58 protein-coding genes and 1 riboswitch (1 of these 59 running past the window's edge) are annotated in these 57,671 nt (G+C 30.2%); of the genes, 31 read left to right on the plus strand and 27 right to left on the minus strand.

The genetic code is table 11. The annotated features are described in order from the left end of the window. Positions 1–183: 183 nt before the first annotated feature. The 5 genes from amrS to PUD86_06860 all read right to left on the minus strand — a co-directional run bounded on the left by amrS (position 184) and on the right by PUD86_06860 (position 3,875). On the minus strand, positions 184–1,056 hold the full coding sequence (amrS, locus tag PUD86_06840; GenBank protein MDD6776992.1) for an AmmeMemoRadiSam system radical SAM enzyme: 873 nt from the start codon (positions 1,054–1,056) through the stop codon (positions 184–186). Beyond that, positions 1,043–1,969, minus strand: a complete 927-nt coding sequence (gene thiL, locus PUD86_06845; protein MDD6776993.1) for a thiamine-phosphate kinase — start codon at positions 1,967–1,969, stop codon at positions 1,043–1,045. Before thiL ends, amrS begins: the two co-directional genes overlap by 14 nt. Before the next feature lie 61 nt (positions 1,970–2,030). After that, positions 2,031–2,510: a sirohydrochlorin nickelochelatase gene (gene cfbA / locus PUD86_06850; GenBank protein ID MDD6776994.1), complete on the minus strand. Its 480-nt coding sequence runs from the start codon at positions 2,508–2,510 to the stop codon at positions 2,031–2,033. A 74-nt stretch (positions 2,511–2,584) separates the two neighbouring features. Beyond that, positions 2,585–3,505, minus strand: a complete 921-nt coding sequence (gene cfbA / locus PUD86_06855) for a sirohydrochlorin nickelochelatase (protein MDD6776995.1) — start codon at positions 3,503–3,505, stop codon at positions 2,585–2,587. After that, on the minus strand, positions 3,477–3,875 hold the full coding sequence (locus tag PUD86_06860; protein ID MDD6776996.1) for a Zn-ribbon domain-containing OB-fold protein: 399 nt from the start codon (positions 3,873–3,875) through the stop codon (positions 3,477–3,479). Before PUD86_06860 ends, cfbA (PUD86_06855) begins: the two co-directional genes overlap by 29 nt. Positions 3,876–4,047: 172 nt before the next feature. Here PUD86_06860 and PUD86_06865 point away from each other — a divergent pair, with 172 nt between their 5' ends. Together PUD86_06865 and PUD86_06870 are read left to right on the plus strand one after the other, a co-directional pair. Further along, positions 4,048–4,989: a hypothetical protein gene (locus PUD86_06865; protein ID MDD6776997.1), complete on the plus strand. Its 942-nt coding sequence runs from the start codon at positions 4,048–4,050 to the stop codon at positions 4,987–4,989. After that, positions 4,979–5,842 (plus strand): hypothetical protein, encoded by an 864-nt coding sequence (locus PUD86_06870; protein ID MDD6776998.1) that lies wholly within the window; start codon positions 4,979–4,981, stop codon positions 5,840–5,842. Before PUD86_06865 ends, PUD86_06870 begins: the two co-directional genes overlap by 11 nt. Here PUD86_06870 and PUD86_06875 read toward each other — a convergent pair. From PUD86_06875 to PUD86_06890, 4 genes are read right to left on the minus strand one after another with little or no spacing between them, the layout of a single operon-like run. After that, the gene (locus PUD86_06875) at positions 5,839–7,098 is read right to left on the minus strand and encodes a magnesium transporter (GenBank protein ID MDD6776999.1); all 1,260 of its coding nucleotides are present in this window, start codon (positions 7,096–7,098) and stop codon (positions 5,839–5,841) included. The genes PUD86_06870 and PUD86_06875 overlap by 4 nt on opposite strands. A 27-nt stretch (positions 7,099–7,125) precedes the next feature. Beyond that, a complete protein-coding gene (locus PUD86_06880) occupies positions 7,126–7,698 on the minus strand; it encodes a potassium channel family protein (protein ID MDD6777000.1) in 573 nt (190 codons plus the stop codon). 38 nt (positions 7,699–7,736) lie between these two features. Beyond that, positions 7,737–8,810 (minus strand): precorrin-3B C(17)-methyltransferase, encoded by a 1,074-nt coding sequence (cobJ, locus tag PUD86_06885; GenBank protein ID MDD6777001.1) that lies wholly within the window; start codon positions 8,808–8,810, stop codon positions 7,737–7,739. Between the two features lie 9 nt (positions 8,811–8,819). After that, entirely contained in the window at positions 8,820–9,317 is a 498-nt protein-coding gene (locus PUD86_06890) for a hypothetical protein (protein ID MDD6777002.1), read from the minus strand. A 156-nt stretch (positions 9,318–9,473) separates the two neighbouring features. Between PUD86_06890 and PUD86_06895 the strand changes: the two genes are divergently transcribed. Beyond that, entirely contained in the window at positions 9,474–11,207 is a 1,734-nt protein-coding gene (locus PUD86_06895) for a DNA-directed DNA polymerase II small subunit (protein MDD6777003.1), read from the plus strand. Positions 11,208–11,219: 12 nt separating this feature from the next. Then, positions 11,220–11,801 (plus strand): class II aldolase/adducin family protein, encoded by a 582-nt coding sequence (locus tag PUD86_06900; GenBank protein MDD6777004.1) that lies wholly within the window; start codon positions 11,220–11,222, stop codon positions 11,799–11,801. Here PUD86_06900 and PUD86_06905 read toward each other — a convergent pair. After that, entirely contained in the window at positions 11,798–11,971 is a 174-nt protein-coding gene (locus tag PUD86_06905) for a Met repressor (protein MDD6777005.1), read from the minus strand. The two genes, PUD86_06900 and PUD86_06905, sit on opposite strands and share 4 nt — an antisense overlap. A gap of 149 nt (positions 11,972–12,120) precedes the next feature. Here PUD86_06905 and PUD86_06910 point away from each other — a divergent pair, with 149 nt between their 5' ends. Further along, positions 12,121–12,366 carry a UPF0147 family protein gene (locus PUD86_06910; protein MDD6777006.1) on the plus strand — a complete coding sequence of 82 codons (246 nt, stop codon included), beginning with the start codon at positions 12,121–12,123 and terminating at the stop codon, positions 12,364–12,366. A gap of 18 nt (positions 12,367–12,384) precedes the next feature. Here the strand turns inward: PUD86_06910 and PUD86_06915 are convergent, their stop codons facing one another. Beyond that, the gene (locus tag PUD86_06915) at positions 12,385–13,398 is read right to left on the minus strand and encodes a cobalt-precorrin 5A hydrolase (GenBank protein ID MDD6777007.1); all 1,014 of its coding nucleotides are present in this window, start codon (positions 13,396–13,398) and stop codon (positions 12,385–12,387) included. After that, a complete protein-coding gene (locus PUD86_06920) occupies positions 13,395–14,432 on the minus strand; it encodes a cobalamin biosynthesis protein (protein MDD6777008.1) in 1,038 nt (345 codons plus the stop codon). The genes PUD86_06915 and PUD86_06920 overlap by 4 nt, the downstream gene beginning before the upstream one ends. A gap of 64 nt (positions 14,433–14,496) precedes the next feature. On the opposite strand from PUD86_06920, the gene PUD86_06925 reads away from it, so the two are divergent. Together PUD86_06925 and PUD86_06930 are read left to right on the plus strand one after the other, a co-directional pair. Continuing rightward, positions 14,497–14,970, plus strand: a complete 474-nt coding sequence (locus PUD86_06925; GenBank protein MDD6777009.1) for a DUF2299 domain-containing protein — start codon at positions 14,497–14,499, stop codon at positions 14,968–14,970. An 847-nt stretch (positions 14,971–15,817) separates the two neighbouring features. After that, positions 15,818–16,981 (plus strand): orc1/cdc6 family replication initiation protein, encoded by a 1,164-nt coding sequence (locus PUD86_06930; GenBank protein ID MDD6777010.1) that lies wholly within the window; start codon positions 15,818–15,820, stop codon positions 16,979–16,981. Here PUD86_06930 and pyrB read toward each other — a convergent pair. From pyrB to hisG, 3 genes are read right to left on the minus strand one after another with little or no spacing between them, the layout of a single operon-like run. Further along, positions 16,974–17,909, minus strand: a complete 936-nt coding sequence (gene pyrB, locus PUD86_06935; protein ID MDD6777011.1) for an aspartate carbamoyltransferase — start codon at positions 17,907–17,909, stop codon at positions 16,974–16,976. The two genes, PUD86_06930 and pyrB, sit on opposite strands and share 8 nt — an antisense overlap. Then, positions 17,902–18,390 (minus strand): flavodoxin domain-containing protein, encoded by a 489-nt coding sequence (locus PUD86_06940; protein ID MDD6777012.1) that lies wholly within the window; start codon positions 18,388–18,390, stop codon positions 17,902–17,904. The genes pyrB and PUD86_06940 overlap by 8 nt, the downstream gene beginning before the upstream one ends. Next, complete coding sequence (gene hisG, locus PUD86_06945; GenBank protein ID MDD6777013.1) at positions 18,387–19,247, minus strand: ATP phosphoribosyltransferase; 861 nt, start codon at positions 19,245–19,247, stop codon at positions 18,387–18,389. The genes PUD86_06940 and hisG overlap by 4 nt, the downstream gene beginning before the upstream one ends. Before the next feature lie 225 nt (positions 19,248–19,472). Here hisG and PUD86_06950 point away from each other — a divergent pair, with 225 nt between their 5' ends. Beyond that, positions 19,473–19,679, plus strand: coding sequence for a histone family protein (locus tag PUD86_06950; GenBank protein ID MDD6777014.1), 207 nt, complete (start codon positions 19,473–19,475; stop codon positions 19,677–19,679). A 43-nt stretch (positions 19,680–19,722) separates the two neighbouring features. Next, the gene (locus PUD86_06955; protein MDD6777015.1) at positions 19,723–21,027 is read left to right on the plus strand and encodes an amidohydrolase family protein; all 1,305 of its coding nucleotides are present in this window, start codon (positions 19,723–19,725) and stop codon (positions 21,025–21,027) included. On the opposite strand, the gene PUD86_06960 is transcribed toward PUD86_06955, so the two are convergent. Beyond that, on the minus strand, positions 21,020–22,663 hold the full coding sequence (locus PUD86_06960) for a fumarate reductase subunit A (protein ID MDD6777016.1): 1,644 nt from the start codon (positions 22,661–22,663) through the stop codon (positions 21,020–21,022). The two genes, PUD86_06955 and PUD86_06960, sit on opposite strands and share 8 nt — an antisense overlap. Positions 22,664–22,877: 214 nt before the next feature. On the opposite strand from PUD86_06960, the gene PUD86_06965 reads away from it, so the two are divergent. Together PUD86_06965 and ribB are read left to right on the plus strand one after the other, a co-directional pair. Beyond that, entirely contained in the window at positions 22,878–23,252 is a 375-nt protein-coding gene (locus tag PUD86_06965; GenBank protein ID MDD6777017.1) for a DUF120 domain-containing protein, read from the plus strand. A 44-nt stretch (positions 23,253–23,296) separates the two neighbouring features. Next, positions 23,297–23,429, plus strand: a riboswitch (FMN riboswitch). Between the two features lie 50 nt (positions 23,430–23,479). Continuing rightward, on the plus strand, positions 23,480–24,163 hold the full coding sequence (ribB, locus tag PUD86_06970) for a 3,4-dihydroxy-2-butanone-4-phosphate synthase (protein ID MDD6777018.1): 684 nt from the start codon (positions 23,480–23,482) through the stop codon (positions 24,161–24,163). A gap of 1 nt (position 24,164) precedes the next feature. On the opposite strand, the gene PUD86_06975 is transcribed toward ribB, so the two are convergent. From PUD86_06975 to gatA, 3 genes are all read right to left on the minus strand, one after another. Continuing rightward, positions 24,165–24,575, minus strand: coding sequence for a hypothetical protein (locus PUD86_06975; protein MDD6777019.1), 411 nt, complete (start codon positions 24,573–24,575; stop codon positions 24,165–24,167). Next, positions 24,575–26,071 carry an AAA family ATPase gene (locus tag PUD86_06980; GenBank protein MDD6777020.1) on the minus strand — a complete coding sequence of 499 codons (1,497 nt, stop codon included), beginning with the start codon at positions 26,069–26,071 and terminating at the stop codon, positions 24,575–24,577. The genes PUD86_06975 and PUD86_06980 overlap by 1 nt, the downstream gene beginning before the upstream one ends. 89 nt (positions 26,072–26,160) lie before the next feature. After that, positions 26,161–27,531, minus strand: coding sequence for an Asp-tRNA(Asn)/Glu-tRNA(Gln) amidotransferase subunit GatA (gene gatA / locus PUD86_06985; GenBank protein MDD6777021.1), 1,371 nt, complete (start codon positions 27,529–27,531; stop codon positions 26,161–26,163). A gap of 178 nt (positions 27,532–27,709) precedes the next feature. On the opposite strand from gatA, the gene PUD86_06990 reads away from it, so the two are divergent. The 8 genes from PUD86_06990 to albA all read left to right on the plus strand — a co-directional run bounded on the left by PUD86_06990 (position 27,710) and on the right by albA (position 35,454). Beyond that, positions 27,710–28,015: a hypothetical protein gene (locus tag PUD86_06990; protein MDD6777022.1), complete on the plus strand. Its 306-nt coding sequence runs from the start codon at positions 27,710–27,712 to the stop codon at positions 28,013–28,015. Between the two features lie 15 nt (positions 28,016–28,030). Next, complete coding sequence (locus PUD86_06995; protein MDD6777023.1) at positions 28,031–28,543, plus strand: energy-coupling factor transporter transmembrane component T; 513 nt, start codon at positions 28,031–28,033, stop codon at positions 28,541–28,543. Positions 28,544–28,555: 12 nt separating this feature from the next. Further along, a complete protein-coding gene (locus tag PUD86_07000; protein MDD6777024.1) occupies positions 28,556–30,172 on the plus strand; it encodes an ATP-binding cassette domain-containing protein in 1,617 nt (538 codons plus the stop codon). A 4-nt stretch (positions 30,173–30,176) separates the two neighbouring features. After that, positions 30,177–30,782 (plus strand): ECF transporter S component, encoded by a 606-nt coding sequence (locus PUD86_07005; protein MDD6777025.1) that lies wholly within the window; start codon positions 30,177–30,179, stop codon positions 30,780–30,782. A 346-nt stretch (positions 30,783–31,128) separates the two neighbouring features. After that, positions 31,129–32,364, plus strand: a complete 1,236-nt coding sequence (locus PUD86_07010; GenBank protein ID MDD6777026.1) for an ATP-binding protein — start codon at positions 31,129–31,131, stop codon at positions 32,362–32,364. A 175-nt stretch (positions 32,365–32,539) separates the two neighbouring features. Continuing rightward, the gene (locus tag PUD86_07015; protein ID MDD6777027.1) at positions 32,540–33,334 is read left to right on the plus strand and encodes an HAD family hydrolase; all 795 of its coding nucleotides are present in this window, start codon (positions 32,540–32,542) and stop codon (positions 33,332–33,334) included. A gap of 124 nt (positions 33,335–33,458) precedes the next feature. Then, positions 33,459–34,997, plus strand: a complete 1,539-nt coding sequence (locus PUD86_07020; protein ID MDD6777028.1) for a 2-isopropylmalate synthase — start codon at positions 33,459–33,461, stop codon at positions 34,995–34,997. Positions 34,998–35,178: 181 nt separating this feature from the next. Further along, positions 35,179–35,454: a DNA-binding protein Alba gene (albA, locus tag PUD86_07025; protein ID MDD6777029.1), complete on the plus strand. Its 276-nt coding sequence runs from the start codon at positions 35,179–35,181 to the stop codon at positions 35,452–35,454. Positions 35,455–35,466: 12 nt separating this feature from the next. On the opposite strand, the gene PUD86_07030 is transcribed toward albA, so the two are convergent. Next, a complete protein-coding gene (locus PUD86_07030; GenBank protein MDD6777030.1) occupies positions 35,467–36,123 on the minus strand; it encodes a PHP-associated domain-containing protein in 657 nt (218 codons plus the stop codon). A 5-nt stretch (positions 36,124–36,128) separates the two neighbouring features. Beyond that, entirely contained in the window at positions 36,129–37,157 is a 1,029-nt protein-coding gene (locus PUD86_07035) for a DUF1786 domain-containing protein (GenBank protein MDD6777031.1), read from the minus strand. 89 nt (positions 37,158–37,246) lie between these two features. Here PUD86_07035 and PUD86_07040 point away from each other — a divergent pair, with 89 nt between their 5' ends. The 3 genes from PUD86_07040 to PUD86_07050 all read left to right on the plus strand — a co-directional run bounded on the left by PUD86_07040 (position 37,247) and on the right by PUD86_07050 (position 40,593). Then, positions 37,247–38,548 carry a TrpB-like pyridoxal phosphate-dependent enzyme gene (locus tag PUD86_07040; GenBank protein ID MDD6777032.1) on the plus strand — a complete coding sequence of 434 codons (1,302 nt, stop codon included), beginning with the start codon at positions 37,247–37,249 and terminating at the stop codon, positions 38,546–38,548. 444 nt (positions 38,549–38,992) lie between these two features. Continuing rightward, a complete protein-coding gene (locus PUD86_07045; protein ID MDD6777033.1) occupies positions 38,993–39,793 on the plus strand; it encodes a ParA family protein in 801 nt (266 codons plus the stop codon). After that, on the plus strand, positions 39,793–40,593 hold the full coding sequence (locus tag PUD86_07050) for an AAA family ATPase (protein MDD6777034.1): 801 nt from the start codon (positions 39,793–39,795) through the stop codon (positions 40,591–40,593). Before PUD86_07045 ends, PUD86_07050 begins: the two co-directional genes overlap by 1 nt. Before the next feature lie 92 nt (positions 40,594–40,685). Here PUD86_07050 and PUD86_07055 read toward each other — a convergent pair whose 3' ends face one another. Continuing rightward, a complete protein-coding gene (locus PUD86_07055; protein MDD6777035.1) occupies positions 40,686–41,798 on the minus strand; it encodes a radical SAM protein in 1,113 nt (370 codons plus the stop codon). Between the two features lie 123 nt (positions 41,799–41,921). Between PUD86_07055 and ilvD the strand changes: the two genes are divergently transcribed. Both ilvD and hisD read left to right on the plus strand, forming a co-directional pair. After that, positions 41,922–43,571: a dihydroxy-acid dehydratase gene (gene ilvD, locus PUD86_07060; protein ID MDD6777036.1), complete on the plus strand. Its 1,650-nt coding sequence runs from the start codon at positions 41,922–41,924 to the stop codon at positions 43,569–43,571. A gap of 7 nt (positions 43,572–43,578) precedes the next feature. Beyond that, on the plus strand, positions 43,579–44,856 hold the full coding sequence (hisD, locus tag PUD86_07065; protein MDD6777037.1) for a histidinol dehydrogenase: 1,278 nt from the start codon (positions 43,579–43,581) through the stop codon (positions 44,854–44,856). Positions 44,857–45,023: 167 nt separating this feature from the next. On the opposite strand, the gene PUD86_07070 is transcribed toward hisD, so the two are convergent. Next, a complete protein-coding gene (locus PUD86_07070) occupies positions 45,024–45,191 on the minus strand; it encodes a hypothetical protein (GenBank protein MDD6777038.1) in 168 nt (55 codons plus the stop codon). A gap of 583 nt (positions 45,192–45,774) precedes the next feature. Between PUD86_07070 and aspS the strand changes: the two genes are divergently transcribed. Both aspS and PUD86_07080 read left to right on the plus strand, forming a co-directional pair. Continuing rightward, positions 45,775–47,094: an aspartate--tRNA(Asn) ligase gene (aspS, locus tag PUD86_07075; protein ID MDD6777039.1), complete on the plus strand. Its 1,320-nt coding sequence runs from the start codon at positions 45,775–45,777 to the stop codon at positions 47,092–47,094. A gap of 21 nt (positions 47,095–47,115) precedes the next feature. Further along, positions 47,116–48,336, plus strand: a complete 1,221-nt coding sequence (locus tag PUD86_07080) for an aminoacetone oxidase family FAD-binding enzyme (GenBank protein ID MDD6777040.1) — start codon at positions 47,116–47,118, stop codon at positions 48,334–48,336. A 5-nt stretch (positions 48,337–48,341) separates the two neighbouring features. On the opposite strand, the gene PUD86_07085 is transcribed toward PUD86_07080, so the two are convergent. Then, the gene (locus PUD86_07085; GenBank protein ID MDD6777041.1) at positions 48,342–49,049 is read right to left on the minus strand and encodes a class I SAM-dependent methyltransferase; all 708 of its coding nucleotides are present in this window, start codon (positions 49,047–49,049) and stop codon (positions 48,342–48,344) included. 180 nt (positions 49,050–49,229) lie between these two features. On the opposite strand from PUD86_07085, the gene PUD86_07090 reads away from it, so the two are divergent. Genes PUD86_07090 through argS form a run of 4 tightly spaced genes read left to right on the plus strand, consistent with a single transcriptional unit; the run spans position 49,230 to position 53,292 of the window. Then, on the plus strand, positions 49,230–49,859 hold the full coding sequence (locus tag PUD86_07090; protein ID MDD6777042.1) for a cobalt-precorrin-8 methylmutase: 630 nt from the start codon (positions 49,230–49,232) through the stop codon (positions 49,857–49,859). Between the two features lie 9 nt (positions 49,860–49,868). Further along, a complete protein-coding gene (gene hemL, locus PUD86_07095; protein MDD6777043.1) occupies positions 49,869–51,140 on the plus strand; it encodes a glutamate-1-semialdehyde 2,1-aminomutase in 1,272 nt (423 codons plus the stop codon). Positions 51,141–51,146: 6 nt separating this feature from the next. Then, positions 51,147–51,572: a signal peptidase I gene (locus tag PUD86_07100; protein ID MDD6777044.1), complete on the plus strand. Its 426-nt coding sequence runs from the start codon at positions 51,147–51,149 to the stop codon at positions 51,570–51,572. 19 nt (positions 51,573–51,591) lie between these two features. After that, positions 51,592–53,292 (plus strand): arginine--tRNA ligase, encoded by a 1,701-nt coding sequence (argS, locus tag PUD86_07105; GenBank protein MDD6777045.1) that lies wholly within the window; start codon positions 51,592–51,594, stop codon positions 53,290–53,292. 103 nt (positions 53,293–53,395) lie between these two features. Here argS and PUD86_07110 read toward each other — a convergent pair whose 3' ends face one another. From PUD86_07110 to PUD86_07120, 3 genes are all read right to left on the minus strand, one after another. After that, positions 53,396–54,946 (minus strand): IS1182 family transposase, encoded by a 1,551-nt coding sequence (locus PUD86_07110; protein ID MDD6777046.1) that lies wholly within the window; start codon positions 54,944–54,946, stop codon positions 53,396–53,398. 136 nt (positions 54,947–55,082) lie between these two features. Continuing rightward, positions 55,083–55,544 carry a hypothetical protein gene (locus tag PUD86_07115; protein ID MDD6777047.1) on the minus strand — a complete coding sequence of 154 codons (462 nt, stop codon included), beginning with the start codon at positions 55,542–55,544 and terminating at the stop codon, positions 55,083–55,085. An 8-nt stretch (positions 55,545–55,552) separates the two neighbouring features. Further along, on the minus strand, positions 55,553–57,223 hold the full coding sequence (locus PUD86_07120; protein MDD6777048.1) for a glutamate--tRNA ligase: 1,671 nt from the start codon (positions 57,221–57,223) through the stop codon (positions 55,553–55,555). Positions 57,224–57,327: 104 nt separating this feature from the next. On the opposite strand from PUD86_07120, the gene PUD86_07125 reads away from it, so the two are divergent. Next, positions 57,328–57,671, plus strand: partial view of a tetratricopeptide repeat protein gene (locus PUD86_07125; protein ID MDD6777049.1) — the 5' end (the start) only. The gene runs 649 nt beyond the window's last position; only the first 344 of its 993 coding nucleotides appear in the window; the start codon lies at positions 57,328–57,330; its stop codon lies off the right edge, out of view.

Consider the following 57,671-nt stretch of genomic DNA (forward strand, 5'->3'; position numbering starts at 1 on the left):
TTCAAAAAACAATGCCAAAATCAAGAAAACGAACATTCAAGACTAAACGAGGCGTTTTAAAACGAATCTATCGCAGGGATCTCATTTGGAATGACAATCGCAAAAAGGATTTTGAAAATCAACAAAGTTTTTGAAAGAGTCATAAAAAATAATTAAAAAAAAAAGAATAAAAATACCAAAAAATTAGATATTTCCCAAATAAACATTTTTAATTCCCTTATCCATAGCAATTTCTTTTGCCTTGAACAATATTTCAGGATTTGTAGGTGAAATATCATTCATTTTATAATAAGGAAATGCTCTTGAAAAATGAACAGGGACATTTTCATCCAATTCATTTACAACAAAATCACATAATGCATTAATTTCATCAACAGAATCATTGTAGTCATTGATTATGAGATTTGTAATTTCAAGGTGTTTACCTGCAAGATAAATACTTCTTAAATTATCTAAAATAACATCCAAATCCGCTCCACAGACTTTTTTATAAAAATCATCGGACATGGATTTCAAGTCTATATTAAATGCATCAACAAAACCTAAAACTTCCTGAAGAGACTTGTTTGAAAAGTATCCATTACTTACATAGATGACTTTAAGATTTTTCTGCTTTGCAAGTAGAGAAGTTTTCTTGTTGAATGGTAAGTGTATAGTAGGTTCGTTATACGTCCAAGCAATAGACTTACAATCATACTTAAGTGCATTTTCCACAATTGCTTCTGGCGTTATTTTAACACCTCTTGAATAGTCACCATATTCATGAGAAATCATATAGTTCTGACAGTGTAAACATATCATATTACACCCAAAACCACCAATTGAATATGTTAAAGTCCCTGATAAAAATTTATTTAACGGCTTTTTTTCAATAGGATCAGGGCTTAGTGATGAAACAATACCATAGGATTCATCAAATAGTTCTCCATTGACATTTTTATGTTGACGACAAACTCCAAAACTTCCATCAGCTATTTTACAGTAGTTAGCACAGATTTCACATCTGATTTTTTGTGTCTTGGAACTTTTTTTATATAAATCATTATTCACTAACATAGTGTTCATAACCCTTATTTTTAATTTTATCAACAAAACCATTTTCCAAGGTAATTTCAACAACATCACTGTCAGTTACCTCGCCAATAACCTTATAATCAATAGGTAATTTCTCTAAATCGTCTTTAGATATTGTAAAAAGCAATTCAAAATCTTCACCAACATGAAGAATTAAATCAAGATAATCCAAGTCAAGCCCATTAGCCATGTTTTTATACTCATCACTAATGTCTAATAACTCTTCATAAATCATAAAACCAAAATTATCCTTTTTAATCTCATATAATTCACTTGCAAGCCCGTCAGTAATATCAGTAGCAGATGTTGCTCCATAATCCTTTAGAATTTGTCCTTCTTTAATTCTGGCCTTTGGTTTAAGAGCTTTTTCAACATAAATATTATCTAAAGTTTCAAGCTCAAAACCTAGTGCAGCAAGACCTATATCACCTGTAATAGCTACTAAATCCCCTTGTTTATAGGTATTTTTCATCAAAGGCTTATCACAGGTTCCAAGAGCAGTACCTGAGATTATAATTTCTGATGCTTCATTGGTATCTCCTCCAATAAGAGGAATTGAATAGTAATCACATGCCTTAAAAACACCATCAATTATTTGTTTAAAGCTGTCAACTTCCAAATCTTTTGGAATAGCTATTGAGAGTAAAAATCCCAAAGGTTCAGCACCCATAGCTGCCAAATCACTTACATTTACTGTAACTGCCTTAAATCCCATATCAAAATAAGACATATTTTTTGGAAAATGTCTTGACTGAATAAGCATGTCACATGTTGAAATTAAGTTTAAATCTAAAAAAGGAGTAACTGCAGTATCATCTGGCGTGATTTTCTTTGAATTAGCTATAATATACTTAACCAATTCTTTTTCACCAATATCTGAGACTTTAAGAGTCATAAATATTAGTATAATTTTTAAAATAAATAAGTTTTAGCAAAAAAAGTAAATGTTTCAGAAATTATAAGTTTTCTGAAACTCTGTCTTTAATAATCTCATACATACGTTTGTCGACACCAAGAGGATCGGTTAAAACAATCTCACCGTCAAATTCAAACTCCTCTTCATCTTCATCATGATGGTGATGATGATGTCCGTGATGGTGTCCATGATCGTGATGATGGTGGTGATGACCATGACAGTCTTCTTCATCAAAATCACTTTCAATACCAAGTAATCCTGGAATATCTCTTTTAGTATGTAATCCGTGAGCAACAAATACAGGAACAACGATTATTTTTTCTAAATCGTTTTCTGAAGTTAATTTTTTAATTGTTTCAGGTATTCCTGGTTTTCTGATTTCCATAAATCCATATTCAACTGGCATGTCTGGAAATTCTTCAACATACATTTCTTTATAAGCTTTAATTACTTCTTCACCGTCATCTAATCTGGAACCGTGGCTTAAAAGTAAAATTCCTGTTTTTTTATCAGCCATAATATCATCTTTTTAATTTAAAATTAAATTTTGTTAAGTTATCTTGAAAAAATTTTTTTTCAAAAAAAATATTGAAGCTAACAAGCTTCATTAATCATTGAAATTAAAATGTCAATTAATATATCATCCGCTTTAATAGGTTCTGGATAGAGAATTTCACCATCAAACTCAACAGGAGTTAAATCATGAGTGTGGTCATGTCCGTGGTCATGACTATGTTCATGATGATGTTCGTGAGTATGTTCATGGTCATCCAAGAATCCTAAAATATGAGGAATATCGTGAGTTGTGTGCATTCCCGGAGCAATAAATACAGGAACAACAACTAATCTTTCTAATTGATTCTCATCGACTAATTTATTAATTGATTCTGGTATGCTAGGACCGCATAATTCCATAAATCCAAAACTGGAAGGTAATTCACAGGTTTTTTCAAATTTATTATATAATGCAGTAGCAAACTCTTTATTATAATGTAATCTAGAACCATGAGTTACAAGTAAAATACCTGTTTTTGCATCATCATCCAATTTAGATTCAGATAATGCCTCATTGATTCTTTTATCAATAATATCTAAAAGTTCATCACGAGGTCCGATTGAAGATAATAATTTAATTTCACCATCAAAATCAACATCATCAGCAATTGACAAATAATGTTCTTCAGGGTAATTTCCATCAGGACATCTCGGATCAACTTCCAAAGAATCAAGACCTAATAATTGAGGAATATCAATATTAGTATGAATTCCCGGAGCTAAGAATACTGGAAGTGCAATAATTTTATCCAAATCATCAACTTGATTTTTCAATACTTCAACTGCACCAGCAATAGTAGGCTCAGATACTTTCATATATCCGATTTCAGCAGCTAAACCAGTTGCTTTAATGAATTTTTCTTTAATTTCAACGAAAACTTCTTCAGCGAAAGGTAAAGTACTGCCGTGACTTACTAAGATGACACCAGTATTATTTAACAACTTTGAATTTATATCCATAGGAAATAACTCCGTCTTCTCCATCCTCTCTTATTTTTCTAAATACCATTTCTACGTCATCGCCGATTTCAATATTATCGACATCACAATCAACAAGTTGTGAAGTTAATTTTGCACCTTCTTCAAGTTCAATAACAGCTACTACATAAGGAGCTAAGTTTTTGAAATCATCTGGTGCGGATCTAATTACTGAGTAAGTGTAAATTTTACCTTTTCCTGAGAATTGGAAAGGTTCAAGGTCACCTTTTCTCCTACAGTTAGGACAAACTACACGAGATGGGAAAAATAATTCTCCACAGGTGTTACATTTAGTTCCAATAAGGTTGTATCTTTGTTGAATATGACGCCATGTTCTTACAGTATCTGACATGAGAAAATCCTCCATAAATATTAATTAAATATAATTTATATTAATTAATATAAATAAGTATTTTTTTTATTACTAAATTAAACTATTTTTAGAAAAAGTAATAATTTTTGTGCAAAATCACCTAATCACACTTTGAAAATTAATTTATTAATTTTTTAATAAATTTTTAAAAATGAAAATTGACTCTAAAGGAAATTTAATTATAGGAACAACGGCTATTTTAATTGTAGCCTTATTATTGATTTGTATTTTTGTTATAAGCTGCATAAATTACATTCAAAATGAAAATATTGATTCCGTGCAAAATGATAATTTCAAATATCTCATTGATGATTACACTCAAAACCTTGAAATTAGCCAAAGAGATGCAATAGCTAAAGCAACTCAAAAAATTTTCAATGGTCTTCATATCTTTAACAGTGAAAATCAGATTAAAAAAAATTTAAACGAAATTTTAGATGAAAAAAACAAAGAATATGAAGAAAAATATGGTGTAAAAATTACATCAGAAGTATTGTCTGTTGAAAACACTGATTCTGCCTGGAAAATATTATTTAAAACCAGATTGAACGTTCAAAAAGACAATGAGAAATTTTCTAAAATTATTGAAAAAAATGCCACAATTGAAGGTTTAAGAGACCCTCTTCCACTTGCAAAATTAACAATAGCTTCTGGAATACTCACATACGATGATAAAATTCACTATCAGGAAGGTTTGTCAGCTTACATGTTATTACATCAGTTTGATTCACCAGAATCCTATATTGAAGCAACTGCACCATTATACATTAAAAAATGTCCATATGACCCATATATTCATCATGGAGACCCAGGTGTTCTTGATGATTGTCTAAAACAAGGATATTTTCATGAAAGTGCTGATGGGAGCTGTTATTTATGTAGATTAGAAGGAAAAGGAAAATGTCCTCATTATGGTTTTGAAGTTTTTATTCAAACTCACACTCCTCTAAAAAATGAGTCACTGTCATGTTCTGACCATGTTGTGTTTGCTGATCACTACAACGGACAAAAAATTGATCCTGATGACTGGAATAGCTTAATTTTAGATTCATCTCACCAGAAAAAATACGGGTTGGATAAAAATGATAGATGATAAAGGAAGCATTACAATAGAACTTTGTGTAGTTTTAGTAGTAATTTTACTGATTCTTGGCGTTGTTTTAAGCTCTTTTGAAAATACAAATGACAAGATAATTAAACTGCAGGAAAAAGAAAATATTGAAATTTTAACATCTGAATTTGTTGACAATTTAATCAATAACCAAGGAGTACCTGAAAACTGGTTTGAGTATGAAAAGGCAACTCCAGGACTTGCAATTGTAAATGAAAATGGTGAAATTATACCAAACAGTGTTTCATACCAAAAATTAATTTCACTTGGTAAAAACTACAAACAGTTCATAGATAAACAGCAATTCAACTCAAAACTTCACTCATCAATGGAATTAATTCCAAACAAGAGGACCATTTCAAGTGTAAAAATTGGTTCTCAAAGTGATTCAAATAACATTTACTCCGTTAACAGACTCGTTAAATGTGATTATTATAAAAAATATGTCATAAAAGATTTTCAAAACGAAGGAAAATGCAACCAGCAACATAAAGGAGAATATAGCTGCAATTATTTTAAGATATTTAAATCAAATCTTAAAAGCTCAGATTATTATCTATTAATTGATTCAGATGAAAAATATGATTTAAAATACATTATTGATACAACACAATCTAAAAATAAAAATTGGAAACTTGCACTCTCAGATACAATTTATCTAAATGACAAGATTAATTTTTATGATGATAGTGATGCAATTGTATTTGTTCACTTTGATAAAGCAAATGCAAAGGCTGTTCTTGTAAATGTATCTAAAAATTTTGATAAAAATTATTTAAAATATGATTATTTTAGAACAAACGAATGTCAGTTTATTCTAAAAGTATGGTTTTAGATAAAAATGGATAATATAAACAAGGATACAGAAATTAAAATCAAACTGGAGATTAAATCTGTTACACTAGCTGAAACTGGAATTACAATATTATCCGGATCTAAATTACGATTATATGAGATTGCTGAGATATAATAAACAACAAATACCATTATTGAAACGAGAATAATTCCTGAAATTAAACTAATAGGAATAATTTTATCAAAACCAACACCAATTGTTCCAAATGAAATTGATGATGCCTCAGCAAGAATTCCAATCAACGGAAATACAATAATAGCTAAAACAAAGCAGATTTTGAAATCATTAACTGCTTCTCCTTTCGGTCTTGATAGTGGTTCTACCAAACCAGAGTGAAGACCGGAAGATAGTTTAGCACCTAAAATACTAATTAAACTTCCACTTTCTCCTGAAAAGAGAGGTATTAATGTAAGTAAACTAGGATTTGTAAGTAATGTTTCAACTGAACTATTCAAAATTCCTCCAGCTGAACCTCCTAAAAAGGAACATAAGAGCAATATTGGAGTAGATTGTTTTAAAATGGTTTTACTTTCATCAGACAATCTGTAACAATGAATAAATCCTATTGAAATAGCAATTAACATTACAATAAAAATTATATCCTTAAATATTAAATTAAAATTAATTGCATGAAGAATAAAAATTGAAGCAATAATAGCTGGAAGGGTAAATAAATCTCCAAATCCTGCAATAATTGGACTTGTGACATTATCTGGGTCCCAACCGTTTTCAAAGCTTTTAAATGATATAAACATTGTAATTGGAAGCATTATTAAATTTGAAATAATACCTGCAATTACACAGATTAAAATAAAGTCAATTAAATCCATTGATGGGCAGTGTAATATTAAACAGAATAGTTTACCTACAATACCCAAAAATACTGATAAAATCAAGGTCAATACAAATGAAGAGAATATATTATAATTTAAATATTCTGAAAATTCAAACTCAGGAGATATTAACCCGATATGTAAACTGGTAGATAATCTTGAAGCAAAAGAGCCAAAAATATTTCCTCTCATTCCAATAGCACCAGGAATAACAACTAATAAACCTGGAAATGTTTCAAGGAAAAAGGTCATTCTACCTAATATAATACCTGCTATTAAATCTCCAGCAGCACAAATTAAAAGAGCGATTAATCCTTCTTTTATTACATGATTATTTACATCGTAAAAATTAGATGCGCGGGTAGATAGTGAAGTGCGAATCTTCTTCTGTTGATCCTTCATAAATATCACTACCCATAATCATTTTAATCACTCTTCGTCTTCTAATTCTTCTGGAATGTCTTCAAATGAGCAAGCACCTGAAGCAAGTTTTTCTAATAATTCAGCACCTTCATCAGTACCTTTTAAAATTAATACATCGTTAGCTAAAAGCATGGTGTTTTTATCAGGACCATAAATCCAGGATACACCTCTTCTAATAGCAATTACTCTCATACCTGTACGGTTTACTAAAAGTAAATCACCTAAAGTATTATTTGCTAATTCTGATGAATCATCAATTGTGACTCTAACAATACTTTTATCAGATTCTTCCATTACCATTTTAAATACTGGATGTGGTTTAAAACCAGTTATTACTAAATCAGCTAAATCTTTTGCAGCATTTGCCATTGATTCTGCAGCTTCTGCAATTTCAATTAAAGCAGTTAATTTTTCAGCATCCTCATATGAACGTGCTGCTACCAATGATTCTTTTTTAATCTCATAGTTCATTGCATTGACTTCATTTTCAAGTGTAATAACTTCTTCTGCAGCTGCTTTACTGTTAAATAAAACTGCAGAATATGCTAAGTCGACCATAAGTTCCGACATATTTTTCATTTCTATTAAAAGATTTTTAATTGACAATTACAAGACCTCTAAATATCATTTGGATTATTTTTTAATAAACAAGCCCTTCTAAGTTTTAATAATGATTTTTTCTTTGATTTTAAATCTTCAACATCTTCCAAGATGTTTTCTAAAGGTTGACGTAGGCATTCAACACTTTCTTTATCATGTAACCAAAGACAATTCTTACAATTCCAAATACCTTTACCTTTAATCCATTCTCCACCGGTTGAAGAATCTCCACACGGATAAAATGGACAGTAACAGAAATCACAATACTGTCCGTCATAGTGACATGGATAATATTCACATTCTCTATTTGGACCGTGTGCAATTTCGCCATTTAAGAATTTTTCATAATGATTTTGTGACAATTCATGAATGTTAAATCTAATTACATATCCTCTAGGTGTTACAAGTTTTCCTTCTTGAACATAAGTCAAATCATTTCCAACGATTAATGTGCAGGACATATTGACAATATCTTCAGTTAAATCCTTAACTTTGACAATAGTTGTTTTTGGTGGTTCATAGGTACTATCAATAATACCAATTAATGTATCTTCACCTTTAATATCTAAAACACATTGTTTAAACCTTCTAAAAGGTTCTTTACGTGTTTTACTTATAGGATTATAAATTGCAATAATTAAATTAGCTTTAAGAGCATATTCCAACTTTTTTTCAATTTCTGAAAGTGGAGTTAAAATATTACTTAAACTAATAGCTGCAAAGTCATTTAAAGGAGCTCCCAAATGACTGGAAGCATAATTAAGAGCAGAAACACCAGGATAGACTTTTATTTCAACATCATCATATTTGCTGACAATTTGATATAAAACATTGGCCATTCCAAAGACTCCAGGGTCTCCAGAACTGATTAGAGAAACTGTTTTACCTTCTAAGCTTTTTTGAATAGCAAATTCAGCTCTAGCTATTTCATCGCCCATTCCTTTTTTAATGACTTCCTTATCTTGAATTAAGTCTTCAATTTGGTTAATATATTTTTTATAACCAATAACAACATCAGACTCTTCAATAGCCTTGAGGGCTCCTAAAGTCATATTTTCTCTATTTTGACCAATACCGATTACATTAATCATTTATATCCCTTAATATAGTTTCAACACTGAAGTTATTACCATAGCTCTTGTATCAGCTTTAATTCCGCTTTCCACATGGTGTGCAGGAGCAGTAGCTATAATCTTATAAGACGGATCTTGACTGATAATAATTTGTCCTGAAGTTGAGTTAGGAGAAGCATAACCTAAAGCTTCGATAGTTACAGTAATATTATCATTGCTTTTATCATCACGGGTAGTGATGTTCATTGAATCAACATTAACCCCATCGACATTCGACAGGTTTTGCATCTGTATTGCAACATCTTTTTTATTAGTAATATTAATTGGAGTTGGATCTTTGATTAAAGCCTCATTAACAGTTTCTGGATTGAATATTGAAGATATCTTTTGTATTTGCATATCTATTAATCCCGGAATATTAGGTGCTTCAGCAGTAACAATTGTATATGAACTGACAAGACCTACTTCAAAGAATATAACAAATAAAACAACTATTAAAATAATTCTAACAAATTTATTCGCCATTTTATCACAATCATTATTTTAACTTATAATGAAATAGTTTTTATTTTTAATATATAATAAAGATAACTAATTAAATAAAGATTATAAGGAAAAATAAAAATTTTAAAAAAAAATTCTCAAAGTTTATTAATATAGAAAATTAAAATTTTAACTAATATGTCAACTAATAAAATTCTATTAAAATTTGCAAAAAAAGGAATCAACCTATCACCTGAAGCATATGAAAATGTCATGAATGCTGAAGATCCTTTAAACTATGCATCATCATTAATTGTTAAATTAAAAAGTGACAAATTCTCATCAAAAGACTTGGTATCTGTTAGTGGTGAAATGATTGATGAGATTAATGGTGTTAAAAAACAAGAACCTGTTAATCAAAAAACATTAACACCAGAAGAAACTCCTGAACCTGAAATAAAAAAAGAAGTAAAAACAATACCTAAAACACCAGAAGTTAAAAAAGAAGTTGACACTCCAAAAGAAATAACAAAAACACCTGAAACACCAAAAGATGCTGAAACACAAACACCACCTAAAAAAGCAAGTATTGATGATTTAAAAAAGGAAAGTGATACTCCTGAAAAATACATCAACAAGGAAATTTTAGAAGCATCTGAAACTATTAAAGATGAAAAAATTAAATTCAAAAGAAATCAGCAAAAAACCAATGTTACTTATGATTTTAAAATCATACAGGATACTTCTAAAAAATCATATACAAGCGGAGAGCTTGAAAACCTCATTTCATACTTTAAAAGCAGATATGAAAAACTAGCTAATATCCTATCAAAAAGACCTGAACTTAGAAACTATACTAAAGTTGCAGATATTGATGATTCACAGGAAAATTTATCTTTAATTTTAATGGTTCGTGAAATAAGAACCAGTAAAAATGGACACAAAATCATTGAATTTGAAGATGATACTGGAACAATTTCAATTTTATTCTCACACAATAATGAAGAGTTGTTTGCAGAAGCTGAAAAACTTGTAAAAGATGAAGTTGTCGGTGTTATTGCAAATAAAAGTGATGATAAAGGATTTGCTTTTGGTCAGCAAATTATCGATCCAGGTGTTTTAAGAATTCCTGATAAAGAAATGGACTTTGGAATAGTATTTTTGTCTGATGTTCACATTGGAAGTTTAACATTCCTTGAAGAGGCTTTCCAAAGATTTATTGACTGGATCAACTGTGAATTTGGTTCTGAAGAACAAAGAAGAATTGCAGAAGACGTTAAGTATCTTGTAATTGGTGGAGATATTGTGGATGGTATTGGTGTATATCCAAACCAAGACAAAGAATTAGCAATTAAAGATATTACAGAACAATATAACGAAGCTGCTAGACTTTTAGGAAACATCAGAAGTGATATTAAAATTATTATTGCTCCTGGAAACCACGACGCATCTAGAGTGGCAGAACCACAGCCTGCTGTACCTGAAGAATATGCAAAAGCACTCTATGAGCTTGACAATGTAGAATTTATTTCAAATCCAGGTGTAGTGTCTCTTGATGGAATTAATGTTTTAATTTACCACGGACGTAGTTTTGACGATTTGGTAATGGCTGTAAAAGAGTTTACTCACGAAAGAAATGATTTGTTAATGGAAGAATTATTAAAGAAAAGACACTTAGCTCCAATTTACGGAGAAAGAACACCATTAGCATCAGAACTTGAAGATTATTTAGTAATTGATGAAGTGCCAGATATATTCCATACAGGTCACGTTCACATTAACACTTATAGAAAATTCAAAGGTATTCATTTAATTAATTCAGGAACATTCCAGACTCAAACTGAGTTCCAGAAAATTTATAACATTGAACCAACCCCTGCAGAAGTTCCTGTAATTCATAAAGGAAAATATAAGCACTTAAAATTTGTTTAAGAGGTATTTCAAATGAAAAAACATATTAACGAAATCATTAATGTTTCAAATGAAATTTATAACAAAGGATTAGTTTCTGGAAAAGCTGGAAACATCAGTAAAAGAATTAAAGCAAGTACTGGAGATATTGTTGCTATTACTCCAACTTTAAAATCATTATCTGATTTAAGAGAAGAAGATATTGTATTAGTCGATATGGATGGTAATTTATTAACAAAAGGAAAACCATCTTCTGAAGTTGGAATGCATTTAGAAATCTACAAAAAAAGAGACGATGTGAATGCAATCGTTCATACTCACTCAACTTATGCAACAGGATTTGCTTTTTCTAATAAAAATCTCAAAAGACTAGAAGGTTTTGGAGAAATAAAAAATCCATATGTAGCTTCAATTGAATATGCTAAACCTGGAACTGTAGAATTAGCTAAAAATGCTGGTGAAGACATAAAAAATGAAGATGTGTTAATTTTAAAAAATCATGGTGTAATTTGCGTTAGTGATGATTTGAATGAAGCAAAGTTATTAGCAGTTTTCGTTGAAGAAAGTGCTAAAACTCAGTTTGTAACTTATATGTTAAATTCAGTAGAAGATTAGAATGTATCTTCATCTGAAACATTATCATTATTTTTTCTTGATTCCATTCCTTCATTAATCATTTTGAGGATTAAACCGGATAATGTGACATCTTCGTCAATAGCTACTTTTTTTAATTCTTTTTTTAAATCAACGGGAAGATTTATAGTTGTTCTACTTACATCTGACATAATATATAATTCCTTTTAATAATAATATATATTTTTCTATTACGAAAAAGGGCATTTTACCACAAACTATTTAAAGAGAATATTAATAAATATATATTATAATAATAATTTTATTAACTATTTTTAATAATTTATTTTGGAGGGGTATTATGAGTGGTCAAATAGACGAAGTTTGTGAAATACTTGAATACATTGCTGATAATAACACTGTTCCTCGTAACATTAGAGAGGCAGCAGGAAATTCTAGTACCTTATTAAAAGATGAAGAACAAGACGAATCTGTAAAAATAAGTACTGTTTTAGGAAAATTAGACGAAATTAGTAATGATCCTAACATCCCAGTTCACGCAAGAACTTTAATTTGGGAAGTTTTATCTAAATTAGAATCAATCTAATTTTTTTTCTTTTTTTATTTATTTTGATATTGCAACTGAAATTGTAACACCATCATACGAAGTCTTTTTATATATTAATTTTGAATCAAAACCAGCTGTAATTAATGCTGAAGGTTCACAAACACCATAAATTCCGAATTTTGAATATACAAACTCTGATTTTTTAATATCATTTGATTCAAAAAGCTTTAATTTTTCCAATTCAACAAAGTTAACTGGAATATCTAATTTTTCAGAAAGTTCCAAAATACCTTGCTCGTCTTTTTTTATTTCAGCTGAAGACAACATGTTGATTCTTGATTTTGAAATATTTAATTTATTAATTGAATCCATAAGACCATCATAAATCTTACTGCACTCTTTTCCACGTCTACAACCTATTCCAGCAACAATACGTCTTTCTTTTAAAATAATTTTATGATCATCCAATAGAACATGAATTTCATCTGTATTTATATCTTCTAAGTAAGAAAATGAGACATCAATTTCAAGTGTAACGTTATCTAAATATTCTAATAAATAATCAACATTCTTATTAGGATTTATAGCGAATGTAATTTGTTTTCCATTCAATATAGATTTGTTAAAAAACAGTATTTCTTTTGGATTGTCAATTGATAAGTATAAATTATTTGCCAATACATCGATACCTAACTTTTTATTAACATCGGTCGAAGTGGTAATAACAGGTGTTGCATCAATTAATTTTGCAACTTTGTTTGTTAATTTATTAGCACCACCAAGATGACCTGATAAAGTTGAAATAACAAAGTTAGCATTATCATCAATATTTAAAACAGCAGGATCTGTGACTTTAGATTCAATTAAAGGTGCAATTGATCTAATTAAAATTCCAGAAGCCATAATTGCAATTACTGCATCATATTCATAAAATAAAACTGGAAAATGATGTTTAACATTTTTGTGATATAAATCAACTTTAATTATTGTTGAATCACCATCCAATTTTTCTTTTAGGTTTATTGCTACTTCTTGACCTTTATTTGAAACAGAAATAATTGCTATTTTCATAAAATCACATAAATCAATGTAAATAAAATAATTATAAATAATGTAAATAATATTATTGACAATTTAGATAAATTAACAGCTTTTGTAATATCATCAGCATCAATATCCTTATTGTTATCTCCTAAAATATAGGTATCTTTTTTTATCAGCTGAATATTCAATGCTCCTGCGGTTGTTGCCATTGTGTAACCTGAATTAGGAGATGGACAATTTCTAGCATCTCTCATCATTACGTTAAAACTTTGCTTCCAATCCAATCCTAATAAAAATGCAGAAACAACAACACATAAACCTGCAATTCTTGAAGGAATATAATTTAATATATCATCAATTTTTGCAGGACAATATCCAATTTTAATGAGTTCATCAGTTGTATATCCAAGCATAGCATCCTGTGTATTTGAAAGTCTGTATAAAACAGGTACAAGTAATAAAAGATACACATGAAATGATACTGGCCAAAACAACACAATTAAAGCAAATATAAAATAGTAAAAAACAGGTGCTACGTACGAATCTGTTATATTTTCAGTTAAACTTTCAATCACTGCTGAGACAATGAAACTTTCTGTTAACTCATCAGTATTTCTACTTACCAAATATGATACAGATTGTCTTGCTTTGTCAATATCAGTGTTAAGATCATCACGAACATCAATTGCAGTTTGTAAAAGCATTTTGATTGAAAATGTTGATGATAATATAATTGAAAATATTAAAAATAATAATATTAAATTATTTTTTATAATTAAATAAATAATTAATAATAATACACTTGTAGTGATACTGGTAGTAAAAACTAAACCAAACCCAGATAATCTTGTTCTAAATTGAATTAAATGTTTTTTAAAAAAACTAATTACATTACCCATCATTACGACAGGATGAATTTTTCCTGGAAGCTCACCAAGCACCACATCAATTGCAACTGAAAATAAAAAAGCTATAATAATGAATAAAAATAACTTAAATGAAACAAGATCGTTTACATTTGAAAATAATATATTATTTATTAATTCATTATTTTTTATCATATTTATTATATATATTATAAAAAAATAAATATTTTATTGTATAATTTTAATAGTTAGTGATACTATGATTAGTGAAGAAACAATTAAACAATGGTTACTTGACGAAGATATGCTTTTAGAAATGAAATATGATGAATCAGCTGATTTTCATTTTATTATTGAATTTCCAAAAGAAAATATTATGGATGTTGTAAAACCTAAAGATAAAGATTGTATTATCTTAGCATGTGCAACTCAAGTTTCACCTGAACATACTAATTTGATGATGTCTTCAAATCCAAGTGTTAAAAAAGATTTTATTTTAGACTTAAACTTTGGTTTAAACCAATTTTTAGTTGACTATGAACTTCAGGTTCAAAATGACGTGTTACAACAATTTATTATTACTGATCAAATCTTTGAAGATGGATTAACAAAAAATGAACTTGTAAAAACATTGAAAAGAATTTTCAAGTCAAAATTACACTGTATCTGGTTAATTGACAAAAAATTTGGCACTATTTCTCAGCCTTCAAATGAAAATGATATGTTCATTTAAAGAGAGAGAGGTACACTTCAAGTGTAACGTTTTCGAAGGTATATTAGAACTGAAGAGGTGCATTTCAACTGTAAACACTTGAAATTTCACCCTATTATTTTTTCTTTTATTTTTTAATTTTAAGCTCTTAAAAGTCTTTATTTTTAATTCTAAGAATTTTTTAAAAAATTTTAATTTTTTTACACTTGAAATATATGTCTTGATTTTTTCAATATCTGTGAAATTACTTACACTTGAAACACATGTCTGTCTCTATTTTGCAAATTTTAATTTTTTTTTCAAATTCAAAATTTCTAAAAATTTTACACTTGAAATATATGTCTTGATTTTTTGATTATATTGAAATTTCATTTCACTTGAAATACATGTCTCTCTCATTTCTCAAAATTTTTACACTTGAAAATTATGTCTTGATTTTTGATTTTCGCACAAAATTGCTTTCACTTGAAACACATGTCTCTCTCTTTTTTCACAATTATTTTTGTTTTTTTAAAAAATTTCTGATTTAAGCGCCAAATAGCTCTTATTTTTCTTATTTTTACTTAAGTTTTACACTTGAAATAGTTATCTTATATTTGAAGTAGTACAATTTCATATTAAATATTATATTTATTTTTATCATTTATTTTTTAATTTCCGTTTCACATAATGATATTTTTTAAATAATATCAATTTTTACGCTGTTATATTTAATTTTGATTGATTTTATTATGTTAAATTTTTAAATTTTTTCAAATTTTAATACTTTCATATGAAATTGTAATAAACATGTTTATTTATGATACAATTTATATTATTAACACTGGAAATTATACTCTAATTTTTTATTAATTTTTATGGTGGATTTATGTCAAATATTTTTGATGAATTACAAAATAATAATGAAGGGACATTAATATTTAAAGATAAAAAACCCTTGGATCACAGATGGTTACCTGATAATTTAGTACATAGGGAAGAACAGATTAGACAAATTGCAAAAAATTGGATTGATGTATTAAACGATGTTACACCTTCCAATGTTACTTTATATGGAAAAACTGGAACAGGTAAAACTGCAACTTCTAAATTTGCACGTGAACAGCTCATGGAAGTTGCTCGTAAAAAGAAAATCTTTGTTAAAATTGAATATATCAGATGTACTGATTATACTACTGAATATCAGGTTATTGCAAAATTATGTAACCAGCTTGGACGTGATGTTCCAAACCGTGGTTGGACAAAAGGTGAAGTTGTAAATACCTTTAGAGATATCTTCAAATCTAGTAATGCTTTTGGTAAAAAACTACAATTAATTGTTATTTTAGATGAGATTGATATTTTGCTTAATAAAGATGGGGATGGAATTTTATATACTCTTACTAGAACAGACAATGTTTCTGTACTATGTATCAGTAATTATTTAGATTTCAAAAATTTAATCAAACCTAGAGTAACTAGTAGTTTAAATGATAAAGAAATAGTATTTCCACCATATGGTGCAACTCAGTTAATTGATATATTAAATGAAAGGGCTGCATTATCTTTTAATGAAAATGTACTTGCAGATGATGTTATTCCATTATGTTCTGCAATGGCTGCTAAAGAAGAGGGTGATGCAAGATACGCTCTTGATTTACTTAGAAATGCAGGTGAATTAGCATTTGATGAAGATTCTGATAAAGTCACTACTGCTCATGTTAGAATGGCAAAAGACAGAATTGAACACAATAAGGTTATTGATATTATTAAAACTTTACCTCTTCAACAGCAAAGAGTTTTAGTTTCAATTTTAAATTTAACTAAACAAAAAGAAGAAATTACATCTGGTAAATTATATGAAACTTACACAGATTTATACAAAAAAGATGCTGTTACTTACAGAAGAATCTTTGATTTTATTAATGAACTTGAAATGTTAGGAATCATTTCCACAAACACTATTTCTCGTGGCCGTGGAAAAGGAAGAACTAACATTATAAAGTTACAATGTGATGAAACATTATTAGAATCATCCCTAACAGTTATTTAGGGTTGTTCTTAATTAATGTTTTTAAAATAGCCATTCTCACAGGAACTGCATTTGCTGCCTGTGTGAAATACTTGTTATACTTTGTATCATCAAGGTCTGGATCTATTTCATCAATTCTTGGTAAAGGATGCATAATAATTAAATCCTTACCTTCAACTAATTTTTTATTAAGCACATATGCTCCTTTAATTTTCAAATAATCGTTAATGTCTGCAAAACGCTCTTTTTGTATTCTTGTTACATACAATACATTAACGTCATCAAGGATTTCTTCAATACTATCTACTTCTTCATATTCAACATTAGTTCCTTCAATATCATGAAGAACTTCCTGTGGCATTTTAAGCTCAGGTGGTGAAATTAAATAAATTTTAACGTTTTTAAATAATCCTAATGCATATGATAATGAGTGAACTGTACGACCGAATTTTAAATCACCAATCAATGCGATTTTTAAGTTGTCAATTTGTCCGATTTCATTTTTGATAGTGTATAAATCAAGCAATGTTTGGGTTGGGTGTTGGCCAGCTCCATCTCCTGCGTTAATTACAGGAACATCTACTACATCAGAGATGAATTTTGTTACTCCTTCAAGTTCGTGTCTAATAACTAAAGCATCACTATATCCTTCAAACATTTTTGCAGTATCAGCAATACTTTCACCTTTAGATACAGAACTAGATCCACTGCTTTCAAAACCAATGCATTCTCCGCTTAAACGTTTCATGGAGGTTTCAAATGACATTTTGGTCCTTGTTGAAGGTTCAAAAAACATTAATCCGAGAATTTTTCCCTTTAATTCTTCAGATATGTCTCTGGATTTTGCAATGTCTTCCAATTTTGAAGCTTCATCAAGAATATATTCAATATCTTCTCTTTCAAAGTCTTTTATTGAAATTATATTTTTTAATTTAAAAATTTTAATCAACCCTTTGTTCAATTAAATTATTTATATAATCGCTAAATTTGTTAATTTCATTTATGTTTAACTTAGGAATAATATCTTCAGTTTTGTTTTTTGTTCTTATTTTTTCAAAAAAACCTTTATCTTCAATATTTAATTCATATCCAAAATTTGAGTTAATATGTGATGAATTTACTAATTCTTCTGTATATAATTTATTGAATATCTTTTCATTATTCAAATCATTTTCACAGTTAATTGCAAGCGCAATAGGTTTTTCTTTTATATTTTTAAAGTTTCTCATTAAATATATTTTTAAATTACTATCAATTTTACCTCTATATGCTGAAGCAACAAAGATTATGAAATTATATTTCAATATACATGCTGTTTTTGCCTTGTCAATTGGTATTAACTGCACATCAGCATTAATCTTGTCGTATAGTAATTTACAAGATTTTTTTGTAGATTTTTTTGAAGTTGAATATATTATTCCAATTTTCATATTATTCTTTCAATAGGCACTACAAGAATGTCTTTTGCACCAGCATTTCTTAAATCATTTACAAGTTCAAATACTTCTTTTTCATCAATTACTGCTTGTACTGCAACGGTTTTTTCATCAGATAATACTTCTGAAATGGTTAAACCACCCATTGAAGGCATTACTTTTTTAACGTTATTTAAATCATCATCTTTAACGTTCATCATGATTAATTTTTTACGATCAGCATCAAGAACACCTTTAATACTTGTACTTACAGCTTCAATCAATTCACTTCTTGTTTCTAAACTTTCTTTATTAGCAATAAGTTTGATTGTACTGTCTAAGATGTTGTCGATGATTTTTAGATGATTCATTTTTAATGTTGTACCAGTACTTGTTAAATCTGTTATTAAATCTGCAATTCCAATAAATGGAGCTGCTTCAGTTGATCCACTTAATTTAATGATTTTTAAGTCTAATCCTTTTTCATTTAGGTATTTTCTGGTTAACACTGGAAACTCAGTTGCAACTATCATATCTTCTGTGATATCATCAGCAGATTTAATGTCTGATTCTTCAGGAGCTGCTAAAACTAATTTGGTTTGTCCAAATCTTAAATCAAGTAATTCAGCAACTTCTGCTTCACTTTCATTAATTAAATCAACACCGGTTATTCCCATATCTGCAACTCCATTGTTTACAAATTTAGGAATATCAGATGCTCTTGCAAACATAACTTCTATATTTTCATTAAATGTTTTAGAAATTAATTTCCTGTTATTTTTGTCAATTAATCCTAAACCAGCTTTTTCTAATATGTTTATAGATGGTTCACTTATTCTTCCTTTTGAAGGTATTGCAATTTTTATTTTCATCATATCTTCTCAAATTTTTTTATATTATTATTTTTTAAATTTATTTTATAAATAAGTATTTTTTTATTACTATTTTCTTATTTATTTAAATAATTATTTGTTATTTTGAGATAAAGCCTTTAATTAAAGGAAATATTTAAATATGAAGTTATCTTATACTTATTTAACTTATGATTTGTTTATATAAATCATAAGTTTTTATAAAGTTTATGTGAGGTGAAAATCATGTCTGAAATACCAAAAGCTCCTGTTGCTAGAATTATTAAAGAATCTGGTGCTGAAAGAGTAAGTGAAGATGCAAAAGTTGCATTAGCTGACTACTTAGACGAAGTTGCACGTAACGTTGCTAAAGAAGCTAACGCTGTTGCTAAAATCGCTAAACGTAAAACTGTAAAAGCAGAAGATATTAAATTAGCTATCAAAAACTTATAGTTTTTTTAGATTTCTTTTTTTTATTTTTTTTAAGGGTGTTATTATGAGTGACAATTCTATTTTAATAAAGAATGCATTAATTTTAAGTCCAAATACAAATTTTGAAAATAAACAATCTATTTTAATTAAAGATAATTTAATCGCTGAAATTTCATCTCAAATTGATGAAAGTAATGCTAGTAAAATTATCGATGCTACTGGAAAAATCGTAATTCCAGGATTAATTAATACTCATACTCATTTATCTATGACATTATTTAGAGGATTAGCTGATGATTTAAGTTTAGATAGCTGGTTAAATGATCATATCTGGCCAATGGAAGCAAATCTTAATGGTGATTTCTGTTACATTGGTGCTCTTTTAGGTGCTGTTGAACTTATTAAATCCGGAACAACAACATTTTCTGACATGTATTTCTATATGGAAGATGTTGCACGTGCTATTGATGAGGCTGGAATTAGAGCTGTATTGTCATATGGTATGATTGATTTTGGTGATGAAGAAAAAAGAAAAAATGAAATTAAAGCAAACTTAGAATTATTCGAAGCATGCGATGGCATGGCTGACGGAAGAATTAAAGTTTTCTTTGGACCACATTCACCTTATACTGCCTCTGAAGAGTTATTAATTAAAGTTCGTGAATTAGCTGATGAATATAATATGGGAATTCATATTCATGTTTCTGAAACTCAAAAGGAAATTGAAGATGTTTCATCTCAAAAAGGCTTAAGACCTTTCGAATATTTAGATAAAATCGGATTCTTAGGTCCTGATGTTGTTGCAGCACATAGTGTATGGTTAAGTGACAATGAAATTGAAATCATTAAGAAAAACAATGTAAAAATTTCACACAACCCATGCAGTAACATGAAATTAGCTTCTGGTGTTGCTCCAGTTTCCAAATTAATCGAAAATGACATTTGTGTTTCTATTGGAACTGATGGTGCTTCTTCAAACAATAACTTAGATTTAATTGAAGAATTAAAAACCGCTTCCTTACTTCAAAAAGTTTCTACTTTAGATCCTAAAGTTTTAAATTCAGATGAAGCAATAGCTATGGGTACTATTAAAGGTGCTGAAGCTTTAGGTCTTGAATCTGAAATTGGTTCTATTGAAGTTGGTAAAAAAGCAGATATTGTTTTAATTGACACCAATTCAGCAAATATGGTTCCAGACAGTTCTTCTTTAAGTTCAAATATTATCTATTCTGCAAATGGTTCAAATGTTGATACAACTATTTGTGATGGTAAAATATTAATGGAAAATAAGAAATTAACAATTCTTGATGAAGAAGAAATTTATGCAAAAGCTAGAAAAGCAATAAAAGAATTAAAAGAAGCTATCTAGCTTCAAATTCTATTTTATTGTTATTAAATACTATACTCTTTTTCCATTCATCGTTTGTTTCAGGGAAATCAGATCTAAAGTGAGCTCCCCTACTTTCTCTACGTAATATCGCTGATTTTATAACTAAAGTACAAATTTCAACCATATTTATTACTTCAAGAGCATTAACTAATTGGTCATTGTATTGTTTTTTGTCGCTGACATCCAAATTAGGTAATTCTTCTTTCATTTGTTGAATTTCTTTAAGAGCTTCATTTAATGTTTCTTCATCTCTTATGATAGCTACTTTTTCCCACATTAATTTCTTGATATTTTCTTTGAATGCATATGGTTTAATACTACCTTTTTTAATTAAGCTTTCAATTCTTTCAGCTTCTTTTTGGACTTGTTCGTCGTTAGTTTTAATTTCAGTGCCTTCGCATGCTTTACTTGCACTTTCACCAGCTATTTTTCCAAATACCTGAGTATCAGCAAGTGCATTTCCACCTAAACGGTTTGCTCCGTGAACTCCTCCACAAACTTCACCTGCACCAAACAAGTTAGCAAGAGATGTTGAAGCATCAGCATTTATTTTTAAACCGCCCATGAAATGGTGTGCGGTAGGTGCTACTTCAATTGGTTCACTTTTAATGTCAATTCCAACATTGTCAAACTGTAAAACCATGGTTTCTAATTTTTCATCAATGTAATCGTCATCTAAGTGTGAAATGTCAAGGTAAACACCGTTGTGTTCACTACCTCTTCCTTCGATGATTTCTTGATAAATAGAACGTGCAACTACATCACGGGTAGCTAATTCCATTTTTTCAGGAGCATATTTGCTCATGAATCTTTCACCATCTTTGTTTAAAAGTTTTCCACCTTCTGCTCTAACAGCTTCGGTTACAAGTACTCCTTTTTTGGATTCAGGAGCAACCATTCCGGTTGGGTGGAATTGAACTTGTTCCATATCGATTAATTTTGCTCCAGCTTTGTAAGCTATTGCAAATCCGTCTCCATTTTTTTGGAATGTGTTTGATGTTACAGGGTATAATTGTCCAGCTCCTCCACTAGCAAGAATTGTAGATTTTGCTTTAAAGTAGATTAAGCTAGAATCTTTTAAATCAAGACCGGTAGCTCCAATAACTTGGTCATCGTCGGTTACAAGGGAAGTAATCATTACTTCTTCGATACATTCAATGTCTCTTCTGGTAATTTCTTCTTTAAGTGCATTTAATAATTCGGCACCTGTTCTGTCTCCTTGATAACAGGTTCTTCTGTAAGTTTGACCACCAAATGGTCTTTGGTCAATTTCACCAGATTCCTGACGGTCAAATAAAGCACCGTAGTTTTCCAAATCGATTAATCTTTTTGGTGATTCGCTAACAAGAATTTTTACAAGCTCTTCATCGTTAAGGAAGCTTCCACCTTTGAGTGTATCATGAATATGTGCATCGATGGAATCATCTTTGTCTACAGTTTTAAATACTGCGTTGTATCCACCTTCTGCCATTCCAGTACAACCTGATCTAAATGAAAGACCTTTTGATACGATTGTTGCTTTTAATCCAGCATCATCAACTTCAATTGCTGCTCTTGCACCTGCTCCACCAGATCCAATAATTAATACATCTGTTGATATAGTTTTTATTTCCATTATAATTACCCTGTAAAATTTATTATAGTAATACTTTGTTTTTCAATTATTAAATAAATTTCTTTTAAATATTCATTTAGTAAAGTATATTATGATATAATGCATATAGTTTAGATTAAATTTTATAATTTTATTTCATGCATTGTTTAAATTAAATCGTTGATATTTTAAACAGTATTTTGAAGTAAATATGAATTTAATTAGAGGCTATTTCATGAAAATTGATGGTGAAGTTACAACCGGTTTAGGAAAAGCAGCATATTTCCTTTCACAGGAATTTTATACCAATGAATTTAAGAAAAATTTAGGCTTTGTTCCATTTCCAGGAACTTTGAATGTTATTGTCAGTGAGAAATATTTAGATGAAATTAATGAAATTAAAAACAACTGCCAAAATTTAATCAAACCTGATGAAGGATTCGGTGCTGTTAAATATATCGAAGCTAAATTAAATGAAGATATTAGTGGAGCTATTGTATTTCCGGCTAAAACAACCCATGAAGAAAACTATTTAGAATTTATTTGTGAAAACAAATTAAGAGATGAATATAATTTAAAAGATGGAGATATTGTATCTCTTGAATTTTAAAATTAAATAGTAAAATTTTTTATATATTATTGATAAAATTACAACTACGTTCTCAGGGCGGAGTGAAATTCTCCACCGGTGGTGATTTTTTTATAAAAATAAGTCCATGAGCACAATTGTGTTGATTTGGTGAGATTCCAAAACCGACGGTTACAGTCCGGATGAAAGAGAAGAAATAAATATGTTATTTTTGGCCCTGGTTCTAGTATTATAAAGGAGATATTACTATGAATCAAGAAACAAACTTTGAAAAAGCGCTAGAAGCAATTAGAAATGGTGAATTTGTACTAGTTTTTGATGACGATGACAGAGAAGGCGAAGTAGATATGATTATCGCATCCGAATTCGTAACTCCAAAATCTATTGCTACTATGAGAAATGATGCAGGTGGATTAATCTGTAACTGTTTACACGGCGATTTCTGTGATGAAATTAAATTACCATTCATGGTAGACATTATGAATGCTGCAAGTGAAAAATATCCTGATTTAGCTAAACTTGCACCAAATGATATTCCATACGATGAGAGATCTTCATTCTCTATTTGGGTAAATCACAGAGACTCATTTACTGGTGTTACTGACCATGACAGAGCAATGACTATCAGTGAAGCTGCTATAATGATGAAAGAAGAAAGATTCGATGAATTTGGAGCAACTTTCAGATCACCTGGACACGTATGTCTTTTAAGAGGTGCTGACGGTCTTGTTAAAAATAGAAGAGGACACACTGAAATCGGTCTTGCTTTATGTGAAATGGCAGGAGTTACTCCTGTTTGTGTAGTTTGTGAAATGATGGATGGTGAAACCGGACAAGCTACATCCGTTGCTGATGCTCGTAAATACGCTGAAGAAAACGGTTTAATCTTACTTAAAGGTGAAGACATCATTAATAAATATTTAGAAGAATAAGCTAATTTCCATTAGCTTTTTCTGCAATATAATTTGCAATAAATTGGGTTATTTGCTGGAGTTTATATGAATTGTAAATTCCAAAAGCAATATATTTCCCATCTTTCATTCTAATTTCCAAACCATCCCTAACTTCTTTTGATTTAGTTATTGAAGCTATTGTATTCCATTTAATGCGTAATGTTTTAGTGTTAAGTGCATTTTCAATATGAATACCGTCATCCAATATTCTAACTGTTTTTATAATACGGCGATTGTTTTTTTTACCAATTTGGATATTTCCGTCATCATCAAAAACATAATCAGGAATGATACATGATGTTTTCCAGCCCTGTTTCATTTTTTTTAAAATATGGACTTTATCCTTTTTTGTTAGTTTAACACCAGTTTTAGGGCTTAAATTAAGTGCCATTATATCATCTTCTGTTTAATTTCATCAAATGAGTATATTTTTTCAAATTCAACTTCTCTTGCCATGCTGATTATTTCATCAACATTTAAGTTGTTTTCAACTAATTCCATTGAGTGTTTTGTAAACAGTTCGTATCTGATTTCAACTTCAGGGATAAATCCTCTCATGTCTGCAGATTTCAATTTAGGCAATTTCATTACTTTGTCTACATTTGTATTGTTTTTGATAAATGGAACAACATCATTGAAAATTTCTTCATTGTATACTTTATTAAGTAATATTGCTTCTACAGGAACACCAAATTTTTCAAGCATATTTGCATGTGAAACTAAATCTATTGCAGCAGATTCTATTCCTCCTTTGTTAACTCCTGAAACTAGTATCATCGGGATTTTTGATGACATTGCAATTTCAGCTGCAGAGTATGGTACTTTTTCATTTAAAAGTCCTGTAAATACGCTCATTACTCCTTCAATCAAAACAATATCATAGTCTGAAGAATTAAGTTTTGCTATTGTAGACTGGATATCCATCCAACCGAGATGGCCAATTTTTATAGATGAGAAGTCTTCCATTTTTCCTTTTGTTAAGTATAGTCCTGGTATAATATCACGAACATCTGGACCTACTTTTAGTAGTGCAACTTTATATCCTCTTTTTCTTAAAGCACCTGCAAGTCCTGTAACAATGAATGTTTTACCTGAATCAGACCCGTTACTTCCAATCATCAAGTATTTTGGTTTATTGGTTTTTTTATCTAATTTTGGAACTTTTATGTTAGTGTTAATTCCAACTTCACTATGTAAAAATTTTATTACATTTTTGTTTCTATTGTAGATATCATCAATATCCTTAGCATCTATTTGTTCCAATAAATTTTTTACAAGAACAGAATTTTCATCCAATATGTTATGAATCATAGTACCGATTACATTACCATCATCATTACATGCACCTGAAAAAATATTGTATTGCTTATCTTTGTTGGTATCACCATAGTTCATTCTTTGAACCTGTGAGTAGAACAGTGGTTTGGCATCTCCTTCAACCTTACCGTAGGTGTGAGTGTGAAAACCGTCAACATCTTCTTTTTGATTTTTAACAAAAAATGAATTGTCAATTACTTTTGCCTTAACACGATCACTTGTTATTAAAGGTGAAAAATTAACGTCAATTAGCCCTAAACCTTCTTTTATAATTGGTACTGGAGATTTTCTTCCAATATCTATCTGATTGGATAATAGTTGAAATCCTGCACAAATTCCAATAATAGGCTTTCCATCACGAGCCATTTTTTTAATTTCACTGTTTAGGCCCATATCGATGCTGTTTGATTCAATTAATGTTCCACCTGGAATGATTAATGCATCAAGCTCTTCACTAGCTTTCAAACCATCAACAAGACCATTTTCTTTAACAATATCTGTTGGTAAATTTCCAAAATCTTCAAATCCTGGAACTGCTCCACTAACATAAGCAAGTCCGATTCTTGTCATAAAATAACCTCTTAATAATCTATTATTCTTTTTGAATTATAAAAATTAGAGGTACATTTCAAGTGTAAAATAAATAAGAAAAAAAGAGTTTATTGAGTGTTTTCAAATACACTCATAGCTTTAATAATTTTTAAATCATCTAATGGTTTTGCTTGTAATTGTAATCCTACTGGAATACCATCTACTTTACCTGCTGGTATGCTTGCTGCAGGAATACCTGCTAAGTTAGCAATTACAGTTAAAATATCGTAAGCATACATTTCCATTGGTTCTAATTCACTACCAATTTCGTGAGGAAGTTTAGGTACGGTTGGACCAACAATTAAATCTACATTTTCAAGCATTGAAGTAATTTCAGATCTGATTACAGATCTTGCTTTTAAAGCTTGTTTGTAGTATTTACCACTAAATTCAGCTTCAGCAATATGTGAACCTATTTTGATTCTTCTAAGTACTTCGTCTCCACATACTTCTTCGATTCTAGAACCATATTCTCTTCCATCGTATTTTCTGGTTGCAGAGAAGAATTCTACATAGTTGATTAAGTAATAGGTTGGTAAACATAAGTCAATGTAGTCAAAGCTTACTTCAACAAGTTCAGCACCTGCTTCAACTAATTTGTTAATAGCTTGGTTTACAGTTTTGTTGATTTCATCATCAGTTACATCGATGAATTCTTTACATACTGCAATTTTCATACCTTCTAAGCTAGTGTCATCTAATACGCTGGTAAAGTCAGGTTTATCCCAGTCAAGAGTGGTACATTCAGTTTCATCGTATTTTGCAATAGTATTTAATGCAAGTGCAATACCACTTACGTCATTGGATAAAGGTCCAATTTGGTCTAAACTCATTGACAAATCGAGTAATCCTTGTCTTGAAACTGCTCCGTAAGTTGGTTTAAATCCAACTACACCACAATGGGATGCTGGGTTTCTGATAGATCCACCAGTGTCAGATCCGATGGTAATATCACACATTTCTCCAGCGATTGCAGCTGCACATCCTCCAGAGGAACCTCCAGGAATTCTACCCATAGCTGCTGGGTTTTGTGTAGGTCCGTAGTATGAAGTTTCAGTTGAACTTCCTGCTGCAAATTCATCCATGTTTAGAATACCAATGATAATTCCATCTTCATCTAAAATTTCTTTAACAACAGTTGCATTGTAACTTCCAAGATAGTCTTCTAAAGTTTTTGAAGCTGCTGAGATAACTAAATCTTCAACATTAATGTTTGCTTTAATACCGAATACCAATCCAGCTAAAGCACCAACTTCTTGGCCGTTTGCAATTTTTTCATCAATAGCCTCTGCTTGTTTTAACGCATTTTCATAATTTAATTCAATAAATGCATTAATGTTTTCGTTATTTTCGTCAATAACTTCAATGAAGCTTTCTACATTTTCTTTAGCTGTCATTTCTCCATTTTTGATGGAGTTTAATTTTTCAATAACGCTCATTAAAACACCTAATAATCGTAAGTTATAATATTATTAGTTTATTTTTTAAGGTTTATAAACTTGCTTTTTTTAAACTTGGAGTTTTTTTTAAAATGTTAAATACTTTAATGATTAGATATATAATAACATTTAATAATTTTCAAATATATTTTAATCAATAAAAGTGTAGAATGATAACATGGAACTTACAGATATTCATCCGGGAATTTACATATGCTACTATTTGATTCTCGTGTTGTTTGCATTTATTTTCAACAATCCTTTCTTTAGTCTTACATTTTTATTGTTAATGATTGTATTAATTTATCTTCAGGATTTAAGTTCCCAGTTAAAAAGTACATTGATGTTTTACATTCCAATGGCTGTTTTAATAATCATTCTAAATCCTCTGTTTAATAAAACAGGTGCTCACAAAATCTATCTTTTTTCAAATTTCTTTATTACCTATGAAGCTTTGATTTATGGGATTTTAATGGCTATTTAACTTTTAATTATCCTTTTGGTATTTACTTCATACAATAAATCAGTTTCATACCAGGATATGCTTTACATCTTTTCTAAAAAGCTTCCAGTTGTGTCAATGATTATTGTTATGGCGCTACGTTTTGTTCCGCTAATTACTAATAGGGCAAGAGAAATTGGAAAGATTCACAAACCATCTCTTAAAGATGATTCTTTTATTAATAAAGCAAAATCTAAAGGTAAGGTAATGGGAATAACCGTTGCATGGTCTTTGGAAGAATCCATGTTTACTGCTAAATCAATGAAATCACGTGGTTATGGCAGTTCTAAGAGAACCTGTTATTTGTCTTATAAGTTATCACAAATTGATTATGCTTTAATTGCTTTAATTAGTGTTTGTGTAGCTATTTTATCTTACGGATTAATCAATGGAATTGGTATAATTACAATTTATCCTTCAATTAATTTTTCATTTACTCAAATACCCGTTAATATTTATTATTTTGTATTTATTGTATTTGTTATCTCCATTGATTTTTTTAGAAATTAGGGAGGTAATCCAATGGCGTTAATTGAGTTTAATAATTTTAGTTTCAAATATAATGAATCTGAAGATAATATTCTAAGTGATATTAATTTAGAAGTTGAATCAGGTGATTTTGTATTAATTTGCGGTCCGTCTGGTTGCGGTAAAACAACACTTCTTAGTAATTTAAAAAAAGAATTGCTTCCAAATGGTATTCGCTCAGGGGATGTTAAATATGATAACTGTTCTGTTGGCGATTTGGATGAATTAGTATCAGCATGTGATATAGGATATCTTTTCCAAAATCCTGATGCTCAAATTGTTACTGATAGTGTAATTCAAGAAATTGCATTTCCTTTGGAAAACATAGGAACTCCTACTGAAGAGATAAGAAACAGAATATCGGAGCTTGTTTCATTTTTTGGAATCAATGAGATATTACACAAAAATGTTGATGAACTATCCAACGGACAAAAACAGCTTGTAAATCTTTGTTCTTTATTGGTTTTAAGACCTAAAGTTTTAATTTTAGATGAACCTTTATCTCAGCTTGATCCGATTACTTCATACAAAATATTATCAATTATTAGAAGATTAAATGAGGAATTTTCAATTACAATAATCATGAGTGAACATCAGCTTGATAATATTTTCCCGCTTTGTGATAAGGTTGTCTTTTTAAACAATGGTCAGATTGAATTTAATGACAATCCACGTGATGTATGTAAAAATATGAAGGATGATATGGTTTATGGACATTTTCTACCTTCAATTTGTAAAATATACAAGCTATTAGTTGATAATAATCCATCTTTAGCTAATTTGGATATTCCACTTAATATTCGTGAAGCAAGAAGGTTTTTAAATAAAGTTCCTAGTGATATTATAACTTCTAGTTGTAATTTGGAATTTAGTTATGATTCAAGTAATGAAACTCTTATTAAAATGAAGAATGTCTATTTTGCTTATGAAAAACACAATCTAATTATTAAAAACTTAAATTTTGATTTAAGAAAATGGGATTACGCAGCTATTGTTGGAAGTAACGGTTGTGGAAAATCAACATTGCTTCAGATATTAACAGGTCTTATTGATCCAATTAAAGGAAAGGTAAAATCCAAAAAAGACCTTAGCGTTGCTTATGTTCATCAAAATCCGATGATTCATTTTTCCCATGATACTGTAAAGGAAGAATTAGTTGAAGATAATGAAAATAATTCTAATTTCAAAAACCTTGTAGAATTTTTCCAAATTGAAGATTTACTAAATCAACATCCTTATGACTGCAGTGGAGGAGAACAGCAAAAAATCGTTATTGTTAAGGCACTTTTGAAAAACCCTGATGTTTTGGTTTTAGATGAACCGACCAAATGTTTGGATCCAATTTCATCTAAAATAATTTCAGATAAATTAAAAACACTACACAATGAGGGTTTAACAATTATTATGGTCTCTCACGACTTGGATTTTGTTGCAAACAACTGTAACAGATGTTTAATGCTATTTGATAAAACTATCCAAGTAGATAATCATCCTAAAAATATATTTGTTGAAAATAATTTTTACACAACATTTGTTAACAGAATGGTTAAGGACCATCTTAACTGCGCTGTTACCATTGGAGATGTTGCTCAAATTTGGAATTTAAAGTGATAATATGGAAATATCAATGTTAATAACTATGGTTTTGTCAATTCTTCTTATTGTTGGAGTTATTTATTCAATTTTTAAGATGTTTGAAAACTCAAAACCTACTACTGAATCTATTGTGCTTTTGGCAATTTTAATTGCTACTGCATCTATTGGACGTTTGATTTTAATTTCAATACCTTCTGTAAATCTACAATCATTCATTGTTATTATGGCAGGTATTGTTTTTGGTAAAAAAGAAGGATTTATCGTTGGTTCTTTATCTGCTCTTGTAACCGCAATGATTTTAGGAATTGGCCCTTGGGTTGTCTTCCAGATGATTGGATGGGGATTAATGGGACTTACTGCAGGTTTAATAGCTGAAAAATTAGATAATATTGTTTTCAGAGTTGCATTTGGATTAGCATGGGGATTATTATACGGATGGATTGCTGATTTAAGTGGAATTTTCTATTTAGGTTCTATCAATTTAGGATCAGTTTTAGGTTTGTTTATATCCAGTTTCCCATTTGATATGTTGCACGGAGTTTCCAATGCTGTATTATTGGCAGTTTTCTACAACTGGTTTAAAAAGATATTTTTAAGATCAAAAACCAAATACTTACCCCAATAGCTTTTTTAAGCTATTCTTTTTTTCTTTTTAGTAAAATTTTTAAATACATTTTTTTTATCTTATTTGTTGATAATACTTACATAATCTTTGAAATCTTTTTTTATATAATTTTATGATGTTTTAAATTAACTCTATTTTTTTGAAATATGTGGGTTTGATAAAGTTAAATGATTGATTTCACAGTTGTGTTTTTTCATCTTTTTGCAGTTTAGAAATATTTATATTTAAATTACATACAATATTTAATTAAGAAATTTTTCTTTTGTAGATGGAATTTTTTTATAATTTTAAAAATTTTTCTCTCTGATAAAGAATTTTTTATAGCAAACCATAGGGGTCATTTTTCATGTCAAATAATTTGATTAAACGTGCGGCATATGTTAATCAGTTAAAGGATTATGTCAATACTGATTTTGTTAAGGTATATACAGGTATTAGAAGGTCAGGTAAAACCAGTTTAATGTATAATATTATTGACGAGCTTAAATCAATGGGGGTTAAAGACGAAAATATCATCTTCATTTCATTTGAATCAAGGGAATATAATCAAATCGATAGTAGTGAGAAATTGGATGAAATAGTTTACAATAAAACCGAAAATATCAAAGGGAAGATATATCTTTTTTTTGATGAAATCCAGCAAGTTAAAGGTTGGGAAAAATCTATAAACAGTTATCGTGTTTCTATTGACAGTGATATATACATTACAGGTTCAAATTCAAAGTTGCTATCTGGTGAGCTTGCCACACTCCTGACTGGAAGGTTTTTAACAATTAATGTGTATCCATTTTCATTCAAAGAGTTTATCCAGTATAAAAATGAAATTGAAGGTGTTGAAATAAACGAATACTCAATAGCTAAACTATATGATGAGTACTTCAATTTCGGAGGCATGCCTGGTATTTTGACATTGGGAAGTAATGAGTTTAAAAAAATGGCTTTAAAAGACATTTACAACTCAATTCTTTTTGAAGATATCGTTACAAGATTTAAGATAAATAATATTGACTTGCTACAGCGTTTCAGCAGATATATGATTTCAAGCACTGGCGAAATATTTTCATCTAAAAGCATAAAAAATTATCTTAAAAGCAATGACATCTATACTTCTCAGGACACACTACTTAAATATAATAGCTATTTAAATCAGTCATTTTTTATCTCCAAATGCAAATGCTTTGAGCTTAAAGGAAGAAAAGAAATGAAAATCCTTGGAAAATATTATCTGATGGATCATGGATTTCATCATGCCCTAATTGAAGACAACATCTTAAAAGTAACTAAAATTCTTGAAACAATTGTTTATATTGAACTTCTTAGAAGAGGATATAAGGTCAATGTAGGAAGAAATCCTGATGATACCGAAGTGGATTTTGTTTGTGAAAAATCAGGTAAATACAAATATATTCAGGTATCTTACAGATTATCTAGTGAAAAAACACTGAAACGTGAAATTAATCCATTACTTCGCATACCTGATAAATATGAATCTATACTTATAACAACTGAAAACCATGACTTCTCTAAAGATGGAGTCAAACATCTAAACATTATTGATTTCTTATGTGGAAATGATGTATAATGCATAGACATAAGATTTTTGAGGTTTTGGAGAATGGTTGCTTGTCATAATTATTTTAATGTTCTATTGACTTCATAATTAATATCTAACTTCAATAGTAAAAAATCTCAAATATCAATACAGCGATATTCACGATAAGCATACATATAATTTAGAAGTGATATAATTATTAATCATGAAAAAAGCTGTTGTATTTGATAACTCAGGAACATTGATTGAGCGATATCGTGTTATTAAAAATGTTGTTACCGGAGAGTTTTCAACTGACGTTAATTCTTTGGATTTAATAGATTCTAAAGATTCACTTGTGTTGGTTGTTCTTCAATATAATACAAATAAATTTTTAGATTTAAATCAGGACACCTTAATTTGTGATGTTATCAGACAGTTTAATATTGATTTCGATATTAGTTTTTCAAAAAAACAGTTTTCCAAAGCTGAAGTTAAGGAAATTATTGATAAAGAGACTACTGCTACTGTTTCAGATATTACTGATGCTTTTGACATGTTAGGTGAAAAAATTCCACAAATGGAATTATGCAACGGTTCTGCTTTAATTTTGGATATGGATTTGGGTATTGTTTTATACACAATTACTTCTGCTGGAGTATTTTTCCCTAAGGTTTTTGAAACAGTTGAGACATTAAAATCCAGAGGAATTGAAATTTTTATTGCATCCGGTGATAGAAAAGGAGCTATTAACAGACTTGCCAGTTTACTTGATGTACCTGAGGATAATGCCTATGGAACTGTTTCAACTAAAGGCAAATGTGAAGTTGTATCTATCTTAAAGGATGCTGGTTATAAAGTCATGATGGTTGGGGATGGACTTAACGATATTCTTGCATTTAAAAAAGCAGATGTAAGTGTTTTAACAATAGAACAAAAAGAGGAAGTATCTGATAAATTAATGGATAAAACAGACTATATTATTGAGGATATTTTTGAAGTTGTTGATATTGATTTTTAAATTATTATTTTTTTTAAGTTTTAACTTATAACTTATAACTTATATCAAATTTTTACCAATGAAAAATTTATTAATATTCAATTTTATACTTATATATTATAAAATGGCAAATGGGAGGAATACTATGTCTTTTACAAATATGGAAACTCTAAAAAAAGATAATATGAATTTAGCTGATAAAATTTATATTTTGGACACAACATTAAGGGACGGTGAACAGACTCCTGGTGTTGCTTTGACTGTTGATGATAAAATTCAAATTGCTCAAAAACTTAACAATTTGGGTGTAGATAAAATAGAAGTTGGTTTTCCTGCTTCTTCACCAGGGGAAATCGAATCTGCTAAAAAAATTAAAGCAAGAGATTTGGATTCAACCTTAGTTGGTTTATCACGTAGTTTAAGAAAAGATATTGATGCGGTAATTGATGCAGAATTAGATTATGTTCACACTTTCATTGGTACTTCTCCATTGCACCGTGATTATAAACTTAAAAAGTCAAAAGAAAAAATCATTGACTCTGCTGTTGATACAGTTGAATATGCAAAAGATCATGGTTTAACTGTTGAATTTTCTGCAGAAGACGGTACTAGAACTGAACGTGAATTTTTATTTGAAATATTTAATGAAGTGGTTAGTGCAGGAGCTGACTTTTTAGATGTTCCTGATACTGTAGGTATATTAACACCTGCTCTTACACGTAATATGATAACTGATATTAAAAACAATTTCAAAACACCTATCAGTGTTCATTTCCACAATGATTTCGGACTTGCTAATGCAAATACTCTAACAGCTATTGAATGTGGTGCTAATCAGGCTCACGTTACCATTAACGGTTTAGGTGAAAGAACCGGTAACTGTTCATTAGAAGAATTAGTAATGGCTCTTAAATCTGCTTATCAAATTGATTTAGGACTTGATACTACAAGATTATACAGTTTATCCAATTTAGTTGGTCGTTTAACTGGGGTTAAAATGCCTGTTAACAAACCAATTGTTGGTGATAATGCATTTGCTCATGAATCAGGTATTCATGTTCATGGTATTTTAAACAATGCATCAACCTATGAACCAATGTCTCCTGAGATGGTTGGTCACTCTCGTAGGATTATTTTAGGTAAACACACTGGTGCTAATGCAGTTAGAGCTAAATTAAAAGAATATCATATTGATTTAGATGAAGAACAATTTAACAATGTTTTCAATAGCATTAAATCTTTAGGTGACAGTGGTAAATGTGTTACAGATGATGATTTAGTAGCTATTGCGATTACTGAACTTTCATCTGCTCGTGAAACACCTATTATCATTAAAGGTTTAAGCATTTCAATGGGTGCTAATGTTTCTCCAACTGCTACTGTTAAATTAGAAATTGATGGTGTTATTAAAGAAACTGCAAGTACTGGTGTTGGACCAATTGACGCTGCTTTAAATGCTGTTCGTGATTTAATTCAAGATACTATTGATATGGAATTAGAAGAATATAACTTAGAAGCCATTACTGGTGGTACTGATGCTTTAGCAGAGGTATTTGTAGTCACTTCTGATTCTGAAGGCAATAATTCTACCGGACGTTCAACAAATCAGGACATTGTTATGGCAAGTATTCTTGCTATTGTTGATTCTATTAATAAATTATTATTAATTAAAAGGTCCATTTAATAATATTTAATTATTTTTTTTATTTGGACTTTCTGTTTAATAATTTTTTTAATTTTATTATTTTTGTTTAATTTTTATTTATTTTTTATCTTTTTTTTGAGGTTTTTGTCAAGTTTTTTATAATTCATATGTAAAATTTTATATACATTAATCTGCTAATATTACTATGGTGACTTTAAATATGGAGAATAATACAATTTTTGTTGGCAGTAAACCTGTTATGAATTATGTTTTAGCAGTTGTTACACAATTCAATGAAGGCAATAATGGTGTTGTTCTTAGGGCAAGAGGTAAAGCTATTAGCCGAGCTGTTGATACTGCTGAAATTGTTAGAAACAGATTTGTCCCAGATTCAGATGTTACTGATATTCAAATTTCAACTGAAGAAATTGAAAACTTTAACAATGAAAAAACAAATGTTTCTATTATAGAAATTTCAATGGAAAAGAGTGAATAAATACTCTTTTTATTAAAATTTCTTTAATAGATTCTTCTCAAATAAATATTTTGAAAGTAAAATGTTTGAGGTTCCTTTTCCCTTAGCTTGTGTTTTTCCTTTAACAATTGCTTTTAAGACACTATCAATATCTTTTTCACAATCAATTAAACTGTAACAATCACCCACAAATTTCCAGTAGTGAGAGTCACTTGCTCCTAGTGATGGAATTTTTTTATTTTGTGATAATTTTTTTGCTTTACTGTTACAATATCCTACAATAAATCTTGCGTTTTTTGTTTCTATTGCATCAATTTTTAACTTTTCATTTTCACTTTCACACAAAAGACCATGTCTGTAAAAACAGTAAGGATGAGGGATAATTGCTATACCCCCTAAATCATGAATTCTGTCTATTGTATCTGCAGGTGTTAGTCCTTTAGGTATTGTTTGCTCACACCCAAAACCAAGGATATGACCTTGTGTTGAAGAAATTTCTATAGATGGAATGGCAAGTATATCTGTATTTCTAGTTTTTCTTAAAACTTCACTAGTTCCATCTACAGTATTGTGATCGCTTATTGCTATGATGTCGATATTTCTACTATTAGCTACTTTTAAAATATCATCAATTTTAGAACTTGAGTCATCTGAGTATTCACTGTGAATATGTGAATCCATTTTTAGCATTTATATCATCCTAAGATTGTTTTAACCAAACCGATGGTACCAGTCATCATTACATCTCCACCAGGTGCAGCATGATGCCAGTCAAGGTTTGTTTTTTCTATTAGTTCTCTTTTAGGTCCGCTAACAATGACTTTTTCAAGTTTTGATATAGGATTAAGTACATGTGCACCGTGTCCGTGATCATTGTATACTTCTTCGTTGGTAATTGTACCTTCAGCTAATCTTTTAAGGTATCTTTCAAGTGATTCACCAGTTAAGCTTGAAGTGTGGTGTTCAAATACTCCCTGGATTTTTCCATCTTCAATAGTTGCTGCGGTAGTATGACCGTTACCGATGTCTATTACAATATAACTGTTTAATTTTTCTGCAACTTCATCAAAGCACATTCCAGCTATTGATGCAAATTTAGTATCCATTAATAATGGAGTCTCATCAATTCCTTCACTTTCAACTGTTCTTTTAACAGCATTCATTCTTGTAAAATATTCAGGTAAATCTTCTAAAAATCCAAATTCCAATGGAGAAATTGGTTTTGATATTTTTTCTCTGATTTTTTCGAATCTGAAGTCTCTGTCACCCATATTTTCATTGTATCCATGGTCTTGAACTGCAATAGCTATTTTATCAAAATCAAATTCCAAATCATATCCTAATAAGAAATTGGATAATTGGGTTATATTTATATCTCCCATTTTGATTTTTGTATAACTTGAGTAATCTTTGGATTCGTTTGCAATTTCAATTCCATATGATTTTACCTGATCTAAATTATCACGTATAGTTCTTGCACATAATGGTTCCATTACAACAGAGTATCCTTTTTCCATATGTTTTAAGATACTTTGTTTTATTTTTCCTCCACCCATTATTTCTCCTTCAAAATAAATGTCATTTTCAATTTCATTTATCTGTTGGGAGATGAATAAGTGAGGAGAAGGCAAAACCAGTTTAATAGAGTTTTCTAATTCCTTTTTGGTATTGTAAATCATTATGTCTTGGGTACCTGTTCCAACATCAATAGCTAATACTCTCATAATTTTTCATTGTTTTTTATCATATTAATAGTATAGTGTACACTTTTGTACTACAAAGCTTTATATAGTACATTAGAGTAACTATTATTATGGATTACAAAATTACTTTAAACTCAAATGAAGTGCCTAAACAATGGTACAATATTAATGCTGACTTGCCTGTTGAACTTCCTATGCCAAAAAACAGTGAAGGTAGAGACCAAATTACATCTCTTCAAAAAGCTTTCACTAAAGCTGGTTTAGAGCAGGAATTTTCTCAAGAACGTTATGTTAAAATCCCTAATGAGGTTAGAAAACTCTACATGCAAATGGGTAGACCTTCTCCTTTATTCAGGGCAACTAACTTAGAAAAATACCTAAATACTCCTGCTAAAATCTACTACAAACGGGAAGATACATCCCCAACGGGATCACATAAACTAAACTCTGCAATTCCTCAAGCATACTTTGCTAAAAAAGAGGGTGTTGAAAGACTTACTACTGAAACCGGTGCTGGACAATGGGGTACTGCTTTATCTTTAGCATGTAACTTACTTGACTTAGACTGTACCGTTTACATGGTAAAAGTTTCTTTCCAACAAAAACCTGACAGAAAAAATATCATGAACATCTACAACGGTAATGTTTTCGCATCCCCAAGTGAAAATACAAAAGTTGGTCGTGAAATTTTAGCTCAAAACCCAGATCACCCTGGTTCTTTAGGAGTTGCAATTTCTGAAGCTATGGAAGAAGCATTAGAAAATGAAGAAGTTAAATACACATTAGGAAGTGTTTTAAACCACGTAATGTTACACCAAACAATTATTGGTCAAGAATTGAAAAAGCAATTACAAATTGCTGATGAAGAACCTGACGTAATGATTGCTTGTGCTGGTGGTGGAAGTAACTTCGCTGGTTCCTTATTCCCATTCATTAAGGATAAAATTGATGGTAAATCTGATACTCAGTTTATCGCTGTTGAACCTAGTGCTTGTCCTACTTTAACTGAAGGTAAATACGAATACGACTTTGGTGATGTAAACGGATTTACTCCTATGCTTAAGATGTTTACCTTAGGTCACGACTTTGTTGCACCTAGTGTACATGCAGGTGGATTAAGATACCACGGTATGTCTCCTCAAGTTTCCCTTTTAACTAAAGAAGGTTACATTGAACCTAGATCTGCTCACCAAAGAGATGTATTTGAAGCAGGTATTACCTTTGCTCGTACTGAAGGTGTATTACCAGCTCCTGAGACTACTCACGCAATTAAAGTTGCAATTGATGAAGCTATTAAATGTAAACACACTGGCGAAGAAAAAACTATTGTTCTTAACTTCTCCGGTCACGGTATGATGGACTTAAAAGGATATAGTAGTTATTTTGAAGGTACTTTACCTAATTCAAAATAATTATTTTTCTTATTTTTTTTTATTTTTTTGTTTGTTATAAGTTATAACTAATAACTTACTACTTATTTCTTATTACTTATAACTTATACTTATAAGTTATAACTTATTTCTATTAACAAATAACTGATAACTTATTTGTGAAAACAAATAATTTATAAGATAGAAGTTATAAAATATAACTTATATGTTAAAAGTTAGTTATGATAAGTTATTTCTTAAAACTTATTTTTTATAACTTAGACGTTTTAACTTAAAACTTAATTCTTATCCCTTAGAAGTTAAAACTGATAAGTTATTTCCCCTAAGTTTTAATTTATAAGATATAACTTAATCCTTTTAACTTATACTGAATAACTGAAAAGTTATTCTTTTAACCCTTTAAATTTTTAAGTTATAAGTTATCTGTGATGACTTAAAACTTATCATATGCAGGAGAATTCTTTAATGAGTGAAATTATAGCGGTGATGAATCAAAAAGGAGGTTGTGGTAAGACAACTACTGTCGTAAATACTGCAACTTCATTAGCAGTAATGGGAAAATCTGTTTTAATTGTTGATATGGATCCCCAAGCTAATGCTACAACTAGTTTTGGGATTGATAAGACAAAAGTAGAAAATACAGCATACGATGCTCTTATTGGAGATATAAATATTAAAAAAGCAACAATTCCTACGTTTATTAAAAATTTGTTTATTATCCCTAGTAATATATCTCTTAGTGGAGTTGGAATGGAGCTTTCTAGACGTGAAAATTATCACATTGTCCTTAAGGAAACTCTTAAAGATGTTGCACCATTATTTGATTACATATTCATCGATTTACCTCCTTCATTAGGTGTCATAACAGTCAATGCATTAGTAGCTTCAGATAGTGTTTTAATACCTATCCAATCTGAGTATTATGCACTTGAAGGGGTAGCTGATTTAATCAACACTATTAAACTTGTTGAAAAAAGACTTAGAAGTCCAACACCTATTAAAGGAATTCTCCTAACCCTATATGATAAAAGGACTAGACTCAGTAAAGACGTCCGCAATGAACTTAAAAAATACTTTAGCGATTCAAACTTATTATTTGACACTATAATTCCAAGAAATATTAGATTAGCTGAAGCCCCAAGTTATGGAAAACCTTGTTTAATTTACGATCCTGAAAGTACAGGTACCAAAGCATATCTTAAATTAGCTAAGGAAATCCTTAAAAGAGATGAAAAGGGTGAAAATAACAATAAGGGGGATAACTAATGGCTAGAAAAGGACTTGGAAGAGGTTTAGATGCTTTAATTCCTGAATTTTATAATGAAGATTTCGACAGTAACTCTGCACTTTCTCTTGAAGATATGCTAAGTGAAGACGAAGCTATTGATGATATTGTTCCTGAAACTACTGAGAGTAGTGAGGAAGAAGTTGTTGAAGAAGAAAACAAAGATTCAGATGAAGAATCTAGTGATGATGAAGGCACTGATATATCTGATGATACTCAAGAAGAAGTTTCAAAAGATGATGAAAGCGCAGATGAAAAATCTGGCGAAGAATCTGATGAAGAATCAGAAGAAAATGATGAAAAAGACAGTGAAGATGAGTCTTTAGATGATGATAATGATGATGCAGAAGAGTCCGTCTCTGAAGATGTATCTGATAAAAATGATCAAAAAAATATATTCGAAAAAATAGAGGATGAAGAAAATGATCAAGAAGATATTGATGAGTCCACTGAAAGCTCAACTGAAGAGGTTGAAGACTCTGAAGATGGAGACTCTGCTAGTGATGAGAGCTCTCAGGATAATCCTGAAGATAGTGAAGATAGCGATGAAGATATCCTCTCTACAGAAGAAATTAAAATTATGGAAAATGTAGCAGAAGTTAAAGAGATTGTTGCTAAAAATCCAAGAATTACATTATGGTCTTCAAAATCATCTGCTGTATTTAGATATTTAAGAAAAACTGAACCTGAATTCAGTATTTCTAAAGAAGCTTCAAAGTTAATTGATGATGCTGTCTCCAAAAAGTACCCTGAAATATGGGAATTATTTGAAGATGTATAATTTTTTACATTAGAAATTATATTGAGTAGATTTTATTATACTTGAAATTATACTTGGTATAATTTTCTTGATACTATTTTTTTCTATTATTTTTAAAAATCAAATGTTGTTTGATACTCTCCCTTAATCTTAATATAAGGGTCTGCTCTTTCTATTACAACGCCTAATCTTTTTAGTTGTTCTTTATTGGAGAATGGTTTTTGCTTGCGAATAGATACAATATCATGTGCAGACTTGACTCCAATTCCAGGTACACGTATAAGTTCACGAATTGGTGCAGTGTTTATTTCTACAGGAAATATATTCATATTTTTTGCAGCTAAAATCTTAGGATCCTGGGTAAGGGACAACTTATCATTTTCGTCAAATATCAGTTCTTTTACATTGTAGTGGTATTGATTTAATAGACTATCTGCATTATAGAGTTTTGCTGTTCTGTCTGTAGAACAGGCTTCTTTATCTTTGAAATCTGTTTCTTCAATAGGGGTAAAAGCTGAGAAGTATGTTCTTTTTAAATTTGACTTTTTGTATATCTTTTCCATTCTACTCAATATCTCTTTGTCAGTCTCGTTGTTTGCACCGACAATAAGTTGTGTGGTGTGAGTAGATTTTGGATATGTTGTACTTTTATGTTGTAGAGAATTGATCCATGATAATCTTTTCAGTATATCTTTATTGTAATCCTTTGTAGATGATAATTCACTTAAACCGGATGATGTGGCTGCTTCAATATTGATACTGACCCTGTTTGCTAGTGCCATTGCTCTTTTAATGGAGTCTTTGCTTGCACCTGGAATAATTTTTAGATGTATATAATCGTCGTACCCGTATTTTTTTCTAAGTAGACTGATAGTTTCTATTTGTTTTTCCATTGTAGAATCAATATCATCAGATATACCTGAACTTAAAAATAATCCATTTACTAATCCTCTATTGTAGTATCCAAGAAAACCTTTTGCAAGTTCTTCGGGACTTAACTCAAGTCTTGTAAAATTTCTTTTGGACTGGTTGATACAATATTTACAATCATTTTTACACTTGTTTGTCATGAGTGTTTTGAAAAGTGGTATTTTACAACCATTATGCCCAATAGCTTCATAGATTCCAGGCAGATTTATCTGTGAACTTTTATGATGGTTGACATAGTCACATAAATCATATTGGGCTGAGTCAGTTAGTATTTTCATTTTCTCTAAAGTGCTCATAGTAATATTATATTTAATTTATTTACAGTTATAAGTTTTCTATTGAAAAACCCTATTTTATACAATCCTTTAAAAGAGATTAAAAATAGATATATTATATGATTAAATTATTTGTGTGATTAAATGAAAAGTGATAGTATAAAAAAAGGAATTCAAAGAGCTCCACACAGATCTCTTTTAAGAGCTTGTGGTCTTGATGATGAAGATTTTAAAAAACCATTCATTGGTATTGCAAATAGTTTTACAGACATTGTTCCAGGTCATATTCATTTAAAAGAACTTGTTGAGTTCGTAAAAGAAGGTATTATTGCTGCTGGTGGTGTACCTTTCGAATTTGATACTATGGCGATTTGTGACGGTATCAGTATGAACCATGAAGGTATGAAATACTCTCTTCCTTCAAGAGAAATCATTGCTGCTACTGTTGAAAGTATGACCAAAGGACATGCTTTTGACGGACTTGTATTAATTCCAAGTTGTGATAAAGTAGTTCCTGGAATGATTATGGGTGCAACTAGAGTAGATGTTCCATCTATTGTTGTTACCGGTGGACCAATGGAATCTGGTGAATATAAAGGTAAAAGTGCAGATTTAATTACTGTATTTGAAGCAGTTGGTGCACATTCTGCTGGAAAAATCCCTGAAGAAGAAGTAGATGCACTTGAAAGATGTGCTTGTCCTGGTGCTGGAAGCTGTTCCGGGTTATTTACCGCAAACACAATGGCTTGTATTACTGAAACATTAGGTTTATCTCTTCCAACTTGTGCTACAACTCACGCTAGAACTGAAGAGAATAACGAAATTGCTTTTGAATCAGGTAAACAAATTGTTAAACTCGTTGAAGAAGACATTAAACCATCTGATATTTTAACCCAGGAATCATTTAACAATGCTATTGCAGTTGACATGGCATTAGGTGGTTCTTCTAACACTGCACTTCACATTCCTGCTCTTGCAAGTGAAGTTAAAGGTTTAGATGTTGATTTACAATTGTTTGATGAAATTTCAAGAAATGTTCCTCACATTGCACTTATTTCCCCAGCAGGTGAAGATTCAATGATGGATTTACATTTAGCTGGTGGTATTCAAGCTGTATTAAAAACATTAGGGGACAAAATTGACACCAATCAATTAACAGTAACTGGTAAAACAATTAAAGAAAACCTTGAAAACGTTGAAAACAAAAACACTGACGTTATTCATACTTTAGATAATCCAGTTCACGAAGATGGTGGAATTGCAATTTTGAAAGGTAACCTTGCTCCAAATGGAAGTGTAGTTAAAAAAGGTGCAGTTGCTGATCATTTAATGCATCTTAAAGGACCTGCAAAAGTATACAACTGTGAAGAGGATGTTACAAAAGCAATCTTTAATCATGAAATTGTAGAAGGAGACATTGTTGTAATCAGATACGAAGGACCAAAAGGAGGTCCAGGTATGAGAGAAATGTTAAACCCAACCTCTGCTCTTGCAGGAATGAACATCAAAGATGTAGGTTTAATTACTGACGGAAGATTCTCCGGTGGAACCAGAGGACCTTGTGTTGGACACGTTTCTCCTGAAGCTATGGAAGATGGTCCTATCGCTGTAATCCAAGATGGAGATATTATTGAAATTGATATTAACAACAGATATATCAATGTTGAACTTTCAGATGAAGAGATTGAAGAAAGATTAAAATCAGTCAAACACCCTGAAAGAGACTTAGACGGATGGTTAAGAATTTATCAAAAATTAGTTCACTCTGCTGATACAGGTGCTATTTTAAGGTAGTTTTAAAATGGAAATATTGAATTATTCTGATATTGATTTAGCTCAAACAATCAAAAGATCAGAAGAAGATGTAAATAAGGTTTTAGATATTGTTTCTGATATTCTTGATAATGTTAAAAACAATAAGGATAAAGCTATTCGTGAGTATACAGAGAAATTCGATGGAGTTTCAATAGAAAATTTAAAAGTATCTGAAGATGAAATCAAAGAAGCTTATGATACTTTAGATGACAGTTTACTTGTTGCACTTAAACAGGCTGCATCAAACATTGAAAAATTCCATAAAAAACAGATTCCATCTGAATGGGAAATTGAAGTAAACCCAGGTATTGTTGCTGGTCAAATCGTAAGACCAATTAATTCTGCTGGTTGTTATATTCCAGGAGGAAGAGCAGCTTATCCTTCTTCAATTCTTATGACTGTTATTCCTGCTAAAATTGCAGGTGTTAAAAAGGTTGTCTGTGTTACACCTCCACAAAAAGACGGTAAAATCTTAGATGCAATTTTAGTTGCTGCAGATATTGCTGGTGCTGATGAAATCTACAAAGTTGGTGGTGCTCAAGCTATTGCAGGACTTGCTTATGGAACAGAATCTATTCCTCAAGTAGAAAAAATTGTTGGTCCAGGAAATATATTCGTTACAGCTGCTAAGAAATTAGTATACGGTCAAGTAGATATTGAGTTTCCGGCAGGACCTTCTGAAGTGTTAATACTTGCAGATGAAAGTGCAAATCCTGAATTCTTAGCAACTGATATATTGGCTCAAGCAGAACACGACCCTAATGCATCCTGCTTTTTAGTAACAGACTCTAAGGATTTAGCTATTAAAACTGATGAGTTTGTAAAACAATTAACAGAAATTGCTCCAAGACGTGAAATTATTGAAGAATCATTATCAAAAAGTGGAAAAATTATTATTACTAACAACTTTGAAGAAGCTATTCACGTTACAAATGAATATGCTCCAGAACATTTAATCATATCCACAAAAGACGACGATGAAACATTATCACATGTAAATAATGCAGGTTCCATATTTTTAGGATCTTATTCTCCTGTAGCTGCTGGAGATTATGGATCTGGAACTAATCACGTTCTTCCAACTGGTGGAGGAGCTAAAATGTATTCTGGATTATCTACTGAAGCATTTATTAAAAAACCTACAGTTCAAAGAATTACTAAAGATGGACTTAAAGAGCTTTCAAAAACTTCAGTTCCTATTGCAGAATATGAAGGATTTTACGAACACGCAAAATCATTTAAAACAAGATTAAGAGATGATTAGATAATCTAATCATTTCCTATTTCTATTTTTAATTTTTCTTAAAGGCTTAGTAACTTTCCAACTTCTGGAATTTAATAGCTCTTCATTTAATTTATTCGCTTTTTTAAGTTTTTTATTAAGTTTTTTAATTTTCCTTTTATCTTTAGAACTTTTATTTTTATACTCATTTAATAAATTGGATAATAATTAGCATTAACTCTTCCAATTTCTTTGTAATATTTTTCTTTAATTTCTAATTCACATGGACTTTCTGTTTCATTAGATTTTAAATAAAATAAAGCATTCTTCGCTAATGCTTCAAATGAATTGAAACTTGCAGCACAAGCATAATCCATTAAAATTAGCAATTTTCTATTATGGAAATTATAATTGTCAATATAGCATCTGTGTTTTGGATAATATGAATTTATTTTTAAATTAATCAAAGAAGATTTAATATTTTCATCTTCTTTTTCAAGAATATCAATAATTGATTCTTCTAAAATAAAATAATCTAGTGAATTGATTCCAGATTCAGATAATATGCTGTCAAATTCCTCATCTTTTTTATCAAATGAATCTTTAAATAATGGATTTAGCTCATTGTAGACAAAATTATAATCCCATAAAAAAGGTTCAAGTTTATGATGTTGTACTTGACTTTTTCCAGTATATTCTTTTAGATATTATCATAAACTTCATTTAATGCCCCTACATTATATGTTAATAATTTATTTTCTCCAATGTATTTAAATGGGTATATTTTAGTTTCTCTTTTGGAATAATGATTATTTTATATCATATTTATTTTACACAATTTCCAAAAAAGATGGCGATTTAGTCTTTTTTTACATATCTTTATTAAACATTAAATACTAAAATAATTTCATAATGAAAATTTTATCATTATTTTTATTTTTACAACCGAGGTGAATAAATTTGCAAGGTTTATTAAACGATTGGAGAAGAACTCATTACGCTAAACAAACCACTCCTGAAATTGCAGGTAGTGACGTTACTATCATGGGTTGGGTACATGAAATCCGTGATTTAGGTGGAATTATCTTTGTTATTATTAGAGATGTCACTGGTAGAGTTCAATTAACTGCTCCAAGTAAAAAAGTAGATGCAGAAATATTGGAAGAAATTAGAAAATTCAGAAAAGAATCCGTTGTAGCTGTTAGAGGATTAGTTCAAGAAGCTCCTAAAGCTCCTAATGGTGTTGAAATTATCCCTAAAGAAATTAAAGTATTAAACTTATCCAATCAACCTTTACCAATGGATCCTACTGAAAAAGTTCAAGCTGGAATCGATACCAGATTAGATTCAAGATTCTTAGATATTAGAAAAGAAAACGTTTCAGCTATTTTCAAAATTAAAGGTCAAATGTTCCATACTATCAGAGATTACTTCTATGATAATGGATTTTATGAAATTAACACTCCTAAACTCGTAGCTTCCGCTACTGAAGGAGGAACTGAATTATTCCCTATTACTTACTTTGAAAAAGAAGCATTCTTAGGTCAATCCCCTCAATTATACAAACAAATGATGATGGGAGCTGGAATGGATAAAGTATTCGAAATCGGTCAAATTTTCAGAGCTGAAGAACACGATACTTTAAGACACTTAAATGAAGCAGTATCTATCGATGCAGAAGCATCTTTCATGGATGATGTTGATGTAATGAAAATCTTAAACGATATGCTCATTCAAGTATTAAAAGATGTTAACAACAACTGTGCTGATGAATTAGCTATTTTAGGTCAAGAATTAGAAGTACCTAAAGGCGATTTCCCAGTAGTTACTTACGATGAAGCTGTTGACATTATTAATTCCCGTGGAGTAGAAATGGAATGGGGAGAAGACTTATCTCGTGAAGCTGAAAAAGCATTAGGAGACACCATGGGTGGATTCTACTTCTTAACCGAATGGCCATCTGCAATTAAACCATTCTATGTAATGCCTAAAGAAGGAGACGAAAAATACTCTCACGCTTTCGATTTAATGTACAACAACTTAGAATTATCTTCTGGTGCAACTCGTGTACACCAATACGACTTACTCGTAAAACAAATCGAAGAAAGAGGATTAAACCCTGCTGGATTTGGAAGCTATCTTAAAGCATTTGAATACGGTATGCCTCCTCACGCAGGTTGGGGTGTAGGTGCTGATAGGTTAACTATGGTACTTACCGGATCTGAAAACATCCGTGAATGTGTACTCTTCCCAAGAGACAGACACAGATTAACTCCTTAATTTTTTTCTTTTTTAGATATTATGGAAGAATATGAAATAGCTGTTATTGGCGGAGGTCCAGCAGGAATTATGGCTGCAATTGCAGCTTCAAAAAATTCCTCAAATGTTATAATACTTGAAAAAAACCCTAAACTAGGTCGTAAACTCTTAACAACCGGTGGGGGAAGATGTAATATTACAAATGCTAAGCCAATTAAAAAGCTATTAAAATTCTATCCTCAAAAAAATTTTTTAAAACACTCTTTTTATACACTTACAAATGAATATTTACTCTCCTTTTTTGAAAATAAAGGTTTAAACTTCATAGAAGAAGACAATAATAGAATTTTTCCTGAAAGTGAAAAATCCAGTGATATCTTAAAAATTCTAACTGATTATTTGGAAGATGTGGTTATAAGTTATAACTTTGAAGTTAAATCAATCAGTGATGATTTTGTTATAAATGATAAGATAAAAGCAGATAAGATTATTATTGCAACAGGTGGTATAACTTATCCTCAAACTGGATGTAGTATTGATAACTATTTTTTAACTTCGCAACCTTTAACTGATATCAAATATGGTCTTGTACCATTAGTTACCAAAAAAGATTTGTCAAGTATTGCTGGGGTAACACTCTATGATGTTGTTATAAGTTATAAGAAAACAAAAGTTCAGGGAAATGTTTTAATTTCACATGTTGGACTAACAGGACCTGGAATTATAGATTTGAGTAATGATATTTCAGAAAGTATAAGTTATAACTTATTAGAAAATGATGATGTTGATGTTGATTTTGAAATAGCTATTGACTTATGTCCTGAGTCTAGTCGTGAAGAGTTACAAGATAAGTTTAATCAGGATTTCCAGACCAAAGGAAAAACAATGATTAAAAATTATTTAAAGTTATTTTTAACAAACAAGTTCATTGATTTCTTTTTAGATGAAATAAACCTTGATGGTGAAACTCAACTTTCAAGAATTAATAAAAAAAGTAAAAACAGACTTATTGAGAATTTAAAAAGATTTACTTTTAATATAACTGGTTTTAATGACAAGTTGGCTAAAGTAACTATTGGAGGTATTGATTTAGACAGTATCAATCCAAAAACAATGGAGTCAACTGTAATACCTGATTTATACTTTGCAGGTGAAGTATTGGATTTACATGGTCCTACCGGTGGGTATAACTTAAAAATTGCTTTTTCAACAGGTTATTTGGCAGGATTATCTGCAAGTGAAAAAAAGAAGGATAGAAATTAAAATTTCTAACCAATAATGAAGTATTTGTACTGTGTTTCGCTATGATCGCTTAAATCTTCAAAAATGTTATCTGAGAAAATCTCATTACAGTTGAATTTTTTAAATACTTCGATGTATTCATCTTCTCTACGATAAATTGCACTGTAATCAGATTCCAAACCTTCAGAATAGAAATCTCTAAGGGTTAATCTGTTTTCCATACATGAAATAGGTTCCATAATGAAAATTTTCATATCCTCTGCACCTATTTTATTAATTTCAGAAACGATAGTTTCCAAGTCATTATCATTGATGTACATTAAAACTCCACTAATAACTATAACATCAAAAGGTGGTTCGATTATTAGTTCATCAATTTTAATATCGGTAGCAGACATTACCTGGAATTTACAGTTGTCATAATTGTTTGATTTGTTGGCTATTTCAATAAGGTCCTGTGAAAAGTCCAAACCTAAAAATGAGTCACATTTATCATGTAATGCTTCAGCCCAACGACCAATTCCACAGCCAATTTCAAGAACTTTTTTATTTGAAACATCAATACTCTCAAAAAGTAGTTTTTTCTCTTCAATATGTCTTTGTTCAGAATTTTCTTTATCCTGGAACAAAACTATGGATAAATCGCTTTCAAATTCTTTAGATGCTCTTTTATTGAAGAAGTCTTTTACTTTATCAGAATTGATGTCTTCATTGCCGCCGTATAGTCTTGACATATAATCACCCAAAATTTTTAATTATTTATGTATAGTTTAAACACATATATAAATTATACATTGTTCATGTCTAAAACCTGATTTTTTCGAAGTGCATCATTATTTACAACACATGTTTTTTTAATAAAATTTCTTAAATAAACAAAATATTTAACTTATATATTTACTAATAGTTATAATATGACAGACAAAATGTTCATGGGTGCATCAACTAAACAAGGTTTGGATATTGCTAATAAAAGTAGAGAAATTATCCGTGGCCTTATTGGAGGTGATGTCAAAGACTTAAATCCTATTGAAAGAGATATTGTTGAAAGGATTGTTCATTCGACTGCAGATCCAGAATATGCAAAATTAGTAAAAATCAGTAATGATTTTGTGGATGCAGCTATGACATCCCTTAAAAATAACGAAACTATTTTAACCGACATTAATATGGTAAAATATGGTATTACACGTTATGAAGGGGAAGTAGAGTGTTATATCAGAAATGAAGAAGTTATTAAAATAGCTAAAGAAAATCAAATCACAAGAGCAGCTGCTGCAATGCGTTATGCTGCTATGAATGATTTTGAAGGAATAGTTGTTTCTGGTAATGCTCCAACTGCTGTTTTTGAAGCTATGGATTTATATGAAAAAGGTGAAATGAATCTTAAAGCTATTGTTGGCGTTCCTGTTGGTTTTGTTGGAGCAGCTGATTCAAAAGAAGCTCTTCATCAATCTGAAATTCCTAATGTTATTGTTGAAGGACCTAAGGGTGGAACACCAATTGCAGTGGCTTGTGTAAATTCATTAATACAACATTTATAGCGTGATAAAATGAATTCTGAAGAATTATTCAAAGAATCTAAAAATTATTTTCCTGGTGGAGTAAACTCCCCAGTACGTGCTTTTAAGCCTTATCCATTTTTTGTTAAAAGTGCTGAAGGTTCAAAACTCACAGATGAAGATGGAAAAACTTACATTGATCATTGTTTAGCATATGGTCCATTAATTTTAGGACATTCCAATCCTGATGTTGTTAGAGACCTTTCTAATCAATTAACCATGGGTACTGCTTATGGTGCTCCTACTGAAAATGAAATTACTCTTGCAAAAGAAGTTATTGATAGAATTCCTTGTGCTGAAATGGTAAGATTCTGTAATAGTGGTACTGAAGCTACTATGAGTGCAATAAGATTAGCACGTGGTTACACAGGCAGGGACAAAATTGTTAAATTTGAAGGAGCATATCACGGAGCACATGATTATGTATTAGTTAAAGGAGGTTCCGGTGCTGCAACTTTACCTGACAGTGCTGGTATTCCAGTAGATACTACTAAAAATACCTTATCCGTTCCATTCAACGATGAAGAAGCTTTAACTAAATTGGTTGAAGAAGAAGGAGAAAACATTGCTTGTATAATTATGGAAATTGTTATGGGTAATGTAGGTTGTATTGAACCAAAACCTGGATTTTTAGAATTTATTAGAAAAATTACTGAAGAAAATGATATTGTTTTAATTTTTGATGAAGTTATTACTGGATTTAGAGCTTCTAGAGGTGGTGCTCAAGAATATTATGGCGTTACTCCAGATTTAACTACTCTTGGTAAAATTGTTGGTGGAGGACTTCCTATGGGAGCATTTTGTGGTAAAAAGGAAATTATGGAATTAATTGCTCCTAATGGTCCGGTTTACCAAGCAGGTACTTTTTCAGGAAATCCAATGTCTGTACAGGCAGGTATTTCAACCTTAACACAATTAAATGATGAATTCTATAAAGAACTTGAAAGAAAAGGAAAATTCCTCAGGGGAAATATAGAATCTATAATTGATGATGAAGGATACAATATCCAACCTGTTGGACTTGCATCAATGTTCCAAATTTACTTTAATCCAGAACCTGTTTACAACTATGCTGATTCTCAAAAATCAGACAGAAAACAGTTCTTAAGATACTTTAAATCCTTGTTAAAACAAGGCGTATTTATTCCACCTTCACAATTTGAGTGTAACTTTATTTCAAATGCTCATTCTATGGAGGATTTACAACAAACTTCAGATGCTATTGAAATTGCATTAAAAGAAGCTTTTAGAAAAAGAAGGTAATTAAAAATGGAAATAGATTATAAAGAAATTGCAATATATGCAGTTATTTTTCTCATTGTTCTAGTTGCTGCTCAACATCTAAGTGTTGTAGTTTCTGGAAGTATGGAACCTGCTTTTTATAGAGGTGACATAGTATTAACAGAAAAATCAGACTTTTTAGGAATTCATGAGTTTAATGTTGATGATGTTCAAGTAGGCGATGTTGTTGTCTATAATGCAATTTGGTATGACCAGCCAGTTATCCACAGAATTATTGATATTAAGGATATTGATGGAACAACAATGTATCTGATTAAGGGGGACAATAATAACGCTCCTGATCCATATTATGTTAAATCAAGTCAAATTACAGATAAAGTTGTTACAATAAACGGTAATTTGGTTGTTATTCCAAAAATTGGTTATCTTTCTATTTGGTTAAGAGGATTATAATTATTATTAAGGTGAGTTAATGTATTTTGAAATCGAAAAACAAGCTATTGATGCTATTAATAAAGCATTAGATCAGTATGATGTAGATATTGATAGAAATTTTAAATTAGAATTTCCACCTAACCCAGATTTAGGTGATTTAGCAAGTACAATTGCTTTTGCACTTACTAAAAAATTAAGAACTTCCCCTCCGGAAGTTGCAAAAGATTTAGTTGAAAAAATTGAAGTGCCTGAAATTTTCTCTAAAGTCCAAAACTTCGGACCTTACGTTAATTTCTTCATTGACTATAGTAAATTTTCAAAATTATTATTGGAAAAAGTTGATGAAAACTATGGTCAGCTTCCAGCATACGGAGAAAAAATTGTTTTAGAACACACTTCTGCAAATCCAAATGGACCATTACACATTGGTCACATTAGAAACTCCATTTTCGGAGATTCACTTTCTAGACTTTTAAAATTAGCTGGAAGAGATGTTGTAACTCAATATTATGTAAATGATATGGGAAGACAAATAGCTATTATTGTTTGCGGTATTACTGAATGCGGTTTAAAAATCGAAGATTATGAAGGAGAAAAAATCGACCACAAAATCGGTAAATTATACTTCGATGCAAACAAAGCTGTTGAAGAAGATGAAGCATTAAATGCTAAAGTTGATGAATTAATCCAAAAATACGAAGAAGGAAGCGACGAAGAGTTAAACAAAGTCTTTGAAGATGTTGTATCCAAATGTATTTCCGGAATGAAAGAATCTCTTTTAAGAATGAACATTGTCCATGATGACTTTGTATGGGAAGGACAATTCGTAAGAAGCGGTGAAGTCGATGGTCTTGTTGACTACATCCAAAAAGAAGGATTTGCTAGCCAAGAAGATGTAATGTTTATTGATTTAACTGAATTTAACATTGAAAAAGAATTTGTTCTTAGAAGATCCAACGGAACTTCCCTTTACTCAACCAGAGATTTAGCATATCACAAATATAAAGCTACTTTAGGTGACACTGTACTTGATATTTTAGGTTCAGACCACAAATTAGCTGCTAAACAAATCAAAGTAATCTTTGAAGAAATCTTCAGACAAACTGCTCCTGAAGTAATCTTTTACGAATTCATTACTCTTCCTGAAGGTTCAATGTCAACCAGAAGAGGTAAATTCGTTTCTGTTGATGAATTAATTGATGAAGCTGTATCAAGAGCTTATGATGAAATTAAATCCAGAAACCCTGACTTAACTGAAGAAGAAATTGCACCAATGGCAGAAGATATTGGTGTTGGAGCTATTAGATTCTTTATTGCTAAATTATCCCCAGAAAAACACTTAACATTCAAATGGGATGAAGCATTAAGCTTTGAGAGAGGTTGTGCATCTATTCAATACGCTCACGCAAGAGCATGCAAATTACTCTCAAAATCTGCTAAAGACATTTCTGCTTTAACTGTCAGCGATGACTGGGTACCTAATGAAAATGAACAAGATTTAATTAGACAAATTGCTAAATTCCCACAAGTTGTTGAAGATTGTGCTAACAAACAAAGAGTTCACAATGTAACACAATACTGTCAAGATTTAGCTGGTTCATTTAATAAATTCTACAAATCAGAACAAGTAATTGGATCTGATGTGGAAGACACCAGATTAATTTTAGTTGACAGAGCTAAAACTACAATTAAAAATGCTTTAGATATTTTAGGTGTATGTGCACCTGAAAAAATGTAGATGGGTTAATTAACTCATCTTTTTTTTTAATTTTGAGGATGTGACGCAAAATTTTTAGTTGAATTTTTGTTTTTTTTTAATTTTTTTTTAATTTTTTCTTATTTTAATTGTTTTTTGTGTTTATTTCGTTGTATATTCTTTTTAGGTTGTGTCCGATTGTATATAGTTTGAATTCAGTGTTTGTGTTTTTTATTCCTGTTGTTGTGAATTCGTGGAGTTTCATGTTTTGTTTTATGTGTGCAAATGGTAGTTCTGCTGTTTTTGATCGTTTTTTGTAGATTTTTTGTGCCCAGTCTGTTTCCATTTTACGTTGCATTCTGATTTTGGAAGGGTTTCCATAGTCTTGAATTGTTCTGTAATTCTTTTTATCGCAGCATATTTCTTTCATAACACAATTTTTACATTCATTTGTCCAATAAGTTATTCTTTGTTTGTTTTTATATTCGTAAGTTCTTCTTCGATATAAAATTTCTCCTAAAGGACAGATATATGTTTCAATTTCTGCATCGTAAGTGAAATTATCTTTTTTGAATGGTTTTTCCCATAAATTGTACTTTTTTTCTTTTCTTGAGAGTTTTCTAGTGGATATATATCCATCTAAGCCTTTTTCTTCAAGATATGTTGTGTTTTCATCTGTGGAATATCCATTATCAGCGCTGAATTGGAAATTTGATGGTAATTCATCGTAGATTTCGATTAAATTTGATTCTAATTGTTCTATTGATGGAATTAGTTCGAAATGGTCTGTTGGATTTTGTGTAATGTATGATGAAAGTATTATTCCTTTATATTCGTCCACAATGATTTGTGCATTGTAATCCCATTCCCATTTGCCTTTTTTATTCTTCATCAAACGAGCATCAGGGTCGTTGATGCTAATTACGTCTTTTGGTGATTCTTTTACTTTTTCTTCGAGTTTATCGAGTTTTTTTAAAACTTTTTTTGGATTTTTTTCTGCTTGTTTTAAAAGATTTAAACTTGAAGAACGTAATTTATCTTTATTTCTATTGTTTTTAGAAGATTTTTGGATTTCTTTTACTGTTTCTTTGAATTTTTCTTTGTCTGTTAATGATTCTGGGACTGAATTTCCAGATTCATCTTCAAGTTCTTCATCTTCTTTTTGATCAAGTTCAATACTTTTTTTGAGGTGTTTTTTCATGATTTTGATTTGGTTTTCATCGGTTAATTTATTGATGGATGTTTTTGCTTTGATTTTTGTTCCATCTAAGCTCACATGATGGATTTTGATTAAATCATTTTCTTTTGCAATTTTAATGGTTGTTTTGAATGCTTCGTCGATTAAATCAGTATAATCGACTTTAAATCGTGCTATTGTCCTGTATGATGGTTTTTCCATTGCTGCAAGATACATATATGCAATGTCTGTTCTTGTTTTTCTTTCTATTTCTCTTGAAGACAATCCACCATCAAATACACTCATTAAAATGAGTCTGAGCAATAATTCTCGTGGATAAGCAAATTCACCAGGCTTTCCACGAAATTCCTGGTTTGCTTTCGAACAATCAATTAAATCAACCACATTTTTAATAAAATAGCAAGGATGATCTTCAGGAATCAAATTTCGCAAGTCCATAGGGACCAACATTGTCTGATTTATATTATCATCTTTTAAAACCATGAATAAAACAACCATAAATATTAATATCTATAATAAACGATTGTACTTCATAGTATATAAAATTAAAGAAAAATAAAACAATTAAAATTAGAAAAAATTGTGACTTCGTGTCACATCCTCTTTTTTTTAAAAATAGAATAAAAAATGGAATTTATTTATTTAATTTATAACTTCCATCTTCAACAATATATTTTGGGACAATTATTTTAAAAGAACGGATAATATTCAAATAGAAATCATCAAGTTCTCTGTCCGCGTAAGGGTATGTGAATTCAAAGATGTATAAATTGCTGTCTTTTACATATAAGAATTCATTACGTCTCATTTCATTTTCACCGTCGGAAAATGAAGAAACAATCATATAGTAAATATCATCATTTATTGGAATAAAATCAGACATTACTATATCGATTTTAGGATTATTTTCAATATTTTTTTCAATGTCTTCTTTGATTGCTGGAAGTCCTACCAATGTAGGGGTGGTTGAGAATTTAATGGACATTGGAATCTTGGTATTTACAAGATATAAGTCATTAAATTCATCTTTTGTGTTAACAGCTTCAAAATCTTCCGGCATTAGAAGAGTTGAAAAACCATTACTAAACATAGTCATATTTATCACTATTTGTGTGCATAGTAGAATACTAATTCATCGTCTTTGATTTCATCCAAACGAGCAAATCCTACTCTTTCAAACTGAACAATGTCTCCAACTTCTAAATCGTTAAGTGCAATTTCACCAAGACCAGTTTTTACAGATGCATCATCCATAACAATTTTAACGTTTACATTTTCTTTGGTTGGTACCCATTGGATGATTCTAGCTTTTATATCTCTTGCCTCTTCAAATGAAGTTGAATGATAGTTTACATCTTCACCAGCTATTTCAACGTTAACAGCATCCATTAATCTGAAAAGTCCATCAGCATAATCTGCTTTTGCAATGTATGCACTGCCGTCGAATGAAAGTAATCTGTTTCCTCTGTCCATATGATCTGCGTGAAGTGGTCTTTCGATAGTTACGTCTCCATCTTCATATCCGTTAACGCTAACTTCTACAGGTTCTTCACAGAAGAAATATCTGTTAGCTATTGGTTCTACAAAGTTACGGTTTAAACCATAAATCTTTTTCCAGCTGATAGCAGAATCAGCCATTTTAACACCAATTTCGGTAATTAAGTTGTAAATGGTTCTTGGATCAATTCCTCTTCTTGCAATAGCTCTTAAGGTTCCAAGTCTAGGGTCGTCCCATCCACTGTAGGTTCCATCTTCAATTCCAGCCATTGCTTTTGAGGTACTAAGAGCAATATCTTCCATTTTAAGTCTTCCGTAATGGATGAATTCCGGTAAGTCCCATTCCATGTGGTCGTATAAGTATTTTTGTTTTTCACTGTTTGCTAAATGGTCTTTACCTCTTAAAACATGAGTCATTCCCATTAAATGGTCATCTACAGATACAGAGAAGTTCATCATAGGATATATTCTGTATTTGGTTCCCATACGTGGGTGTTCTTCGTCAACTAATCTCATAGCAACCCAGTCACGAATAGCAGGGTTTTTGTGGTTAATGTCTGTTTTTACACGAAGAACTGCTTCACCCGCTTGCATGGTGTCAAATTTTTCCCATAATGCAAGGTTTTCTTCTACACTGTTGTCTCTACATGGACAAGGTTTGCAGTTGTCTTTAAGTTCTTTAAATGTCGCACCATCACAGGTACACATGTATGCAGCACCTTTTTCGATTAATTGACGTGCGTAATCATAATAAATCTCAAATCTGTCAGACTGATAGATGATTTCATCAGGATTAATTCCTAACCATGCTAAGTCTTCAGGAATCATTTCATAAGCAGGTTCAAATACTCTTTTTGGATCAGTATCTTCGATTCTTAAGATTAATTTACCGTTGTGTCTTTTTACATACTCAGCGTTAGGAACAGCTGCTCTGGAGTGTCCAATATGTAATGGTCCACTTGGGTTTGGAGCAAAACGCAATACAATGTTTTCATGAGTTCCTGGAAGCTCTTGAAGTCCTACTTCTTTAGCTTTTGGTTTTTTCTCTTCAACTTCTACACCGTATTTTTTCATTTCACTTGCCTGTTCTTCAGCTGATAAAGCATTTACCTGAGCTACGATTTTACCAGCTAACGGTCCAATTTCTTTAGCTTTACTTCTAAGTTCTTCTTCATTTGCCATGATTGAACCTATAACAGCACCAGGATTTGCACTTCCTTTATGTTTAGCTGCATTTAATAAAGCATATTTAAAAACAATTTTTTCTAAATCATTCATTTAATCATCACAATTTAATTAATTAACTTAAAAAATAGCATTATTATTTATCTAATTGCGAATATATAAATATTAGTAAGAGTAGTTTAAAATAAGTGAATATTATGATTAATAAAGCAAAGCAATATATTGAAAATGACGATTATGAAAAAGCTATTAAACTTGCCCGTAAAAGACATTCAAAGGATGATATTACTAATTACCTTGAAATTTTGGATTTATTAATCAATAAAGATTATCTTCCTGCTTTAGAAGAAAAAGGACTTTATTATCAGTTTTATGATAAAAATCATGATGATGGGGATTATGGTGAAAAATATTTTGATAAATACTTAAATAAACAGCCTAAATCTGTAAATGTAATATGTGATAAGGCAATGTCCAGACTAAATAAGCAGGATTATGAATCAGCACTTGAATTAATGGATAATGCTTATAAAAACTATTC

It is taken from the genome of Methanobacteriaceae archaeon, assembly GCA_029219465.1.
Taxonomy (GTDB): Archaea; Methanobacteriota; Methanobacteria; order Methanobacteriales; family Methanobacteriaceae; genus Methanocatella.

Excerpts from the sequence above, each read along its gene's own strand:
- PUD86_07035 (MDD6777031.1), bottom strand. The coding sequence starts at position 37,157 with ATGAGAGTATTAGCTATTGATGTTGGAACAGGTACCCAAGACATAATG.
- PUD86_07100 (MDD6777044.1), top strand. The coding sequence starts at position 51,147 with ATGGAAATAGATTATAAAGAAATTGCAATATATGCAGTTATTTTTCTC.
- PUD86_06895 (MDD6777003.1), top strand. The coding sequence starts at position 9,474 with ATGTCAACTAATAAAATTCTATTAAAATTTGCAAAAAAAGGAATCAAC.
- hemL (MDD6777043.1), top strand. The coding sequence starts at position 49,869 with ATGAATTCTGAAGAATTATTCAAAGAATCTAAAAATTATTTTCCTGGT.
- PUD86_07070 (MDD6777038.1), bottom strand. The coding sequence starts at position 45,191 with ATGGATTATGCTTGTGCTGCAAGTTTCAATTCATTTGAAGCATTAGCG.
- PUD86_07015 (MDD6777027.1), top strand. The coding sequence starts at position 32,540 with ATGAAAAAAGCTGTTGTATTTGATAACTCAGGAACATTGATTGAGCGA.
- PUD86_06875 (MDD6776999.1), bottom strand. The coding sequence starts at position 7,098 with ATGAAGGATCAACAGAAGAAGATTCGCACTTCACTATCTACCCGCGCA.
- ilvD (MDD6777036.1), top strand. The coding sequence starts at position 41,922 with ATGAAAAGTGATAGTATAAAAAAAGGAATTCAAAGAGCTCCACACAGA.
- cobJ (MDD6777001.1), bottom strand. The coding sequence starts at position 8,810 with ATGATTAATGTAATCGGTATTGGTCAAAATAGAGAAAATATGACTTTA.
- PUD86_07115 (MDD6777047.1), bottom strand. The coding sequence starts at position 55,544 with ATGACTATGTTTAGTAATGGTTTTTCAACTCTTCTAATGCCGGAAGAT.
- PUD86_06930 (MDD6777010.1), top strand. The coding sequence starts at position 15,818 with ATGTCAAATATTTTTGATGAATTACAAAATAATAATGAAGGGACATTA.
- argS (MDD6777045.1), top strand. The coding sequence starts at position 51,592 with ATGTATTTTGAAATCGAAAAACAAGCTATTGATGCTATTAATAAAGCA.
- PUD86_07040 (MDD6777032.1), top strand. The coding sequence starts at position 37,247 with ATGGATTACAAAATTACTTTAAACTCAAATGAAGTGCCTAAACAATGG.
- PUD86_07110 (MDD6777046.1), bottom strand. The coding sequence starts at position 54,946 with ATGGTTGTTTTATTCATGGTTTTAAAAGATGATAATATAAATCAGACA.
- PUD86_06950 (MDD6777014.1), top strand. The coding sequence starts at position 19,473 with ATGTCTGAAATACCAAAAGCTCCTGTTGCTAGAATTATTAAAGAATCT.
- PUD86_06915 (MDD6777007.1), bottom strand. The coding sequence starts at position 13,398 with ATGAAAATAGCAATTATTTCTGTTTCAAATAAAGGTCAAGAAGTAGCA.
- PUD86_06890 (MDD6777002.1), bottom strand. The coding sequence starts at position 9,317 with ATGGCGAATAAATTTGTTAGAATTATTTTAATAGTTGTTTTATTTGTT.
- PUD86_06910 (MDD6777006.1), top strand. The coding sequence starts at position 12,121 with ATGAGTGGTCAAATAGACGAAGTTTGTGAAATACTTGAATACATTGCT.
- PUD86_06960 (MDD6777016.1), bottom strand. The coding sequence starts at position 22,663 with ATGGAAATAAAAACTATATCAACAGATGTATTAATTATTGGATCTGGT.
- PUD86_07020 (MDD6777028.1), top strand. The coding sequence starts at position 33,459 with ATGTCTTTTACAAATATGGAAACTCTAAAAAAAGATAATATGAATTTA.
- PUD86_07120 (MDD6777048.1), bottom strand. The coding sequence starts at position 57,223 with ATGAATGATTTAGAAAAAATTGTTTTTAAATATGCTTTATTAAATGCA.
- hisD (MDD6777037.1), top strand. The coding sequence starts at position 43,579 with ATGGAAATATTGAATTATTCTGATATTGATTTAGCTCAAACAATCAAA.
- PUD86_07085 (MDD6777041.1), bottom strand. The coding sequence starts at position 49,049 with ATGTCAAGACTATACGGCGGCAATGAAGACATCAATTCTGATAAAGTA.
- amrS (MDD6776992.1), bottom strand. The coding sequence starts at position 1,056 with ATGTTAGTGAATAATGATTTATATAAAAAAAGTTCCAAGACACAAAAA.
- PUD86_06870 (MDD6776998.1), top strand. The coding sequence starts at position 4,979 with ATGATAGATGATAAAGGAAGCATTACAATAGAACTTTGTGTAGTTTTA.
- hisG (MDD6777013.1), bottom strand. The coding sequence starts at position 19,247 with ATGAAAATAAAAATTGCAATACCTTCAAAAGGAAGAATAAGTGAACCA.
- PUD86_06865 (MDD6776997.1), top strand. The coding sequence starts at position 4,048 with ATGAAAATTGACTCTAAAGGAAATTTAATTATAGGAACAACGGCTATT.
- PUD86_06900 (MDD6777004.1), top strand. The coding sequence starts at position 11,220 with ATGAAAAAACATATTAACGAAATCATTAATGTTTCAAATGAAATTTAT.
- PUD86_06955 (MDD6777015.1), top strand. The coding sequence starts at position 19,723 with ATGAGTGACAATTCTATTTTAATAAAGAATGCATTAATTTTAAGTCCA.
- PUD86_07090 (MDD6777042.1), top strand. The coding sequence starts at position 49,230 with ATGACAGACAAAATGTTCATGGGTGCATCAACTAAACAAGGTTTGGAT.
- gatA (MDD6777021.1), bottom strand. The coding sequence starts at position 27,531 with ATGAGCGTTATTGAAAAATTAAACTCCATCAAAAATGGAGAAATGACA.
- PUD86_07000 (MDD6777024.1), top strand. The coding sequence starts at position 28,556 with ATGGCGTTAATTGAGTTTAATAATTTTAGTTTCAAATATAATGAATCT.
- PUD86_06925 (MDD6777009.1), top strand. The coding sequence starts at position 14,497 with ATGATTAGTGAAGAAACAATTAAACAATGGTTACTTGACGAAGATATG.
- PUD86_06980 (MDD6777020.1), bottom strand. The coding sequence starts at position 26,071 with ATGACAAGAATCGGACTTGCTTATGTTAGTGGAGCAGTTCCAGGATTT.
- PUD86_06990 (MDD6777022.1), top strand. The coding sequence starts at position 27,710 with ATGGAACTTACAGATATTCATCCGGGAATTTACATATGCTACTATTTG.
- ribB (MDD6777018.1), top strand. The coding sequence starts at position 23,480 with ATGAATCAAGAAACAAACTTTGAAAAAGCGCTAGAAGCAATTAGAAAT.
- PUD86_07055 (MDD6777035.1), bottom strand. The coding sequence starts at position 41,798 with ATGAGCACTTTAGAGAAAATGAAAATACTAACTGACTCAGCCCAATAT.
- PUD86_07010 (MDD6777026.1), top strand. The coding sequence starts at position 31,129 with ATGTCAAATAATTTGATTAAACGTGCGGCATATGTTAATCAGTTAAAG.
- PUD86_07005 (MDD6777025.1), top strand. The coding sequence starts at position 30,177 with ATGGAAATATCAATGTTAATAACTATGGTTTTGTCAATTCTTCTTATT.
- PUD86_07045 (MDD6777033.1), top strand. The coding sequence starts at position 38,993 with ATGAGTGAAATTATAGCGGTGATGAATCAAAAAGGAGGTTGTGGTAAG.
- PUD86_07080 (MDD6777040.1), top strand. The coding sequence starts at position 47,116 with ATGGAAGAATATGAAATAGCTGTTATTGGCGGAGGTCCAGCAGGAATT.
- PUD86_06975 (MDD6777019.1), bottom strand. The coding sequence starts at position 24,575 with ATGGCACTTAATTTAAGCCCTAAAACTGGTGTTAAACTAACAAAAAAG.
- albA (MDD6777029.1), top strand. The coding sequence starts at position 35,179 with ATGGAGAATAATACAATTTTTGTTGGCAGTAAACCTGTTATGAATTAT.
- cfbA (MDD6776995.1), bottom strand. The coding sequence starts at position 3,505 with ATGGATATAAATTCAAAGTTGTTAAATAATACTGGTGTCATCTTAGTA.
- PUD86_07050 (MDD6777034.1), top strand. The coding sequence starts at position 39,793 with ATGGCTAGAAAAGGACTTGGAAGAGGTTTAGATGCTTTAATTCCTGAA.
- PUD86_06880 (MDD6777000.1), bottom strand. The coding sequence starts at position 7,698 with ATGAAAAATATGTCGGAACTTATGGTCGACTTAGCATATTCTGCAGTT.
- thiL (MDD6776993.1), bottom strand. The coding sequence starts at position 1,969 with ATGACTCTTAAAGTCTCAGATATTGGTGAAAAAGAATTGGTTAAGTAT.
- PUD86_06905 (MDD6777005.1), bottom strand. The coding sequence starts at position 11,971 with ATGTCAGATGTAAGTAGAACAACTATAAATCTTCCCGTTGATTTAAAA.
- PUD86_06860 (MDD6776996.1), bottom strand. The coding sequence starts at position 3,875 with ATGTCAGATACTGTAAGAACATGGCGTCATATTCAACAAAGATACAAC.
- PUD86_07030 (MDD6777030.1), bottom strand. The coding sequence starts at position 36,123 with ATGCTAAAAATGGATTCACATATTCACAGTGAATACTCAGATGACTCA.
- PUD86_06940 (MDD6777012.1), bottom strand. The coding sequence starts at position 18,390 with ATGAAAATTGGAATAATATATTCAACTTCAAAAAAATCTACAAAAAAA.
- PUD86_06920 (MDD6777008.1), bottom strand. The coding sequence starts at position 14,432 with ATGATAAAAAATAATGAATTAATAAATAATATATTATTTTCAAATGTA.
- PUD86_06965 (MDD6777017.1), top strand. The coding sequence starts at position 22,878 with ATGAAAATTGATGGTGAAGTTACAACCGGTTTAGGAAAAGCAGCATAT.